The 56,786-nt window shown below is 73.0% G+C and carries 49 protein-coding genes (1 of these 49 running past the window's edge); 31 read left to right on the forward strand and 18 right to left on the reverse strand.

All coding sequences use genetic code 11. The annotated features are described in order from the left end of the window. Positions 1 to 483 precede the first annotated feature (483 nt). The 6 genes from ACWEMJ_RS05910 to ACWEMJ_RS05935 all read right to left on the reverse strand — a co-directional run bounded on the left by ACWEMJ_RS05910 (position 484) and on the right by ACWEMJ_RS05935 (position 11,024). A complete protein-coding gene (locus ACWEMJ_RS05910; RefSeq protein ID WP_452135724.1) occupies positions 484 to 1,440 on the reverse strand; it encodes an acyl-ACP desaturase in 957 nt (318 codons plus the stop codon). Between the two features lie 116 nt (positions 1,441 to 1,556). After that, positions 1,557 to 2,780 (reverse strand): TIGR02679 family protein, encoded by a 1,224-nt coding sequence (locus tag ACWEMJ_RS05915; protein ID WP_452135725.1) that lies wholly within the window; start codon positions 2,778 to 2,780, stop codon positions 1,557 to 1,559. After that, on the reverse strand, positions 2,777 to 6,850 hold the full coding sequence (locus ACWEMJ_RS05920) for a TIGR02680 family protein (RefSeq protein WP_452135726.1): 4,074 nt from the start codon (positions 6,848 to 6,850) through the stop codon (positions 2,777 to 2,779). Before ACWEMJ_RS05920 ends, ACWEMJ_RS05915 begins: the two co-directional genes overlap by 4 nt. A gap of 20 nt (positions 6,851 to 6,870) precedes the next feature. Further along, complete coding sequence (locus tag ACWEMJ_RS05925; RefSeq protein ID WP_452135727.1) at positions 6,871 to 8,079, reverse strand: TIGR02678 family protein; 1,209 nt, start codon at positions 8,077 to 8,079, stop codon at positions 6,871 to 6,873. After that, a complete protein-coding gene (locus tag ACWEMJ_RS05930) occupies positions 8,076 to 9,593 on the reverse strand; it encodes a TIGR02677 family protein (protein ID WP_452135728.1) in 1,518 nt (505 codons plus the stop codon). The genes ACWEMJ_RS05925 and ACWEMJ_RS05930 overlap by 4 nt, the downstream gene beginning before the upstream one ends. A gap of 93 nt (positions 9,594 to 9,686) precedes the next feature. Next, positions 9,687 to 11,024 (reverse strand): GH1 family beta-glucosidase, encoded by a 1,338-nt coding sequence (locus tag ACWEMJ_RS05935; RefSeq protein ID WP_452135729.1) that lies wholly within the window; start codon positions 11,022 to 11,024, stop codon positions 9,687 to 9,689. A 191-nt stretch (positions 11,025 to 11,215) separates the two neighbouring features. On the opposite strand from ACWEMJ_RS05935, the gene ACWEMJ_RS05940 reads away from it, so the two are divergent. After that, on the forward strand, positions 11,216 to 11,722 hold the full coding sequence (locus ACWEMJ_RS05940) for a hypothetical protein (protein ID WP_452135730.1): 507 nt from the start codon (positions 11,216 to 11,218) through the stop codon (positions 11,720 to 11,722). Between the two features lie 7 nt (positions 11,723 to 11,729). Here the strand turns inward: ACWEMJ_RS05940 and ACWEMJ_RS05945 are convergent, their stop codons facing one another. After that, positions 11,730 to 12,548 carry a restriction endonuclease gene (locus ACWEMJ_RS05945; RefSeq protein WP_452135731.1) on the reverse strand — a complete coding sequence of 273 codons (819 nt, stop codon included), beginning with the start codon at positions 12,546 to 12,548 and terminating at the stop codon, positions 11,730 to 11,732. 544 nt (positions 12,549 to 13,092) lie between these two features. Here ACWEMJ_RS05945 and ACWEMJ_RS05950 point away from each other — a divergent pair. After that, entirely contained in the window at positions 13,093 to 13,764 is a 672-nt protein-coding gene (locus ACWEMJ_RS05950) for a DUF4937 domain-containing protein (RefSeq protein ID WP_452135732.1), read from the forward strand. Between the two features lie 42 nt (positions 13,765 to 13,806). On the opposite strand, the gene ACWEMJ_RS05955 is transcribed toward ACWEMJ_RS05950, so the two are convergent. Then, on the reverse strand, positions 13,807 to 14,022 hold the full coding sequence (locus tag ACWEMJ_RS05955) for a hypothetical protein (RefSeq protein ID WP_452135733.1): 216 nt from the start codon (positions 14,020 to 14,022) through the stop codon (positions 13,807 to 13,809). A 985-nt stretch (positions 14,023 to 15,007) separates the two neighbouring features. On the opposite strand from ACWEMJ_RS05955, the gene ACWEMJ_RS05960 reads away from it, so the two are divergent. From ACWEMJ_RS05960 to ACWEMJ_RS05970, 3 genes are all read left to right on the forward strand, one after another. Continuing rightward, on the forward strand, positions 15,008 to 19,471 hold the full coding sequence (locus ACWEMJ_RS05960) for a tetratricopeptide repeat protein (protein ID WP_452135734.1): 4,464 nt from the start codon (positions 15,008 to 15,010) through the stop codon (positions 19,469 to 19,471). A 400-nt stretch (positions 19,472 to 19,871) separates the two neighbouring features. Continuing rightward, positions 19,872 to 20,648, forward strand: a complete 777-nt coding sequence (locus tag ACWEMJ_RS05965; RefSeq protein ID WP_452135735.1) for a MerR family transcriptional regulator — start codon at positions 19,872 to 19,874, stop codon at positions 20,646 to 20,648. A 7-nt stretch (positions 20,649 to 20,655) separates the two neighbouring features. Continuing rightward, positions 20,656 to 21,891, forward strand: a complete 1,236-nt coding sequence (locus ACWEMJ_RS05970) for a glycosyltransferase (RefSeq protein WP_452135736.1) — start codon at positions 20,656 to 20,658, stop codon at positions 21,889 to 21,891. A gap of 68 nt (positions 21,892 to 21,959) precedes the next feature. Here ACWEMJ_RS05970 and ACWEMJ_RS05975 read toward each other — a convergent pair whose 3' ends face one another. Continuing rightward, positions 21,960 to 22,322: a hypothetical protein gene (locus tag ACWEMJ_RS05975; RefSeq protein WP_452135737.1), complete on the reverse strand. Its 363-nt coding sequence runs from the start codon at positions 22,320 to 22,322 to the stop codon at positions 21,960 to 21,962. 226 nt (positions 22,323 to 22,548) lie between these two features. Here ACWEMJ_RS05975 and ACWEMJ_RS05980 point away from each other — a divergent pair, with 226 nt between their 5' ends. From ACWEMJ_RS05980 to ACWEMJ_RS06045, 14 genes are all read left to right on the forward strand, one after another. Continuing rightward, on the forward strand, positions 22,549 to 22,986 hold the full coding sequence (locus ACWEMJ_RS05980; RefSeq protein ID WP_452135738.1) for a DoxX family protein: 438 nt from the start codon (positions 22,549 to 22,551) through the stop codon (positions 22,984 to 22,986). A gap of 129 nt (positions 22,987 to 23,115) precedes the next feature. Then, positions 23,116 to 24,483, forward strand: coding sequence for a globin domain-containing protein (locus ACWEMJ_RS05985; protein WP_452135739.1), 1,368 nt, complete (start codon positions 23,116 to 23,118; stop codon positions 24,481 to 24,483). A gap of 214 nt (positions 24,484 to 24,697) precedes the next feature. Next, positions 24,698 to 25,126, forward strand: coding sequence for a hypothetical protein (locus tag ACWEMJ_RS05990; RefSeq protein WP_452135740.1), 429 nt, complete (start codon positions 24,698 to 24,700; stop codon positions 25,124 to 25,126). 437 nt (positions 25,127 to 25,563) lie between these two features. Then, the gene (gene ctaD, locus ACWEMJ_RS05995; protein ID WP_452135741.1) at positions 25,564 to 27,324 is read left to right on the forward strand and encodes an aa3-type cytochrome oxidase subunit I; all 1,761 of its coding nucleotides are present in this window, start codon (positions 25,564 to 25,566) and stop codon (positions 27,322 to 27,324) included. Positions 27,325 to 27,444: 120 nt separating this feature from the next. Beyond that, entirely contained in the window at positions 27,445 to 27,972 is a 528-nt protein-coding gene (locus ACWEMJ_RS06000) for a hypothetical protein (protein ID WP_452135742.1), read from the forward strand. Between the two features lie 80 nt (positions 27,973 to 28,052). Beyond that, a complete protein-coding gene (locus tag ACWEMJ_RS06005; protein ID WP_452135743.1) occupies positions 28,053 to 28,778 on the forward strand; it encodes a sigma 54 modulation/S30EA ribosomal C-terminal domain-containing protein in 726 nt (241 codons plus the stop codon). A 68-nt stretch (positions 28,779 to 28,846) separates the two neighbouring features. Beyond that, positions 28,847 to 29,182, forward strand: a complete 336-nt coding sequence (locus ACWEMJ_RS06010) for a hypothetical protein (protein WP_452135744.1) — start codon at positions 28,847 to 28,849, stop codon at positions 29,180 to 29,182. A 146-nt stretch (positions 29,183 to 29,328) separates the two neighbouring features. Continuing rightward, the gene (locus ACWEMJ_RS06015; protein WP_452135745.1) at positions 29,329 to 30,093 is read left to right on the forward strand and encodes a sporulation protein; all 765 of its coding nucleotides are present in this window, start codon (positions 29,329 to 29,331) and stop codon (positions 30,091 to 30,093) included. Positions 30,094 to 30,352: 259 nt separating this feature from the next. After that, complete coding sequence (locus ACWEMJ_RS06020) at positions 30,353 to 34,798, forward strand: hypothetical protein (protein ID WP_452135746.1); 4,446 nt, start codon at positions 30,353 to 30,355, stop codon at positions 34,796 to 34,798. A gap of 136 nt (positions 34,799 to 34,934) precedes the next feature. Continuing rightward, entirely contained in the window at positions 34,935 to 35,618 is a 684-nt protein-coding gene (locus tag ACWEMJ_RS06025; protein WP_452135747.1) for a Crp/Fnr family transcriptional regulator, read from the forward strand. 179 nt (positions 35,619 to 35,797) lie between these two features. Further along, positions 35,798 to 36,496, forward strand: coding sequence for a hypothetical protein (locus tag ACWEMJ_RS06030; protein WP_452135748.1), 699 nt, complete (start codon positions 35,798 to 35,800; stop codon positions 36,494 to 36,496). Between the two features lie 291 nt (positions 36,497 to 36,787). Next, complete coding sequence (locus ACWEMJ_RS06035) at positions 36,788 to 37,519, forward strand: hypothetical protein (RefSeq protein WP_452135749.1); 732 nt, start codon at positions 36,788 to 36,790, stop codon at positions 37,517 to 37,519. After that, positions 37,516 to 37,824, forward strand: a complete 309-nt coding sequence (locus ACWEMJ_RS06040; RefSeq protein ID WP_452135750.1) for a helix-turn-helix domain-containing protein — start codon at positions 37,516 to 37,518, stop codon at positions 37,822 to 37,824. The genes ACWEMJ_RS06035 and ACWEMJ_RS06040 overlap by 4 nt, the downstream gene beginning before the upstream one ends. Beyond that, positions 37,821 to 38,948: a hypothetical protein gene (locus ACWEMJ_RS06045; protein WP_452135751.1), complete on the forward strand. Its 1,128-nt coding sequence runs from the start codon at positions 37,821 to 37,823 to the stop codon at positions 38,946 to 38,948. The genes ACWEMJ_RS06040 and ACWEMJ_RS06045 overlap by 4 nt, the downstream gene beginning before the upstream one ends. Positions 38,949 to 39,009: 61 nt before the next feature. On the opposite strand, the gene ACWEMJ_RS06050 is transcribed toward ACWEMJ_RS06045, so the two are convergent. After that, positions 39,010 to 40,173, reverse strand: coding sequence for a magnesium and cobalt transport protein CorA (locus tag ACWEMJ_RS06050; RefSeq protein ID WP_452135752.1), 1,164 nt, complete (start codon positions 40,171 to 40,173; stop codon positions 39,010 to 39,012). Between the two features lie 357 nt (positions 40,174 to 40,530). Next, complete coding sequence (locus ACWEMJ_RS06055; protein WP_452135753.1) at positions 40,531 to 41,496, reverse strand: helix-turn-helix transcriptional regulator; 966 nt, start codon at positions 41,494 to 41,496, stop codon at positions 40,531 to 40,533. 65 nt (positions 41,497 to 41,561) lie between these two features. Between ACWEMJ_RS06055 and ACWEMJ_RS06060 the strand changes: the two genes are divergently transcribed. Continuing rightward, positions 41,562 to 41,942, forward strand: coding sequence for a VOC family protein (locus tag ACWEMJ_RS06060; RefSeq protein WP_452135754.1), 381 nt, complete (start codon positions 41,562 to 41,564; stop codon positions 41,940 to 41,942). A 91-nt stretch (positions 41,943 to 42,033) separates the two neighbouring features. Here ACWEMJ_RS06060 and ACWEMJ_RS06065 read toward each other — a convergent pair whose 3' ends face one another. Then, the gene (locus ACWEMJ_RS06065; RefSeq protein ID WP_452135755.1) at positions 42,034 to 42,720 is read right to left on the reverse strand and encodes an aspartate/glutamate racemase family protein; all 687 of its coding nucleotides are present in this window, start codon (positions 42,718 to 42,720) and stop codon (positions 42,034 to 42,036) included. A 181-nt stretch (positions 42,721 to 42,901) separates the two neighbouring features. Here ACWEMJ_RS06065 and ACWEMJ_RS06070 point away from each other — a divergent pair, with 181 nt between their 5' ends. Further along, complete coding sequence (locus ACWEMJ_RS06070; RefSeq protein WP_452135756.1) at positions 42,902 to 43,639, forward strand: beta-glucanase; 738 nt, start codon at positions 42,902 to 42,904, stop codon at positions 43,637 to 43,639. A gap of 476 nt (positions 43,640 to 44,115) precedes the next feature. Here ACWEMJ_RS06070 and ACWEMJ_RS06075 read toward each other — a convergent pair whose 3' ends face one another. Beyond that, positions 44,116 to 44,733 (reverse strand): HEAT repeat domain-containing protein, encoded by a 618-nt coding sequence (locus ACWEMJ_RS06075; protein WP_452135757.1) that lies wholly within the window; start codon positions 44,731 to 44,733, stop codon positions 44,116 to 44,118. Positions 44,734 to 45,014: 281 nt separating this feature from the next. Between ACWEMJ_RS06075 and ACWEMJ_RS06080 the strand changes: the two genes are divergently transcribed. Beyond that, positions 45,015 to 45,221 carry a DUF6011 domain-containing protein gene (locus tag ACWEMJ_RS06080; RefSeq protein ID WP_452135758.1) on the forward strand — a complete coding sequence of 69 codons (207 nt, stop codon included), beginning with the start codon at positions 45,015 to 45,017 and terminating at the stop codon, positions 45,219 to 45,221. Positions 45,222 to 45,237: 16 nt separating this feature from the next. Here the strand turns inward: ACWEMJ_RS06080 and ACWEMJ_RS06085 are convergent, their stop codons facing one another. Continuing rightward, on the reverse strand, positions 45,238 to 45,996 hold the full coding sequence (locus ACWEMJ_RS06085) for an adenosylcobinamide amidohydrolase (protein WP_452135759.1): 759 nt from the start codon (positions 45,994 to 45,996) through the stop codon (positions 45,238 to 45,240). A gap of 191 nt (positions 45,997 to 46,187) precedes the next feature. Here ACWEMJ_RS06085 and ACWEMJ_RS06090 point away from each other — a divergent pair, with 191 nt between their 5' ends. From ACWEMJ_RS06090 to ACWEMJ_RS06110, 5 genes are all read left to right on the forward strand, one after another. Continuing rightward, positions 46,188 to 46,859: a TetR family transcriptional regulator gene (locus ACWEMJ_RS06090; RefSeq protein WP_452135760.1), complete on the forward strand. Its 672-nt coding sequence runs from the start codon at positions 46,188 to 46,190 to the stop codon at positions 46,857 to 46,859. Positions 46,860 to 47,049: 190 nt separating this feature from the next. Beyond that, complete coding sequence (locus tag ACWEMJ_RS06095; protein ID WP_380466885.1) at positions 47,050 to 47,250, forward strand: DUF1918 domain-containing protein; 201 nt, start codon at positions 47,050 to 47,052, stop codon at positions 47,248 to 47,250. Between the two features lie 36 nt (positions 47,251 to 47,286). Beyond that, positions 47,287 to 47,985, forward strand: coding sequence for a DedA family protein (locus ACWEMJ_RS06100; RefSeq protein WP_452135761.1), 699 nt, complete (start codon positions 47,287 to 47,289; stop codon positions 47,983 to 47,985). Positions 47,986 to 48,053: 68 nt separating this feature from the next. Continuing rightward, positions 48,054 to 48,668 (forward strand): hypothetical protein, encoded by a 615-nt coding sequence (locus ACWEMJ_RS06105; RefSeq protein ID WP_452135762.1) that lies wholly within the window; start codon positions 48,054 to 48,056, stop codon positions 48,666 to 48,668. 41 nt (positions 48,669 to 48,709) lie between these two features. Then, positions 48,710 to 49,255, forward strand: coding sequence for a hypothetical protein (locus ACWEMJ_RS06110; protein WP_452135763.1), 546 nt, complete (start codon positions 48,710 to 48,712; stop codon positions 49,253 to 49,255). 116 nt (positions 49,256 to 49,371) lie between these two features. Here the strand turns inward: ACWEMJ_RS06110 and ACWEMJ_RS06115 are convergent, their stop codons facing one another. Together ACWEMJ_RS06115 and ACWEMJ_RS06120 are read right to left on the reverse strand one after the other, a co-directional pair. Then, positions 49,372 to 50,115: a PIG-L deacetylase family protein gene (locus ACWEMJ_RS06115; protein WP_452135764.1), complete on the reverse strand. Its 744-nt coding sequence runs from the start codon at positions 50,113 to 50,115 to the stop codon at positions 49,372 to 49,374. Positions 50,116 to 50,132: 17 nt separating this feature from the next. Then, a complete protein-coding gene (locus ACWEMJ_RS06120; protein WP_452135765.1) occupies positions 50,133 to 50,783 on the reverse strand; it encodes an NADPH-dependent F420 reductase in 651 nt (216 codons plus the stop codon). 371 nt (positions 50,784 to 51,154) lie between these two features. Between ACWEMJ_RS06120 and ACWEMJ_RS06125 the strand changes: the two genes are divergently transcribed. Then, positions 51,155 to 54,076: a polysaccharide lyase family 8 super-sandwich domain-containing protein gene (locus tag ACWEMJ_RS06125; RefSeq protein ID WP_452135766.1), complete on the forward strand. Its 2,922-nt coding sequence runs from the start codon at positions 51,155 to 51,157 to the stop codon at positions 54,074 to 54,076. A 104-nt stretch (positions 54,077 to 54,180) separates the two neighbouring features. After that, a complete protein-coding gene (locus ACWEMJ_RS06130) occupies positions 54,181 to 54,588 on the forward strand; it encodes a hypothetical protein (RefSeq protein ID WP_452135767.1) in 408 nt (135 codons plus the stop codon). Positions 54,589 to 54,632: 44 nt separating this feature from the next. On the opposite strand, the gene ACWEMJ_RS06135 is transcribed toward ACWEMJ_RS06130, so the two are convergent. Beyond that, complete coding sequence (locus ACWEMJ_RS06135; RefSeq protein WP_452135768.1) at positions 54,633 to 55,067, reverse strand: MarR family winged helix-turn-helix transcriptional regulator; 435 nt, start codon at positions 55,065 to 55,067, stop codon at positions 54,633 to 54,635. 68 nt (positions 55,068 to 55,135) lie between these two features. On the opposite strand from ACWEMJ_RS06135, the gene ACWEMJ_RS06140 reads away from it, so the two are divergent. Next, on the forward strand, positions 55,136 to 55,537 hold the full coding sequence (locus ACWEMJ_RS06140) for a VOC family protein (protein ID WP_452135769.1): 402 nt from the start codon (positions 55,136 to 55,138) through the stop codon (positions 55,535 to 55,537). A gap of 29 nt (positions 55,538 to 55,566) precedes the next feature. After that, positions 55,567 to 56,157, forward strand: a complete 591-nt coding sequence (locus tag ACWEMJ_RS06145) for a DUF6629 family protein (protein ID WP_452135770.1) — start codon at positions 55,567 to 55,569, stop codon at positions 56,155 to 56,157. Between the two features lie 14 nt (positions 56,158 to 56,171). Here ACWEMJ_RS06145 and ACWEMJ_RS06150 read toward each other — a convergent pair whose 3' ends face one another. Beyond that, positions 56,172 to 56,786: the 3' portion of a polysaccharide deacetylase family protein gene (locus ACWEMJ_RS06150; RefSeq protein ID WP_452135771.1), read on the reverse strand. 81 nt of this gene lie beyond the right edge of the window; the window shows 615 of its 696 coding nt (coding positions 82-696); the start codon falls outside the window, past its right edge — the gene reads right to left on this strand; it ends in the stop codon at positions 56,172 to 56,174.

Here is a 56,786-nt window from a genome sequence, read left to right on the forward strand (position 1 = left end):
ATATCTGGCGTTGACTTTTGGCACGCTGTTGAGTTCTCAAGGAACGGACACTTCCTTCGAGCGGCCTTCCGACCAGCCCTCCGGGCGCTTCGTTCTTTCGTGTTTCCAGCTTATCAGATGTTTTCCGCTCCGTTTTCCGGAGTTTCGATCCGACTTGCTGTTCGCCTTCCCGGCCTGACGGCCCGTCCGACGTTTCAAACTCTAGCCGATCCCCGCTCCGAAAAGCGAATCCGCCGCAATCTCCGAAAACGCGCACAGCAAATACGAACGGAGACGCGAAAAGGACGCGACCCGTCATGGATCAACTGAGTGGTTCTCAAGGGATTGGCCGCCCCGGGACCGTCCGCGTAGACACGTGTCCGGTGCTCCCAGCCGAGCGACTGGTGAACAGTACTCCAACTCCGCGCCCGAGACAAACCTCCAGGCAGCCCGAACCCCGCAGCCCCGCCGGCGCGTGCTGGCGGGGGCTGCGGGCCCGACCTGTCAGGCCCTGGTTGCGGCCCGCCGGGCGCGGATCGCGGCCTGCCGTTCGTCGAAGCGGGTCGCCTGGGCGGCCAGGCCGTCGAGCATCAGGCCCAGTTCCATCTGGGCCCGGAGGCCTTCGGGGCCGAGGCCGCCCATGTCCATCACCTTGAGGTTGCGCAGGACCGGCATCAGTACGTCGTCGAGGTGGACGCGCAGGTTGTAGACGCCGTCGATGGCGATCCGCGCGGCGGCGCGCTCGAAGCCGGGCATGCCGTGGCCGGGCATGCGGAAGTTCGTCACCACCTCGTTGACGGCCTGCATCGCCTGGTCGGGGGCGAGTTCGAACGAGGCCTTCAACAGGTTCCGGTAGAAGATCATGTGCAGGTTCTCGTCGTTGGCGACCTGGGCCAGCATCCGGTCGCAGACCGGGTCTCCGGAGGCGTGGCCGGTGTTGCGGTGCGAGATCCGGGTGGCCAGCTCCTGGAAGGCGACGTAGGCGACCGTGTGCAGCGGCGAGTGCCGGTTGTCGGAGACGAAGCCGTTCTGCATGTGGGTCATCCGGGCCCGCTCCAGTTCCACCGGGTCGACGGCGCGGGAGGCGAGGAGGTAGTCGCGCAGCACCATCGAGTGCCGTGCCTCTTCGCTGGTCCACTGGTGCACCCAGGTGCCCCAGGCGCCGTCCCGGCCGAACAGGGTCGCGATCTCGTGGTGGTAGCTGGGCAGGTTGTCCTCGGTCAGCAGGTTCACCACCAGCGAGACCCGGCCCACCTCGGTCAGCGGCGACTGCTCGACCGACCACGGCTCCCCGCCCAGCGGCCCGTCGAAGTCCCGGCCGCGGCTCCAGGGCACGTACTCGTGCGGCATCCACTCCTTGAACACCCGCAGGTGGCGGTTGAGCTCGCGCTCGACCACCTCCTCCAGAGCCTGCAGAAGTCGGGCATCGGTCCACCGGGCCGGGGAGAAGGTGCTGCTCACGGGTCCAACTCTCGATCGACGAACAAACCTACGGTGCCGTAGGTAACGCCACCGTAGGTTCGCCACCGCTCCCCTGTCTGGGGCCGTTCGGCCCCAATCGCGGGGCCCTCAAGCCATCAGCGCGCGTGCGCCTCCAGGTCCGCCAGCAGCACGTCGGCGACCACCTCCTCGACCACGGCAGTGCGCAGCTCGGCCATCGCGGTGGTGAGCGCCGGGGACCAGGGCGCGGGGGTGAGGCGTCCGAGTGCGGGGCCGGCGGCGATGCGGGCGGCGGCCGGGCGGTAGTCCTCGGCGGCCATCCGCCAGGGGGTGGCCCCGGTTCTGGCCAGGACGTGGGCGGCGATCCGGATGCCCTCGCCGTCGAAGTCACCGTGGTGGCGCAGGGTGGCGCCGGACGTCGCGAGGCGGCGCAGCAGGTGGATGACCGCGGTGTTGGGCCAGCCGGAGGTGCAGACGAGCGGCGGGCAGTGGCGGCCGAAGCGGCGCAGGGCGAGGGCGAGCACGCTCGGGTTCTCGGTGACGTGCACGGGGGCGGCGGGTACGGCGAGTTCGCCGGGGGTGTGGAGTTGGGCGAGGGTGAGGCTGACGGGGTGGCCGGCGTCGGCGCTGATCCGGGAGATCCGGGCGACGGGGCCGTCTCCGTGGAGGCGGAGTCCGACGGCGAGGACGGTGCTGGAGAGTTCGTCGTCGGCGGCCCCGGCGCGGTTCCAGAGCGAGCGCCGTTCCTGGGCGCCGTCCGGCATGTCGACGCCGTACAGCGTTGCCAGGGCGCGCAGCACGGTGGAGGACAGCCGGGTTCCGTCGTCGAGGGCGTGGGAGTCGCCGTCGAGGAGGCGTGCGGCGAGGACGGGCAGTGGTTCGCCGTCGAACGGGAGTGCCGCGAGGACGGTCAGTGTGGAGGTCAGCAGGCTCCGGGTGCGGTCGAGCGAGCCGTCGACCAGGCCGTTGGCGCGGAGGTGGGCGGCCCATTCGGTGAGGGCGGGTTCGGCGGTGACCACGTGGTGGTGGGCGAGCCACTCCCACAGGGCCGCGCGTCGGGTCGATTCCTGTTCGCGTTCGGCGGCCCGGTCGCGGATCGGGCCGAGGACGGCGGCGGCCACGTCCCGCACGGACTGGCCGCAGGCGTCGGCCACGGCGGCTTCGAGCCGGGCGAGCGGGACGGTCGGTGCGACGCCGGGGAGCCGGTCGAGGCCGAGGAGGTCGGCGAGGGCTTCCTGGCCGGCCTCGTCCAGCGGGCCGATCCGCACGCGGCTGACGGGCCGGCCGGTGGACAGGCGTTCGTGCACGGCCGACCACAGCGGCCCGAGTGCCGGGACGTCAAGAAGGTGCCGTGCCGTCATACTCCAGCCTCCACAACGGAGTTGTCGGTCAGCAGCTCCGCACCCGTCCAGACGAAGCGCGCGCTGGTGACGGCGTCGTCGCCGTCAGCGCCGGTGATCAGCTGGTGGACGGCGATGCCGGGGAGTTCGCGGTAGGTGCACCACTCGTGGTCGGAGGTGAGCACCAGGTCGAGGTCGAGGGCGGCGAGGAGTCCGAAGACCTGGCCGCGGTTGACGGTGTCGACGCCGACGAAGACCTCGTCGAGGAGGATCAGCCTGGGCGAGGCCGGCACCGCCTCGTAGTGGGCGGCCACGGCGGCGAAGAGCGGGAGGTGCAGGGCGATGGCCTTCTCGCCGCCGGAGAGTGCGCCGTGGAGTTTCTTGGTGAGCAGCTGCCAGCCGGTGCCGTTGGCGCGGTCCAGCTTGACGACGAACTGGTGCCAGGCGGTGTAGTCGAGGACTTCGGCGAGCTGTTCCTCCCAGGTGGCGGCGGTGTTGCGAGTCTTGGCCTCCTCGATGCGGCCGCGGAAGAAGGCGTGCAGGGCCTCGCGGTCGGCTTCGGTGATCCTGGCCGGGTCCTTGAGCAGGAGTTCGCGGGCCGTCCTGGTGCCTGCGGGCAGGTCGGGGTGGATCTGCCAGACCAGGCGGACCGCGACCTTGGAGGCGGTGCGGACCCGTTCGAGGTGGCCGTTCATCCGCTCCACGAGTTCGCCGGCCTGGCGGATCCGGGAGGCGAGGTGGCGGCGGGTGTCGCCGGTGAGGGTCTGGTCGAAGAGGTTCCGTTCGGCGGTGGTGATGTCGTTCCGGCTGCGGTCGCGCTCGGCGGTGAGGGCGGCGAGCAGGCCGGCCGCGCCGGTGCGGGCGCCGTCGATCGAGGCGACGAAGACGTGGATGTCCTCGTCGGCTTCGAGTTCGAGGTCGGCGCGGGTGCTGAGGCTCTGGCGTGCGCGGTGGACGGCTTCGGAGAGGCGGTTGAGGGCGTCGCCGAGGTTGCGGGTGCTGTGCGGCAGGTTCGGCCATCGGGCGGCGGTGTCGCGGGCGGCTTCCAGGGTGGCGCGGGCACCGTCGTCGGTGCCGAGGGCGAGGGTGGTGCCGGCGTCCTCGGGGAATCCGAGGGCGCACAGGCGGCGGAAGCGCTGGGCGGCCCGGTTGCGGGCGGCTGCGGCGGTGTCGCGGCGGGTGGCGTCCTGGGTCATGGTCGCGCCGAGCGAGCCGATCCGGCCTTCGAGGGCGATGAGTGCCTTGGTGGCGTTCTCGATCTCGTCGCGGGTGCGGCGCAGCACCTGCCGCAGGTCGCCGATCCGGGCGGCGACCTGCCGGTAGTCCTCGCCGACGGTGCTTTCGACCGCGGTGAGGGTGGCGCGCAGGCCGCGGGCGGTGGCCTCGGCCTCCTCGGCGTCGGCGACGGTCTCCTCGGCGGCGGCCTTCGATGCCTCGGCCTGTTCGCGCGCGGTGTCCCGGGCCTGTCGGACGGCCGCCCGCTCCAGGTGCGCGTCCAGCCAGACGTCGGCCTGTTCGCGCAGTGTGTCGACGGCGGCGGCGGTGTTGTCCAGGGCGGCGCGTTCGGCGGGCAGGGCGTGTTCGGCGGCGGCGACCGCGAGGGCGCGCCGGGCGGCGGCGGCCGTGTTCTCCTGCTGGGCGAGCCGTTCGACGGCTTCCCGTACGGCGTCCTGGCGGGCGCCCACCTCGGATTCCGAGCGGTCCCGGGCGTGCTTGGCCTGGAGTACTTCGCGGTGCGCGGGTCGGGAGCGGAGGTCGGCGCCGAGCCGCGAGCGGCGGTCGGCGAGGGCGCGGAGGTCGGCGTCGAGCGCGGCGACGGTCTCGGTGGCCTCCTCCAGTTGGCCGGTCAGTTCGGCGGCCCGGCGTGTCCTGGCCCGTTCCCGGGCGGCGGCGCCGATGTGGCTGGACTCCGGTTTGGCCCAGGTGCCGGTGGCCGGTGCGAGGCGCCAGCTGCCGTCGGCGGCGACGGCGGCGGGGTGTCCGGCGGGGAGGGTGCGGCCGTAGGCGATGCCGGCGAGCAGTCGCCGGACCTGTTCGGCCGGTACGGCGGCGCGGGCGTCGGGTTCGGGGCGCAGCACGTCGAGCAGGGTGGGGCCCGGTGCGGGGTCGGCGGCGGCGGGGTCGGCGAGGGTGTCGTGTCCGGGGACGGTCAGGCTGCCGTCGGGGGTCAGCCAGGCGTCCAGCAGGCCGGCTGCTTCGAGGGCGGCTTCGAGGCCGGCCTGGTCGGCGGGCGGTACGTCGGGGTGGAAGGCGAGCAGGCTCCACAGGGGTGCTCCGGGGGTGGCCGTGCGGTCGGCCGTGCGGGTGTGCGGCGGCGCGGGCGGCAGTTCGGTGGCGGTGGCGGTGCGTTCCAGTTCCTGCGCGATGCGGTCGCGCCGGGCGCGGGCGGTGTTCCGGGCGGCCCGGGTGGTGGTTTCGTCGGCGGTGATGGCGCTTTCGGCGGTGCGGGCGGCGGCGTCGACGAGGGCCAGGACCTCGGTCTCGGCGGCGGCGCGGGCGGCGAGTTCGTCGGGGTCGTCGAGGCGCAGTTCGGTGCAGGTTTCGGTGGCCCAGTGGCGGAGCCGGTCGGCGTGGGTGTCGACGGCGGTCTCGTGGTCGCGGGCGTGGCGGTCGCGTCGTTCGGTCGCGGCGGCGAGTCGTCCTCGGGTGGTGTCGAGTTGTTCCTCGGCGGTGGTGCGTGCGGCGGCGGCGCGTTCGTGCTGTTCGAGGGCGGCGCGGACGTCGGCGAGCTGGCCGTGCCGTGCGGTGATGGCGCCGCGCACCAGGCGGCGGGCGGCGCGTCCGTGGTCGGTGGCGTCGTCCGTGGGGGTGGTGTCGAGCATGGTCTGCACTTCGGTGCAGAGGGATTCCATGGCGGCGCGGCGGGCCGCGGTCCGGGCGTCCTCGGCGGCGGCGGCGGTCTGCGCGGCGCGCTGGGCGGCTCGTTGCTCGGCCTGCTCGGCCCGTTCGGTGTCCTCGGCGGCGGTGCGGAGTTTGCGGTCGGCGGCTTCGCGGGCGCGGGTGGCGGCCCGGCCGGCGCGGTCGGTGCGGCGGCGGAGTTCGTCGAGTTCCTGGCCCTGTCGATAAATCTCCGAGTCGAGCAGTCCCTCGATGGTGCCGTCGATCTCCTGTGCGGTGTGGTCGAGTTCGGTCTTCGCCTGCCCGGTCCGGTCGCGTTCGCGCAGGGCCTCGGTGTGGGCGTCCTCGCTGGCGCGGGCGTCGCGGGTGGCGTTGTCCATGTCGGTGGTGGCGGAGATGAGGGCGGCCGCGCCGGCGCGCAGGACGCGTTGGGCGTAGCCGCGCTGCTGGGTGGCGACGGCGGTGGCGGCGGCGACTTCCTCGTCGAGTGCCTTGAGGTGTTCGCGCTGCCGGTCGAGTCGTTCGAAGCCTTCGGCGAGTTCGGTGATCTCGCCCTGGCCGAGGGGCGGCAGCGCCCGGGAGAGCAGGGAGGACAGCAGCGAGGGGTCGAGGCGCTCGGAGAGTTTCGGGGTGCGGAGTTGGAGCATGGCGGTGATCAGGGCGTCGTAGCGCTGTTCGCCGAGTCCGGGGAAGAGGGTGCTGCGGACGGCGCTGCGGTAGTCGGCGGCGGCCGCGTGCAGGTCGCCGCGGCCGGTGAGGGCGTCGGCGAGCGCGGCCCGGGTGAGCGGCTGCCCGGCGTCGTTGACCAGGGCGAGGCCGCCGGGGCGGTCGATCCGGGCGGTGGTGGTGAAGAAGTCGACGTGGACGCCGGTGGTGTGCGTGCTGGCCTGGAGCCTGGCGCCGCAGGTGAACCAGGCCCGGCCGCCGTCGCCGGTGTGCCGGAACTCCAGCCAGACGTAGCCGACCCGGGTCTTGCCGGTGGTGCCCTCGCCCATCAGGTTCCAGTGCATGGTGCGCTCGGAGCCGCCGAAGGTGGAGAGCCGGTTGGGGCGCAGGCTGGCGTCGAACAGGAACGGCAGCAGGACTTCCAGCGCTTTGGACTTGCCGGTGCCGTTCTGGCCGCGCAGCAGCAGGCGGCCCTGGTGGAAGGTGAAGGTCTCGTCGTAGTAGCGCCAGACGTTGAGGATGCCGGCCCTGGACGGCTGCCAGCGCACGCCGGAGGGCGCTGCCTGCGGGGGTTCCGTCGTGGTCATCGGAGGGTGCTTCTCCCTGGTCACGGGGTGGGGCCGGGGACGGCCCGGTACCGGTGGGCGGCGGGCCGGGGGACGGTGCGGCCGCCGGCCGGGCGGGCGAGGCCGAAGTCGGTCAGGATGCGGACGGCGTCGGCGGCGAGGCGTTGCGCGCCGTCCTCGGAGTGGTAGCTCTTCGCCCATTGCGGGAAGCGGCGCAGCAGGTCGCCGGCCTCGGCGGTGAGCTGTTCCGGTGTCAGCCCGCCGGGGGCGGCTGTCAGCGGTTCCAGCAGCAGCAGTGCGGCGACCCGGGCGGAGGCGGAGTCGTCGGGGAAGCGGCTGTCGGTGGCGATCGCGTCCGGGTCGACGAGCAGCAGGCCGTCGGCGCGTTCCTCCAGGACGAAGCCGCCCTGTTCGGCGGCTCGCCGGACGACCTGGCGGCCGGTCGGCGAGGCGAGGTAGGCCAGTTCGTCGGCGGCGAGGTCGTCGTGGTGGAGCACCGGGTCGTCGAAGAGGCGGCGCAGCACCGCGTGCCGCAGCCGGAGGTTGCGCTGCGCGTCGGACGCGTCGGCGCCGCCGTACCGGTTCTCGCGCACGGTCTCGCGCAGGAGTTCCGCGAAGCGCAGCGGTGTCTCGCCGGTGGGGACGGCCAGTCGGGAGGGGCCGACGGGTGCGGCGAGCAGGCGCATCAGGACGGTGGCGTCGACCCGGTAGAGCACCTTGGCGTCGGCGGAGTCGGTGAAGCTGTCGGTGACGCCGTCCATGGTGAGGAGTGCGCCGAGGGATTCCAGCAGTTTGAGGACGTCCACGAAGGCCATGCGTTCGGGTCTGCTCGCGGTGTCGAACGGCGGCAGTGCCTCGTCGGTGGCGCAGGCCTGGACGACGCGGTCGGCGAGCAGGCCGACGGTGGTGACGGAGGCGGGCAGCAGTTCGGCGGCGGCGACGCAGAGCAGTGTGTACCGGCGGCGGTCGAACGGCGCCCGGCCGGAGCGCAGTCGGCGGGCGGGGCGGGAGGCGTCGGGGGTGGTGCGGATCTTCAGCAGCCGCACGTATCCGAGGCGGGGTTCCACCACGAGTTGCCAGCCGCAGTGGTAGTCGAACCATTTCGTCAGCGGGTCCTGGCGGCGGCGGATCAGGGCGAAGGCGGACGGGTCGCCGCGTTCGGTGATCAGTGGCCGGCCGAGGAGCAGTCGGATGCCGCGGGCGACGTCCTCCCGTTCGGCCAGCACCAGTTGGTTGGCGAGGGTGCTCATGGGTGCGCCTGCCTGTTGCCGGGGGTGCGGATCTCCACCAGGTAGTCGGGGCCTTCGAGTTGTCCGCGGGTGGTGCGCAGGACGGCGGTCGCTCCGTCGCCGGGGCGCAGGACGATTTCGACGCGGCCGTCGGAGGTGACGGTGCGGCGTGTCCCGTCGTGGTCCGGGCGGACGGCGAGCGCCCGGCCGAGCAGGTCGAGCAGCCGCTCGAAGACGGCGTCGTCCAGTCGGCCGAAGGCCGACAGCCGGACGGGGCCGTCGGTGCTCAGGACGTCCCAGGCGGCTTCGAGTTCGGCGCGTTCCTTGCGGGCGAGTTCGGCCCGGGCGGCCTTGACGGCGGCGATGTCGCGGACCCGGCCGGTGCGGGTGAACCGTTCGGTGCGTCCGCTGGTGCGCAGCAGGGTGGACACCCGGACCGGCGGGGCTTCGGCCCAGCTGTGCGCCGGGGGCACCAACTCGGGGTCGGGGTGGGCGAGATGGGCGTGGCGGGAGGGGCCGAGGCCGAACGCGGCCGACCACAGTCGGTGCAGGTCGTCCTCGGTGGGCGCGGCGGCGAACCAGCGGGCCAGTACCCGGAAGTCCTGGGCCGCGCTGGAGGATCGGCGGCGTGACTCGGTGATCCGGTCCAGTACTTGCAGGAGGGTCACGATGGCGCGCCGGGCGACGTCGTGCAGTTGCTCCACGCGGGGTCGGGAACCGTCGGCGGGCAGGAACCACGCGCGCAGGCCCTCCCAGCGTGCCCGTCGCCGTTCCAGCCAGGCCGGCCCGGGGTCGCTGTCCGGGGCGGGCGGCAACTCGGCGCCGCGCAGCGCCCGTTGGTGCAGCAGGTCAACGCCGTGCTGCTCGACGCGCCGGACGGCCGAGGCGATCGCTTGGCCGCGCTGGTCGAGGTTGCGCAGGAACTCCTGGAGGTACGCCACCGTCGCGGCCTTGACCTCCCGGAACGTCGCGAGGTCCGCGCCCTCGGCGCGCAGCAGGCGCTGCAACTCGCCGTTGAACGCCTTGGTGTTGGCCAGCAGCGCCTCCAGGTGGCCTTCGAGTGCCTGGAGCGTGGTGAAGACCCGGCGGTCCGAGGACGCGGGCTCGGCGAGCAGCAGGTACAGCTCGTCGAGCCGGTCGGCGACGGCTTCCAGGACGGCGGTCTGCAGCGCGCCGGTGGCGGCGAGCACGGACAGGGCGTGCTCCACGCCCGCGAGGGCGGCCTCGCCGCGCCGGGTCAGCGAGTACTGGAGGTTGCGGCGCTCGTACTCCTCGGCGGTGCGGTAGTTCTCCGCGTGGTTCTGCACGACGTCGAGCAACTCCCAGGCCCGCAGCCGGCGCAGGGCGTCCTGCAGCTCGTCGTCGTCGATGGCGTCGAGCCATCCCACCGCGCGCAGCCTGCCCCGGACGTCGTCCAGCCCGAGCGCCGTCTCCAGCCGCTCGTTGGCTGCGCCGAATGCCTGCAGGATCGCCCCGTACAGCTCGGCCCGGTCCCCCGTCGCGAACCGGAACATCTCCACCGGCACCCTGAGCATCGGCTCCCCTCCCTCCCACCCCCTGGCCGGGCACCACAGTACGCGGGTGGCGACCTGCCCCGCCGCCGACCGGGAAGCCCCGCTCCTTCCCGGCTACCGGGGGTGGCGGGCGCGGTGGGCGGCGATCAGGTCGCGGTACCAGGTGTAGGAGGCCTTGGGGGTGCGCTGCTGGGTTGCGAAGTCGACGTGGACCAGGCCGAAGCGTTGGCTGTAGCCCTCGGCCCATTCGAAGTTGTCGAGGAGGGACCAGGTGTAGTAGCCGCGGAGGTCGATGCCGTCGGCGGCGGCGCGGGCGAGGGCGTCGAGGTGGGTGGCGAGGTAGTCGATGCGGGGGGTGTCGTCGAGGGTGTCGTCGGTGGAGCAGCCGTTCTCGGTGACGGTGATCGGGGGGAGCGCGGCGCCGTAGCGTTCGCGGAGGGCGAGGAGCAGTTCGTGCAGGCCGGCGGGGACGACGGGCCAGCCGAAGTGGGTGTGCGGGACGCCCTCGATCGGTGCCTGGGTGAACGGGAGGCCGGGGTCGGTGGGGGCGGCGATCCGGGTCGGGTTGTAGTAGTTGACGCCGAGGCCGTCGAGGCCGGGCCCGGCGATCAGCTCCAGGTCGCCGTCGCGGACGGAGCCGTGCAGGTCCTCGCCGACCCCGTACGCGGACAGGTCCGGGTAGCGGCCGAGCAGCAGCGGGTCCATGAACAGCCGGTTGTGCAGGGCGTCGTAGGCGTCGGCGGCCGCCAGGTCCTGCGGGGCTCCGCTCGCGGCGCGGACGGGTGTCAGGTTGTTGGCGATCAGGACGTCGCGGCCGCGCGAGCGCAGTTCGGCGGCGGCCAGTCCGTGGGCGAGCAGTTGGTGGTGGGCGGCGGGCAGCGCGTCCAGCATCAGGCTGTGTCCGGGGGCGTGGATCCCCAGCGCGTAGCCGAACACCAGGTGCACGAACGGCTCGTTGAGGGTGATCCAGGCCGGCACCCGGTCCGCCAGCCGGTCGGCCACGATGGCCGCGTACTCGGCGAACCGGAAAGCGGTTTCCCGTTGCATCCAGCCGCCCTCGTCCTCCAGTGCTTGCGGCAGGTCCCAGTGGAACAGGGTCGGCAGCGGGGTGATCCCGGCGGCCAGCAGTCCGTCGGTCAGCCGCTCGTAGAAGTCCAGCCCGGCCGGGTTCGCCGGGCCGCGTCCGTCCGGCTGGATCCTCGACCACGCGATCGAGAAGCGGTACCCGTCGAGGCCCAGGGCGCGCATCAACTCCACGTCCTCGCCCCAACGGTGGTAGTGGTCGCACGCCACCCGCCCGCTGTCGCCGTTCTTCACCGCGCCGGGCCGCTCGCAGAAGACGTCCCACACCGACCGCCCCCGCCCGCCCTCGTCGACCGCTCCCTCGATCTGGTACGCGGCGGTGGACACGCCCCAGCGAAAGCCGGGCGGCAGGTCGTGACGGTCCGTCATGGGTGGTCCTTCCAGGAAGCAGCAAGGGATCAAAATGCGAGGAGTGCTCATGTTATGGAGCCGCCCGGCCCCGAAGCCAGAGCCGAACACCACCAATCCGCCGAGCCGCCGGCCTCATCGGTGGCCCCGGCGCCTCGGCAGCACTCGTCGCCGCGATACCGTTCGAACCGGAACAGCCAAAGGGGGGCGTGATGGCGGATCGGATCGGGTTCGAGTGGCAGCTCAGCGGCAGCGGCTGGGCGAGCTGCCGGATCTCGGACGGCGCCACCGAGGCGAAGTTCGCGGGCAGTTACTGCACCGACGCGCTCGCCGACCTGCTCGGCGGGCTGGCGGGCCGGTACCGTCCGGAACCGGTCGAGCGGATCTCCTTCGACCTCGAACCCGCCGAAATCCGATGGGTCCTTCGTGGCGACGGAACGGATGTCGACATCTCGATCCGCCAATTCCCCGACATCTACCGCAGCTACGACCGCCCCGACACCGACGGCGCCCTCACCTGGCACTCGGTCCAACCACGCAGCGGACTCGTGCACGCCGTGGTCGAGGCGGCCCGGGCAGTGCTGCGGGAGCACGGCGAAGCCGGCTACAAGGCCCGGTGGGCCCGGTTCGAGTTCCCGGTCGCCGCGCTCCGACGCCTTCGGCAACAGCACCTGCTGCACGACGAGTGCGACCGACCGCACGAGCCGTCCGAGCGGTAGCCCGTCCTCACGCCGGGCTGCGGTCGATCTCCAGGACGTCGTACAGGTGCTGCCCGGCTCCCCACCGGCCGAGGCGCTCGCGATCGACCAGGTGCAGGCACTGCCGATTGGCGAACTCGACGGCCGGGGCCGTGAACCCGTTGAGCGCGACGACGACCGGAACGGCCGCACCGTGCACCGGCCGGGCCGTGCCGTTGAACTGCTGCACGTGCTCCGACCTCACCGCCGTCGCGAACCGCTTGCACTGCAGCACCACCCGCCGTCGGAGGTGGTCCTCGGCGATGACGTCGGCCCCGACGTCCCCGGCTCCGCCGACCCGCTGCGCGTCGCCGAATCCGTCCCGTTCCAGCAGTTCGCGGCACATCTCCTCGAACCGGAGCGGCGAGGCCTCCTGGAACGCCTCCAAGGTGTATCCGGGCGGCCGCCGCACATAGGACGCTGCGGGCTCGACCGGTGCCGCCGGGCCCAGCGGGCGGTGGGCCCACTGTTCGATCCGGTCGGTGACGGCCGCGACGGCGGCGGTGCGGGCCAGACTGAGCCGTACGGAGACGCCCGTACGCACGAGACCCCACAGCGGCTGGACGAACCGGCGAAGCGACCGGTCGAGGCCCGTACGCCGAAGCACCTGTCGCAGGCCCGCGACGGCGACGGCGGCCCCCGTCGCCCAGGCTGCCGCGGCCAGCGGGTGTGCCCAGGCCCAGCCCGCGAGCTGGAGGGCGCCGCCGAGCACGGCCATCCCGGCGAGCACCGCGAGACAGCCCGCGTCGCCCTGCCCGGCCTCCGCCGTCGAACCACTGCCCTGCGGGTTCCCGTCACCGGGCGTCATTCCCCAACTCCCGTCCGTTGCCTGACGAGAGGTTAGGCCTTCCCCGTCCGGACGGGCCGACGGTTCGCGAAAATCCACCCGCCCCCACCGGGCCTCGGTACTCGGACGGCGACCCGACCCGAGCACGGACACCCTGAACTCGGCCATCAGATCCGCGACTTCGCGCAGGCAACGGGGTGCGGAACAGCGGCGGCAAGTGGCCCGCGGTGTCGTACGCCGCACCGAGTATCGCGCGGGCCGGCACCCACGACCGGCCGCCGCCCCGCCGCGGACCCACGCGTGTCCGACCCACGGCGCGCCGTACCTCCCGGAATTGAAGACGACTCATGGATGGGCACAACTCCCCATCCCCACCTGCCCGTTCGTCGGGACGACCGTCGTCGTCAGGTGTTCCCGTCCCGGTTGCGGCATCGTCCGGCCGTACGTCGATGGTCCCGGTCGGGCGGGTCCGTGGGCCGATTGACGTGGGCCGGGGGCGGCGGCCGATCATGTGGGGGGTGGTCGGTTCGGCGGCGATCCGGCAGGGCTGGGAGGCGGGCTGCGCGTGTGGGGCAAGTGGATCGGTTGCACGGTGCCGGTGGCCGCGCGGGAGCGGTTCTCCGCTGCGCAGGGCGCCTGGTCGGCGATCGGTGACCAGCCGGGCCTGGTCGGGCAGGTGGGTGGCTGGGATCCGGCCACCGGGCGCGCCCAGGTGCTGGGGTTGTGGGCCGACGCGGCGGCCCACCGACGCTTCGTGCGTGAGCGGCACGACGCCGTGATCGCCGGCAACCGGCAGGGCGACACCTACACGGGTATCGACGTCGCCGCCGGGGAGACCGTCCTCGAAATGCCCGGGGACGCAAGCGACTTGCCGCACGCGCTCGAACGCGCCGCCCTGCTGCGGGTCGCCGACTGCCGACTGCTGCCCGACCGCACGGAGCACTTCCTCGACGTCCAGCGCACCGTGTGGGCACCGGGCATGGCGGCGGCCGGGGGCATGCTGGCCGGGACAGTCGCCCGGCTTGAGGCGGACCGCTACCTGGTCGCGACGCTGTGGTCCGACACCGCCGCCCACCGGCGCTACGCCGCCCGGCACCTGCCGGCCCTGCTCGCCCGCGCCGCCGTCGGGAGCGACCTCCGGTCGATCACCGGCCACCTGCTACCGCTGGAGCCGGGCTGGCGCGTCCTGCCGACACCCGGACCACGGACAGGCCCCGCGCCTTCGCCGCAGGCCTGACCAGCAGTCGGCCGGACGCCGCCCGCCCTGTTCCGGCCGGTGCTACTGGTCGCTGCCGTTGCCCAGGAGGTCGATGCTCCCGAAGGCCTGACCGTGGGCCACCGTCGAGGTGGTGTTGAACTGCCACTGGGTGCGGTCGCCGTCCAGGTTCAGTTCGTCCACCGAGGAGGTGGTCCCGTAGAAGCTGTCGGCCTGCGCGGGGGTGGTGACCACGGCGAAGGCGACGGCTCCGAGAATCACAGCAGCGACGCGGCGCACGAAATCCCTCCTCTCTTGTGGGGCCCGCCGCGTCCAGTCGGATGCGACGGGCGGCTTGCACGGTTTCGCATCGAAGCAGACCGAATGGGACGCGGGGCCGTGACGCGCTGAGCACGCACAGCAAGGGCGAGGGCTATCCCTGCGAACGACTGTTCCAGGCCGCCGGTGTGGCCACCACGGCGGTGGCGCTGTGCCTGACCACTGTCACCAGCGCCGGTGCCGCCACCGGCACGCTGCGGGTCGGCTTCGATTCGTACGACAACCCCGCGGCGGGCTGCTACAACTCCGCCATCCGCCCGCTCTTCGTCGACAACCGGACCAACGCCACCCGGCACCACGGGGACCTTCGAGTTCGGCGTCAGCGTCCGCGTCCCGAGCTGGACCGCAGGCACGCACTCGAACGCCCTGGGCGTCGCCGTCCCCGGCGGCGGCGCCCGCGGGAGCCACCACGGCCGGCCACCAGGCGCGCCCCCGCGGAGCAGCGGAGCCAGGACGCGGGCACCTGGCAGCCCGTGATCGAGGGCTCCCCGATCCCAACGCCGACCTCGAACCCGGCAGCCGGGGAGAGTCAACAGGCGAGTACGGCTTCGGGACGAACCCCGACCAGGTGCTGCGGAGCAGGACGAGGGGTAGCCAGCGGCCGGTGCTCCGTCCAGGCGCCGGTCCTCGGAGAGCCGCCCGCCGCCGGTACCGGCCCGACGGCTCCGGGCCCGGGCGAAGTCCGGCTTTCGCTGCGAACGTGCTGGTGCGGGCCCTACGGTGTTGGCGTCGGCGCAGGCCGGTGGTTCGGCCTGGCGGGTGTTCCGCCGACGGGCGTGGTCGCTGCGGTGCGAGTGGCGGATCGGGTGCTGGGGGAGCGTACGTGGAGCGGGGGCGTCTTGCGGGGGTGGCGGGGCCGGGCGGGCCGGGGTCGGGGTATGCCGTCGGCGGGCGGCTGGTGCTGACGTCGGCTCATGTGACCGGCCCGGCGGGGACGAGGGTGGCGGTGTTCCACCCCGGGGGCGGCGGTTCGGCGGACGGGAGCGTGGTGTGGGCCGGCACCGCGGGCGGGCGCGACGACGCGGCGCTCGTGCTGGTCGACGACTCCCCGCACTGGCGGCCGCCGTCGGGACGGGTGCGGTGGGGGCAGTTGGCCACGGCCCGTCCGGGGGCGGTGTGCGAGACGTGGGGCGTGCCGGACGAGGCCCAGCGTCCGCAACTCGCGGTGGAGGCCGAGCAGTTGGCGGGCCGGATCAACCCGGGCACCGGGTTCGTCAACAACCAGTACGTGATGGACCTCGACCAGCACCCCCCGCACTGGCCGCAGGCGGGCACCTCGCCGTGGGGCGGGCTGTCGGGCGCGGCCGTGCACTGCGGCGGCATCCTGCTCGGCGTGGTGGCGGCCGACCGCGACGCTTCCCGGCACGGCCGGCTCAACGTCGTCCCGGGCTACGTCCTGTTCCACGATCCGGCGTTCCGCGCCGCGCTCGCCGAGCACGGCGGCGGTCTGCCGGCGGGCCTGGAGGCGGTGGAGTTCCAGCACGTGGCCGACTCGGCCGCGCGGCCGGCCCCGGCGACCCCGGCGGCGCTGCTGGAGGCCGGGCGGCAGACCGTCCCGTTCTACGGCCGCGAGGCCCTCCTCGCCGAACTGGAGGCGTGGTGCGCGCTGGACGGGTTCGGGGCGTGGCTGTTGCACGGCCCGGGCGGGCAGGGCAAGACCCGGCTGGCCCACCATCTCGGCCGCCGGCTCGCCGAGCGGGGCTGGACGGTGCTGTGGCCGCGCACCGGCGCCCGCGCGGAGCAGCTGCGGGAGCTGGGCGGTGCGGCGAAGCCCCTGCTGGTGGTCCTGGACTACGCCGAGAGCCGCTCCGAGCAGCTCACGTCCCTCGTCGAAGCGGTCGCCGACCATCCCAGGACCAGCCCGTTCAAGGTGCTGCTGCTCGCCCGTACCGCCGGAGACTGGTGGCGGCAGGCCCGGGAGGGCAGCCGCCAGGCCGAGGACCACCTCGCCACCGCCCGCACGCACCGCCTCGCCCCGCTGGAGGACGACCCCGTCCGGCGCGCCGGCCACTACCGCGCCGCCGCCCGGGCCCTCGTCGCCGTGCTTCCGCTGGTCGACGGCCTGGCCGGCCACGACTGGCCGGCGGCGGCCGAAGCCCTGCCCGAGCCGCAGGTGGGCCAGGACGCCTACGCCAACGCCCTGACGCTCCACATGACCGCCCTCGCCGACCTGCTCGACACCGCACGCAGCGACACCGGATGCAACGTCACCGCACGCAACGACACCGCACGCAACGACACCGCCCGCAGCGACACCGGAACGGGCAGGCCGGTGCCGGGTGACGCGGCGGGCGCGCACGACGTCGAGGACCGGCTGCTCGGCCACGAGGCCCGTTACTGGCGCGACACCGCCACCGCCCGGGGCCTCGCCCCGGGCGTGAGCATGGACACCTTGAGGGCCGCGATCGCCGCCGCGCACCTGGTCGGCGCCGCCGACCGTGAGCAGGCCGACCGGCTGTGGCAGCAGCTGCCCGCGCTCGCCGACCAGCCCCGCGACCGGCGCGACCGGGTCACCGCCTGGCTCGCCGCCCTCTACCCCGCGACGCCGACCGGGGCGGGCGAGGCACCGTGGGGAGCCCTCCAGCCCGACCGTCTCGCCGAACGCCACACCGGCAACACGCTCCTGGACCGGCCGGAACTCGCCGACGACCTGCTCCGCGGCACCGACGCCGCCCAGAACGGGCAGCTCCTCACCGTCTACACCCGCGCCGCCGCCCACCCCGCCCTGCGCCGGCTCGGCGGACAGCTCACCGAGCTCTGCGTCCGCCACTACCGGACGCTCACCGCGCACACCATCAGCACCGCCACCCGCACCGACCACCCGGCGCCCCTGATCGCGGCCCTCGACACCGTCATCGACCGCGCCGACGTTCCGTTCGACGACCTCAGGGCGGTCTACGCCCTGCTCCCCCGCGCCAGCCACCGCCTCGCCACGACGGCGGCTCGCCTCGCCCACGCCATCGCCGCGCGCCACCGCGCGCTCGCCGAGGCCGATCCGGACGCCCACCTGCCCAACCTGGCCCACGCCCTCAACAACCTGTCCGTCCGGCTCAGCAACGCCGGTCGGCGGGCGGAAGGCCTGGCCGCCATCCAGGAGGCCGTCGCGATCCGACGCACCCTCGCCGACGCCGACCCCGGCACCTACCTGCCGAACCTGGCCACCTCGCTCAGCAACCTCTCCGTCCGACTCAACGAAGCCGGACGTCAGGCGGAGGGCCTGGCCGCCATCCAGCAGGCGGTCGCCATCCGGCGCGCCCTCGCCGACGCCGACCCCGGCACCTATCTGCCCGACCTCGCCGCCGCGCTGAGCAACCTCTCGGCCGATCTCAGCGACGCCGGGCGGCAGGCGGAGGGCCTGGCCGCCGTCCAGGAGGCGGTCGCGATCCGGCGCGCCCTCGCCGACGCCGACCCCGGCGCGTACCTGCCCGGCCTCGCCACTTCCCTCGGCAACCTCTGCGTCCTGCTCGGCGATGCCGGGCGGCAGGCGGAGGGCCTGGCCGTCATTCAGCAGGCCGTCGCGATCCGGCGTGCCCTCGCCGAGGCCAACCCCGACACCTATCTGCCCGACCTCGCCCATGCCCTCACCAGCCTCTCCGCCCGGCTCGGCGTGGCCGGACCGTGGGCCGAGAGTCTGACCGCCGCCCAGGAGGCCGTCGACTACTACCGTGCCCTCGCCGGAACCAACCCCGACGCCCACCTGCCCGGCCTCGCCAGGGCCCTCGGCAACCTCTCCATCCGGCTCGGCGGCGCCGGCCGGTGGGAGGAGGGTCTCGCTGCTGTCCAGGAAGCCGTCGGCCACTTCCGCGCCCTCGCCAAGAGCAACCCCGAGGCCTACCTGCCCGACCTCGCCCACGGCCTCGGCAACCTCTCCGCGCGGCTCGGCGCTGCCGGGCGATGGGTCGAGAGCTCGGCCGCCGGCCGGGAGGCCGTCGCCATCGGTCGCGCCCTCGCCGAGGCCGACCCCGACGCCCACCTACCCGGCCTCGCCAGGTCCCTCTACGGCCTCTCCCTCCGGTTGACCGATGCCGGCCGGTGGGACGAGGGCCTGACCGCCGTCGAGGAGGCCGTCGACCACTACCGCACGCTCGCCGGAACCAACCCCGACACCTACCTGCCCGACCTCGCCAAGGCCCTCAACAACCTCTCGCTCCGACTTGCCGACGTCGGCCGCTGGGACGAGGGGCTCGCGGCCGCCGAGGAAGCCGTCGACCACTACCGCGCGCTCGCCGCGACCAACCCCGAGGCCCATCTGCCCGGCCTCGCCCAGGCGTTGAGCAACCTCTCCGTCCGACTCGGCGACGCCGACCGGTCGGACGAGGGCCTGGCGGCCGTCCGGGAGGCCGTCGCCCACCTCCGCGTCCTCGCCGCGACCCATCCCGACGCCCACCTGCCGGACCTCGCCATGGCGCTCAACAACCTCTCCATCCGGCTCGGCGACGCCGACCGTCCGGCCGAGGGCCTGGCCGCCGTCCAGGAAGCCGTCGGGCACTACCGCACGCTCGCCGCGACCAACCCGGCGACCCACCTGCCCGACCTCGCCATGGCGCTCCACAACCTCTCGCTCCGACTTGCCGATGTCGGGCGGTGGGACGAGGGTCTCGCGGCTGCCGAGGAGGCCGCCGGGCACTATCGCGCGCTCGCCGGAACCAACCCCGACGCCCACCTGCCCCGCCTCGCCGTGGCGCTCGACAACCTCTCCCGGAGCTTCGCGGAGTCGGGTCGGTGGGAGAACAGCCTGGTCACCGCCGAGGAGGCCGCCGGACACTACCGCACGCTGGCCGCCGCCGACCCCGGCAGCCACCTGCCCGGCCTAGCCAGGGCCCTCGGCAACCTCTCCGTCATCCTGAACCAGGCCGGCCGTCACGAGCAGAGCCTGACCGTCGGCCGGGAAGCCGTGGACCACTTCCGCACCCTCGCCGACGCCGACCCCGACACCCACCTGCCCGACCTCGCCACCGCCCTCAACAGCCTCTCCGCCGGGCTGGGGATGACCGACCGGTGGGAGGAGGGCCTGGTCGCCGCCGAGGAGGCCGCCGGACACTACCGCGCGCTCGCCCGCACCAGTCCCGACGCCTACCTGCCCGATCTCGCCATGGCCCTCAACAACCTCTCCGCCATGCTCAGGCAGGTCGGCCGGGGGGAGCAGGGCCTGGCCGTCGGCCAGGAGGCCGTGGACCACTTCCGCGCCCTCGCCGACGCCGACCCCGACGCCCACCTGTACGTCTGCGCCACGGCCCTCTTCAACCTCGCCGTGGGCCTCGGGGACGCGGATCGGCGCGCCGAGGGGCTGACCGCCCTCCGGGAGGCCGTCCGCCACTACCGCACCCTCGCCGCAGCGGACCACGCCCGCTTCGAACCCGCCCTCCAACGCGCCCTGAAGATGGCAGCCCAACTCGAACACCCCGGATAGCCCGGCGCGAGCGCCCACCGGGCCGTCGCGCTGCCGGGAGCGGAGTCCGCCGCGCTGCGCGGGCGGCTGGAGCAGGAACCGGGGGCCGACGATCCGCGCCGAGATCCTGCTCGGCCTCGGCCTGCACGAGCGCGCCCCGGAGGCCCGCGCCGTCCTGGATCGGCACCTCACGCGGCCCGACCTGCTGACGCACTTCTGCACCGCGCCCCCGGGACGCCGACCCGCTCACCGACCGGCAGCGGGCCCTCGTCCGGGCGATCACCGATCGCGCCGCGCCGCCGAGGAGCCCCACAGGGTCCTCGACCGCACCGGGCGCGGGCGCGGGCGGGTTGACCCTCTCCTGGCGTCAGGGTTCAGCATGGGGGTCGTTCGAAGGGAGAACGACGTGGCCGACCAGGGCGTGAGTTATTCGGTGGGGCAGGTGGCGGGGTTCGCGGGGGTGACGGTACGGACCCTGCACTACTACGACCGGGAGGGGCTGCTGTCGCCGAGCGAGCGGACCGCGGCCGGCTACCGGCAGTACACCGACCGGGACTTGGCTCGGCTCCAACAGATCCTGTTCTACCGGGAGTTGGGATTCCCGATCGAGGAGATCCGGAGCATCCTCGGCGACCCGGCGGCGACCGCGCTCAGCCACCTGCGCGAGCGGCACCGCCAACTCAACGAGCAGATCACCCAGTTGCAGCGGCTGGTGGAGGTCGCCGAGCAGGCCATCGAGATGGAGCGGACCGGCGTCCGGCTGTCGCCCCAGGAGCGCTTCGACATCTTCGGCGAGGTCCGCTGGGACCTGAGCTACGCCACGGACGCCCAGCTGAAGTGGGCGGACAGCGCGCGGCAGCGCGAGTCGATGGAGCGGGCGGCGCAGCACAGCAAGGAGGACTGGCGGCAGCTGATGGCCGAATCGGCGGCCTGGCGGCGGGAGTTGATCGTCGCGTTCGAGGACGGGCAGCCGGCCGACGGCGAGCGGGCGATGGATCTGGCGGAGCAGCACCGGGCGCATGTGGAGCGGTGGTTCACGCCGTGTCCGCCGGATTCGCACCGGGCGATCGGGGCGGACTACCTGACCGATCCGCGGGCGTTCGCGATGCTGGTGCCGCCGTCCGAGCAGCTGCCCGGCCTGGCCCGGTTCCTGCACACCGCGATCGAGGCCAACGCCCGTCGCACGACGGAGGGTTGAGCGGGTCATGCGCGTTCTGGTCACGGCGGCGGGGTCGCACGGCGATGTCGCGCCGTACACGGGGCTGGGCGTCCGGCTGGCGGAGGCGGGGCACGAGGTCGCGCTGGCGACGCACGAGTGCTACCGGGGGACGGTGGAGGGCTGCGGGCTGGAGTTCCGGCCGCTGCCGGGCGACCCCCGGGGCGGCGGCGACCAAGGCGGCGGGGACCAAGGCGGCGGGCAGCGCGGACTGCTGCGGCGGGCGAAGGAGTTCGTCGGGGAGCTGGGCCGGGGCATCGCGGAGGTGGCGGAGCCGGGGGCGGACGTGCTGCTGCTGTCCACCTCGACGGCGCCGCTGGGGTGGCACGTGGCGGAGGCGCTGGGGACGGCCAGTGCGGGGGTGTACCTCCAACCGGTCGAGCCCACCGGGGAGTTCGGTCCGGTGGTGGGCGGCGCGCGGTCGCTCGGCCGGTGGGGGAACCGGGCGGCGGGACGGGCCGCGCTGGGGGTGGTGGACCGGCTGCACCGGGACGCGGTGGCGGAGCTGCGCGAACGGCTCGGCCTGCCGCCGCTGACCGGTCCGCGGATGCGGCGCCGGCTCGCGGAGCGGCGGTGGCCGGTGCTGCACGGCTTCAGCCCGGCGCTGGTGCGCCGCCCGGCGGACTGGCGTCCCGGGCTGGAGGTGGTCGGCAACTGGTGGCCGGCGGCGCGGAGCGGTCTGCCGGACGAGGTCGAGGAGTTCCTCGCGGCCGGCCCGGCGCCGGTGTTCGTCGGCTTCGGCAGCATGGGCGCGGGCCAGGGCGAGCGGCTGGGCCGGCTCGCGGTTCGGGCGCTGCGCGCGGCCGGGCGGCGGGGCATCCTGCAGGCCGGCTGGGCGGGGCTGACGGCGGACGCGGAGGACGTGCTGACCGTGGGGCAGCTCGACCATGCCGCGCTGTTCCCGCGCACGGCGGCCGTGGTCCACCACGCGGGTGCGGGCACGGCGGCGGCGGCGCTGCGGGCGGGTGCGCCGTCGGTGCCCGTGCCGGTGACGGCCGACCAGCCGTTCTGGGCCCGTCGGTTGACGGCGGTCGGCGCGGCGGTCGCGCCGATCCCGCTGCGCGAGCTGACGGCCGAGCGGCTGGGCGCCGCGATCCGCCGGGCGGTGACCGACCCGTCGCTCCGTGAGCGCGCGGCGGCGGCCGCCGCGCGGTTGGCCGCGGAGGACGGCGCGGGCCGGGTGGCGGACCTGCTCACCGGACTGGCCCGCCGCACGGTCGCCTGAGCGGGCCGGGCAGCGGGCCAGGGGGTGGGGCGGGTCTCGGATCGGCGGGGGCTGGAGCGGGTCCCGGATCAGGCGTCGGAGTAGCTGAGGTCCCCGACCGACCAGGCGCTGATGTCGCCGATCGCGATGCGGTACATGCCGCCGGTGTGCGGGAGCCCGAAGTCGCCCTGGAGGATCTTCGCCCGGTGCAGGTGCAGGTGGGTGGGCCGGGCGGGCGGGCCCTCGGGGGGCGGGGCGAACAGGGCGGCGAAGGGCTTCAGGTGGTCGGAGGCCTGCAGGACGTCGGCCACGCGCTCCCACCACAGGGCCACCGGGGCCAGCCTGCCGGTGATCACGGCGCCGGGAACCACCACCGTGAGGGACATCTGGTTGCTGTGCTCGGACTCGACCATCGCGGCGATGTCGACGAGCAGCCCATCGGGGTTCGACATGCGGCCCAGCCTAGGGCCTGTCCGGGCGAGCGGATGCCTTTCCGAGCCGGGCGGGGGCCGCGCACTCAGAGGAATCTCAGAGGTGGAGGCGCTGGCCGTTCCGCTGACGGAACGTCAGACTTGTCGGCGCTTCGTCAAAACGGGGCGGGTCCGATCGCCCGCCCCGCTTCCGGTGGGCTCCCAGCTGCCGGCAGTCAGCGGTTCTGTCCCCCCACGAGGAGTTCCCATGTTCGAAGAGCTGTCCCGGCTCGCCGATCGCGCCCGTCCGACGGTGCTCGGCCTGACCCGGATCGTCGTCTCGCTGCTGTTCGCCTGCCACGGGGCGGCCACCCTGTTCGGGGTGCTGGGCGGCCCGCACGGCAAGGCCCCGCAGTTCGGGGAGTGGCCGGGCTGGTGGGCCGCGGCGATCCAACTGGTGGGCGGCGCACTGGTGTTGATCGGCGTGGCGACCCGCCCGGCGGCGCTGGTGTGCTCGGGTTCGATGGCGTACGCGTACTTCGAGGTGCACCAGGGGAACGCCCTGTGGCCGATCCAGAACGGCGGCGAGCCGGCCGCCATGTTCTGCTGGGCGTTCCTGCTGATCGCCGTCACCGGGCCGGGCGGCCTGGCCCTGGGCACCGCCTTCCGCCGCCGCGCCCAGGCCCCGGCCGCCGTCGCCGCCTGACCTTCGCGCGGCCCTCGGCCGGCCCGGAGCAGTGGAGCATCGTCCCAGGTCAAGGGCCGAACGTCCCTGCTTCGGGCGGCCGAACAGTCCATGATCAACTCCAATCCGCGGATGGTTAACCTGGCGTTCATGGAGTTCACCAGCAGCGGCCCCGCACGTCCGCGCACCGCCACCCCCACCGCCTCGTACGCCCCCAGCGCCCCCACCAACTCGTACGCCCCCGCCAACTCGTACGCCCTCACCGCCGCCGGCGGCTACGACGAGGACGCGTTCAGCCCGGAGTACGACCGCCTGCTCGCCCGCCACCACGCGATGCGGCTGCGGCGCAGCATCCTCGCACCGCCCGGGCGATCATCGGCCCCACAGGGGCCCGCGGTGGAGCTTCCGGAGCCCGGCGACCGGGAGTTGATCGTCGCCCACCTCACGCCGCTGCTGCCGTTCGACGCGCTGATCGAGGTGCTGTACGACGCGATGTTCGTCCGGCGGCCGTACCTGCGGCGGCTGTTCCCGGAGTCGATGGAGTTCCAGCGCCAGCACCTGGGACACATGTTCCAGCACCTGATCGACCACCTCGACCGTCCGGCCGAACTCGACTCCAGGCTGCGGGCGTTGGGCGCGGACCACCGCAAGCTCGGGGTGTGGCCGGCGCACTACGAGGCGTTCGAGGAGGCGCTGCTGACCGCGCTGCGGGTGCGCGGCGGGCGGGCCTGGACGGGGCGGGTCGAGGCGGCCTGGCTGCGGATGCTGCGGTTCGCGGTGGCGGCGATGGTCGCGGGCGCGGAGAGCGCGGCCACCGAGCCGCCGTTCTGGCACGGCGAGGTGGTCGGCCACGAGCGTCGGCGGCCGGACCTGGCGGTGCTGCGGGTGCGCACCGGCGAGCCGTACCCGTACCGGGCGGGGCAGTACGCGGCGCTGGAGTCGCCGCTGCTGCCGCACAGTTGGCGCGCGTACTCGGTGGCGTGCGCGCCGCGCGAGGACCGGGTGCTGGAGTTCCACGTCCGCCGGACCTCCCCGGGCGGGGTGAGCGCGGCGTTGGTGGACGGCACCGGCGTCGGCGACCAGGTCCGGGTCGGCCCGGCCCGCGGCGAGCTCTCGCTGGACGGCGCCGGGGCGGACCCGCACCGCGACCTGCTGCTGCTGGGCGGCGGGACGGGCCTGGCGCCGATGAAGGCGCTGGTGGAGGAGTTCGCGGCGGCGCACCGGGCCCGCGGGCGCCGGGTCCGGCTGGTGGTCGCGGCGCGCAACCGGGACGAGCTGTACGACTGGCCGGCGCTGGTCGAACTCGCCGCCAACCGTTCCTGGTTGGAGCTGACCCCGATGTTCGGCCCCGACCTGGAGGGCCTGGCCGCACTGCTGCGCGGCCACCAGAGCGTGCCCGGGCTGGCGCTGCTCAGCGGCCCGCCCGCGATGGTCGCGGGGGCGCGCTCGCTGCTGCTGGACGCGGGCGTGCCGGAGCACCGGATCCGCTACGACGGGGTCACCCGCGCCGGGCGCTGAGCACCGGACCGGGACGGGAGGGCGACACCGGCGCCCCCGAACCGCCCCTGCCCGGCCCGCCGTTCGGGCCCGGCGAACGGGGCCGTTCGGCCCTTCCGCCGCCGTTCGCCGCTTGGGGACAGTGACACCCAGGCCGACAGGTCGGCGTTGTCTGTGTCCGGCCCGCATCCGGCGGGCCGGTCGGTTGGGCGTGAGTGCCCGGAGAGGCCGAGCGATGGAATCCGACGAGGTCATGCTGGCTGTCCGGCTCACCACCGCCGACCGGACGCTGCTGCGGCGCCTGGCGCACGGGCACCGCGGCGACGTGTCCGAGGTGGTGGCGGACGCCCTGCTGGACGTGCTGCCGTCCGTGCTGACCGGCGGGACGCCCCAACTCGCCGACGAGCTGCGGCGGTTCGCGCCGTGCGCGGTGACGGTGTGGCTGCCGCCGGAGCTCGCCGAGCTGCTGCCGGCGCTGGTGGACCGGATGACCGAGCTGAGCGGCGTCCGCCCCGGCTCGCCCTGCGCGGCGCTGGGCGCGGCGGTGCGGCTGTGGCTGCGCCAGGACCCGGCCCGGCTGATGGCCGGCCTGCGCGTCCTGCACGGCGGCGTGGAGGCCCACGGCCACCGCCCCGTCCCGCTCGCCCAGCCCGTCGCGGCCTGACCCCCGCCGCACCGCCACCGCCACCGCACCGCCCAGCACCCCCCAGCACCGCCCCGCGCACCGCCGCGCCCACTGTCACGCGCCCATCGCCGCCCCCGTGCGATGGGCGCGTCCGTCCCTGGTGGCGAGCCCGCTCCCTGGTGGTCCGTCAGGCCCTGCCGCCCCCGGGCCGTTCGGCTCGCGGGGGCCCGCGGACCGGGGACGCCCGGCCGCCCCGGGCGGGACCATCGGCCCAAGATCCCGGACGCGTCCGCGAACGAGCATGGAACGCCGCCGCTCGGCGGGGTCGCTCCCCTCCCCGGAGCGCCTCGCGGACCGGGTGGTCCGGCACTGCGCCGCCGCCCGCTCCCGGACGTCGCCGATCTCCTGTCATGGCAGGCGACGGCCTGCCGGGCGGTGGCGCCACCAGGTTCGGCAAGGACGAAGGAGGGCGGCCGATGGCTGCCATCGAGGCGAGTCGGGGGGCGGCCGCGGCCGCGCCCCGACGCACACCGGGCAGCGCGATAGTGCGGATGCTCACCACCACCGATCACAAGACGATCGGCACGATGTATCTGGTCAGCGCATTCGCGTTCTTCCTGATCGGCGGCGTGCTGGCGTTGGTGATGCGGGCGGAGCTGGCCCGCCCGGGGACGCAGATCCTCTCCAACGAGCAGTTCAACCAGGCGTTCACCATGCACGGCTCGGTGATGCTGCTGCTGTTCGCGATGCCGCTGTTCACCGGCTTCGCGAACTGGATCATGCCGCTGCAGATCGGCGCGCCCGACGTGGCGTTCCCCCGGCTGAACATGCTGTCGTACTGGATGTTCATGTTCGGTTCGCTGATCGCGGCGGCCGGCTTCCTCACCCCGCAGGGCGCGGCCGACTTCGGCTGGTTCGCCTACGCGCCGCTGTCGGACGCCATCCACTCCCCCGGCGTCGGCGCCGACATGTGGATCATGGGTGTGGCGTTCTCCGGCTTCGGCAGCGTGCTGGGCGCGGTCAACTTCATCACCACGATCATCTGCATGCGCGCCCCCGGCATGACCATGTTCCGGATGTCGATCTTCGCCTGGAACGTGCTGCTGACCTCGCTGCTGGTCCTGATGGTCTTCCCGGTGCTGGCGGCCGCGCTGCTCGCCCTGGAGATGGACCGCAAGTTCGGCTCGCACGTCTTCGACCCGACCAACGGTGGCGCCATGCTGTGGCAGCACCTGTTCTGGTTCTTCGGCCACCCCGAGGTGTACATCCTGGCGCTGCCGTTCTTCGGCATCGTCTCGGAGATCGTCCCGGTGTTCAGCCGCAAGCCGATGTTCGGCTACTCGGGCCTGATCGCCGCCACCATCGCCATCGCCGGCCTGTCGGTCACCGTGTGGGCCCACCACATGTACGTCACCGGACAGGTACTGCTGCCGTTCTTCTCGTTCATGACCTTCCTGATCGCCGTGCCCACCGGCGTGAAGTTCTTCAACTGGGTCGGCACCATGTGGAAGGGCTCACTGTCCTTCGAGACGCCGATGCTGTGGGCGACGGGCTTCCTGGTCACCTTCCTGTTCGGCGGCCTGACCGGCGTCCTGCTGGCCGCGCCGGTGCTGGACTTCCACGTCTCCGACTCGTACTTCGTGGTGGCGCACTTCCACTACACGCTGTTCGGCACCGTGGTGTACGCGATGTTCGCCGGCTTCCACTTCTGGTGGCCCAAGTTCACCGGCAAGATGCTGGACGAGCGCCTCGGCAAGATCACCTTCTGGACGCTCACCATCGGCTTCCACACCACCTTCCTGGTCCAGCACTGGCTGGGCGCCGAGGGCATGCCCCGCCGCTACGCCGACTACCTCGCCGCGGACGGCTTCACCACCCTCAACATGATCTCCACGGTCGGCTCGTTCCTGCTCGGCCTGTCGATCCTGCCGTTCCTCTACAACGTCTGGAAGACCGCCAAGTACGCGCCGAAGGTCCAGGAGGACGACCCGTGGGGCTGGGGCCGCTCGCTGGAGTGGGCGACCTCCTGCCCGCCGCCGCGGCACAACTTCGAGAAGCTGCCGAAGGTCCGCTCGGAGTCCCCCGCGTTCGACCTGCACCACCCGGAGATCGCCGCGCTGGACTACCTGGAGAACCACGGCGTCCCGGCACCGCACCTCGACGACGTGACCCCGGCCAAGATGGACCTGCCGCCGCGCGAACGCCGCCGCCTCGCCGCGTCCTCCTCCGAGGACTGACCGGCCCGCCCCGCCGTCGGCCCAGCCGCTGACGGCACCCGAAACCGCCGTCCCCGCCCCGCCGTATCTCCCGGTCCGGGCGGGGCGGGGACGGCACCCCTCAGCTCTGGAGGACCCGCCATGGCCCACCCCGTCCTGGCCCTCGGCACCGCCGCGGTCACCGCCGCCGGCAGCGCCTGGTACCTGCCCGCGCTGCTCGACCTGCGGGCCGGCGCCGACCGCCCGCGCGCCGTCCGCCTCGCCGCCGCCGGCTGCCTGCTGTGGTGGTGCGGCCTGGCCGCCGCCGCGCTGCTGCTCACCACCCCGCTCGGCTGGCACGTCCCGCTCGGCGCGGCCCTCACCGGCGCGCTGTCCGGTGCGGCGCTGCGCGTCCTGGCCGCCGTCGAGCGGCGCGCCGACCGCCGCGAACAGGACCGCGTCTGGGGCGGCGTCGCCTACGACGTGCCCGCGGTGCGCGGCGTGCGGCCCTCCGCCGCCGCCGTCGGCTGGGTGACGGGCGGGCTCGCGGTCGCCGCCGCGACCGCTGCCGCCACCCTGCTGTCCGGCAGCCCCGGCCCGGCCGGCTCCGCCGTGGTGACCGTCGCCGGCTCCGTCGGACTGTGCCTGCTGATCCTGCTGGTCGCCCTGAACCGCACCCGCCCGCACTGACCTCCCCCGACGGTCGGCGCTCCCGGAACCGCACCCGCCCGTCCCGAACTCCCCCTGCTCCCACCGGAGGAAGCACCGCCATGGACGTCGCCGAGACGATCACCCTGCACCCGGCCGGCCTGCCGGGCGAGGCGGCCGCCCTCGCCCGCGCCCGGATCGCCGCCGTCACGCAGGACGCCTCCGCGCTGGTCGAGGCCGTCCGGATCCGGCTGTCCAGCGCGCCGGGCCGGGTGCTCGCCCAGGTCAACGCCGAGGTGGACGGACGACGGGTCCGCGTCCAGCTCGCCGCGCGCGGCATCGGCGAGGCCGCCGACCGGCTCGCCGACGGGCTGCGCCGGCGCATCCGCACCGCCTCCGCGAGCTGGCGGCCCCGGCCCTGGCCCGCCCCGGACGAGCGCGCCCTCGACCTCCCCGCGACCGGCAGCGAACGCATCGTCCGGGTCAAGTCGCCCTCGCTGGTGTGGTGTTCGCCCGACGCGGCGGTCCGCACCCTGGACGCCATGGACTACGACGTCCACCTGTTCACCGACCCCGCCACCGAGACCGACGCCGTCGTGCACCGCGTCGGCCCCACCGGCTACCGGCTGGCCCGCACGCTGCCCGCCGCGCCCCCGCAGCGGCCCGCCACCCCGCTCACCCTCAGCCCGCACCCGGCCCCGCTCCTGACCGACGCCCGGGCCGCCGCCCGCCTCACCGCCGCCGAGCTCCCGTACCTGTTCTTCACCGACCCCGTCACCCGGCGCGGCCGCCTGCTCTACCGCCGCCTCGACGGCGACCTGGCGCTGATCGCCCCGGCGGCCCGCTGAGAAACCCGGTGGGGGCGGCCCCCGTCACCCGCTACAGTCCGATCCCGCGGGCGACGACAGGGAGTTCCATGCAGCAGCGGGTGACGGTTCAGCACGTCCGGACCGGGCCGCACACGTACCGGGTGGTCCGGGCCGCCGAGGGCCCCGGCCGGATCGGCCTGTACGACCACCACCGCGTGCTCGACCTGTACGCCGACCGCGACGGCCTGACCCGGCTGACCGCCCTGTGGTCGCTCGCCGCCCGCTCCGCGCACTCCCTGGTGTACCTGCCGCTGCGCGGCACCGCCGCCCCGGCCGGCCACCCGGAGCTCTTCCGCAGCAACATCGTCCCGGTCGCCCCGCCGACCACCACCACTGGCACCGCACCACCCACCAGTGCGCCGAGATCGACTCCGACTGGCTGAAGTACCCGGTCCACCCGCGCGTCCCCCGCGGCCTGCACGTGCAGTACTGCCCGCAGTGGCGGGTCTGACGGCGCGTGCGATGGCAAAGCGCAGGCAAAGTACGATAGTTGCCGTTCGAGTCCCGATTCTGTGAGGAGTGCCCCCGGATGGTGTTCAAGCGGCTTCTCGGCGCCCTGGGCGTCGGCGGACCCAGCGTCGACACGGTGCTGTCCACCCCGGCCGTCCTGCCCGGCGGCACCCTGCACGGCCAGGTGAACCTGGTCGGCGGCGAGCGCGAGGCCCAGATCAACGGCATCACGCTCGGGCTGGTCGCCCGGGTCGAGATCGAGCACGAGGACGGCGAGAGCCACGCCGTCCGGGAGTTCGCCCGGGCGCAGGTCTGCGGCCCGCTGCGGCTGGCCGCCGGGGAGCAGCGCGCCGTCCCGTTCGCGCTGCCGGTGCCGTGGGAGACGCCGCTGACGGCGGTCGGCGGCCACCACCTGTCGGGCATGGCGCTCGGCGTCCGCACCGACGTGGACATCGCGGGGCAGCTGGACCGGGGCGACAGCGACGCGTTCGCGGTGGAGCCGCTGCCGGTGCAGCAGCGGGTGCTGGAGGCGCTGGCGGCGCTCGGCTTCCACTTCCACCGGGCCGACCTGGAGGCCGGCCGGATCCACGGCACCGGCCAGACGCTGCCGTTCTACCAGGAGATCGAGTACAAGGCGGCGCCGCAGTTCGCCCACCGCTGCAACGAAATCGAGCTGTCCTTCGTCACCTCGCCGCACCAGGTCGAGGTGGTGCTGGAGTTCGACAAGCGCGGCCTGTTCCACAGCGGCGACTCGGTGCGCACCTTCCGCCTGGACCACGCCTCCGGCCAGCACGACCTGACCGGCACGGTGGACGGCTGGATCCGCGGCGTCCTCGGCCACTGACCGCCCCGCTCCACCCAGCAGTGCGCCGAACTCCGACGCCGGCCCCTGCGGTCCACACGCCCGTCCCCCGCGGCCGCACGTCCAGTACTGCCCGGGGGCAGGTCTGACGACCTACAACTCCATTGCGCCGACAGTGCGTTGACGGACGCTTTCGGGGTGGGAAGTCGCTTGACGACCGGTGCCTCGTCAGGAGTGTGCGATAGCGTCTCGCGAAGCTGCCCGCCGATCACGGGCATGCACGGAACGAAGGGCAGTGTGGGTGGCACCTCGACCGGGCGGCGAGAGCGACAAGTTCGGCATCAGATACGAGGGCGCGTGGGCGATCAGGCACGCGCTCTACGTACTACTGGGCAAGGGAACCTCGATCACGCTGGAGCCGGGGGCGGCCTCGGGGGATGGTGTCGAGTTCGTTTACCGCCAAGAGGGCATGACCGAGGTCCACCAGGTCAAGCGACAGAATCGGAACGCAAACAGCTGGAACGTGGCCTCCCTCCAGGACAAGGAGATCTGGAGCAACCTGCGGTCCCACGTCGACAACGGTCGGGCATTTCACTTCGTCTCGACGATCCCGGCCCGGGCACTCGACGAGTTGGCCGACCGGGCCCGCCGCTCTGACGACCTCCTCTCGTTCGAGGCCGAGTGGCTGACAGACGGACTCCGAGGCCCGTTTTCCGCACTCACTTCCGCTGGCATCTACGGCTCGGCCGACGCCGCGTGGCGGATGCTGCGCGGGCTGTGGATCGAGTGTCACAACGAGCGGGTCATGGTCGACACCAACGCGGTCCTGGCCGAACAGGTCCTGGCTGGTGCCCCCGGCCGGCTCGCAGCCTCGGGACTCGGCGATCTCCTGCTGAACAACCTCGGCACAACGCTCGACGCCCAGGCCATCGCTTCACGGCTCGACCAGTACGGACTCCGGCTGGTCGGCCGGTCGGACAGTGCCGAGACAGCCGGTGCCATCGACCGCGCGACGCGTCGATGGGCAACCAGCGTCGAACGCGGCCTGCTCCGCCCTGCCATCCCTCGCGACGAAGCCGACCGACTGGTGACTCAAGTCATGGCTGGCGCTCGGCAGCTCACTCTCCTGACAGGTACGGCGGGCAGCGGTAAGAGCTCAGTCGTGCATCAGGCTTTCGAAGCGTTCACGCGGCAGGGTGTCCCGGTTCTCGCCTTCCGCCTGGACCGGTTGGAGCCCTTTGTCTCAACCGTCGAGCTGGGGAAGCAACTCGAGCTGTCGATGTCTCCGGTCGGTGCCCTCGGAACAGTGGCGGCAGGCCGGCCATGTGTGCTGATCGTGGATCAGCTCGACGCCGTCAGTCTGGCCTCGGGGCGAATTCCCCGTACCTTCGATCCGGTAGCTGATCTGGTCGGCGAGGCAACCGCTCACCCGGCCATGCACGTCGTCCTCGTGTGCAGAGAATTCGACGCCGAAGCCGACCCCCGAATCCGTCAGCTCACCGTTTCGGATCGCGCATCGCGCATCACGGTGGACGCTCTCTCCGATGACCAGCTCGGTGCCGCCCTCGCGAGCATGGGCCTGAGCGCCGCCCGGATGACGTCATCTCAACGCAGCCTGCTTCACCGGCCCCTGCACTTGGTCCTGCTCGCCCAGATCGCAAGTCGGCCTGATGCCGTACCCGCCTTCACGTCCACTCGTCATCTCTTCGACGAGTTCTGGGACACCAAGCGGAAGCTGTGCACACAGCGCCACCCGGAGGTGCGCTTCCACCAAGCGATCTCCGCCATCGTCGCGACCATGAGCAGTCAACAGCGGCTTTCCGTTCCGGACAGCGTGCTCGACACGGACGAACTCGCGGTGAGCGCAGACGTCCTGGTCTCGGAGCACATCTGTGTCCGCGACGGGCGGCAATTGGCGTTCTTCCACGAGAGCTTCTTCGACTACGCCTTCGCCCGCGACTGGCTCCGTCGCGATGAGACCCTGGTCGGCTTCCTCATCGGTGGGAGGCAGGAACTCTTCCGCCGGGGGCAAGTGCGCCAAGTCCTCGACCACCTGCGGGACCAGAACCCGGAGCGTTTCGCCGAGGAAGTCGAGGAGTTGCTCACCAGCCCCGACGTCCGCTACCACCTCAAGAACGTCGTACTCGCCGTGCTGCGCGACCTGAAGGACCCCACCGCCCGCGAGTGGGCAGCTGTGGCCAATGTGCTCGGGACCCGACCGCCCTTCCACGATCAGTTGGTGAATGCGATTCGGAGCGAGACATGGTTCCGCCGCGCGGACGACGAGGCCACCATCGATGCGTGGTTGACGAGTCCGGATGCCCGAGAACGGGACTGGGCGGTGCGCCTGATGGCTGCCGCCGCCGATGCTTGCCCGGAGCGGGTGGGTCAACTCCTCCAGCCGCACACCACGCATCCGCAATTCGATACCTGGCTGATCTGGATCATCCGATTCGCCCGGCTACCCGGCAGCCGTCTGCTCTTTGATCTCGTGCTGGACGCCGCTCGTTCGGGACGCCTCGCCGGCCACGAGCAGATCGTCTGGATGTCAGCACAGGAGCTGGCGGCCGAACAGCCCATCTGGGCCGTGCAGTTGATCGCTGCACTCGTGGTGGGCCAGCCGGACGCACTCCGACTGGACCGACAGGGAAAAGTCGGCGCACTGACTTCCCGGTCCCATGCGGCACTCCAGACCGTCGCAACCGCCGCTCTGCACGCTCCTGAGGAGTTCTGTGCTCGATTGCTGCCCGTACTCATGAACGTGATGTCTGCAACTGCGCTGCCTCAGAAGCCGGGCAGCCCCGTCTACGACCGCCACTTCTCGTTTCGCAGTCCTGGTGACCAGCCCGGCGACTTGGGTGAAGCCCTGTATCAGGGTGCAGCCACCGCCCTACGAACTGTGGCTGCTGATCAACCCACTCGAGCCCGCGAGCTCCTGTCAGGGCTCGTCGACACGCCGTTCGAGGCCGGACATTGGCTTCTTTATCAGGCACTGACGGCAGCAGGGCCCGCACTCGCCCCTTGGTCCGCCGAGATCCTCTCCGACGGACCGCTCCGCCTCTTCGTCGGCTACACGTCCGACGCTTGCTGGGGCACACGCGAACTCATCAGTGCCATCGGCGGCGCACTGCCCGACGACACGCTCACAGAGCTGGAGGCACGGATCCTTCACCTCCGGCTCCCGCCAGACGACACACTCTCACCCTGGCACGAATTCACGCTGCTGACGGCACTCCCCGAAGAACGGCTCTCCGACCGGGCGAGGCGCCGACTGGGCGAACTCCGCAGGCGCCACGGCGACCTACAGGAACCGGAAGAGCCTCAGCCGATGACCGCCGGGTTGATCGAATCACCCATCCCGCTGGAGGCGGCCAAGCGGATGAGTGACGATCAGTGGCTGACAGCCATGAAGAAGCACGGCCAGGACCGCGTCAACTGGTCCACCCACAGCGGTGGTGCTCACGAACTCGCCCACGTGCTGCAGAAAATGACAGAGGCCGACCCCCATCGGTTCTCCCGGCTCGCGCTTCGCGTCGATGCCGCCATTCATCCTGCATACGGCGCCGCGATCCTGGTCGGCCTCGGCAACGCGGAGCCGATTGAAGATCCGGCGGAGATCTTCGCGGCAGCCCGTCACTTCGCCGGACACGGAGAACCAGCACACGACCGCTGGTTGGGATGGGCTTTCCGGAAGTACCGCGTCAGTGTTCCGATCGACCTGGTGCAGGTACTCCTGAGCCTGGCCCTCCACTCCGGCAACCCCGCTCTCGACCACGGACGCGTCGAGGAAGACACTGGCCGTGACCTGCTGATGGTAGGCATCAACTCCGTTCGCGGCAGCGCTGCCGAGTGCCTGGGAGACGCACTCGTCCGCGATCCTGACAGGTCGCGTGCCGTCTTGGTCGTCCCTCACCTGAGCACGCTCGCCGCCGACCCGTCTCCGGCCGTTCGAGCATGTGTGGCTCACCTGTTGCACGTCGCCATGCATCACGATCGACCTGCGGCGGCCAAGGCGTTCGCCGTATTGATTCAGGGACCCGATCTACTTCTCGCATCCGAGCCTGTGTTCCGGCTGCTCCTTGCCGTGTACCACGGCAATCCCGCAGCAGGGCAGCCAGTGATCGAACGCATGCTGCGCTCCGCTGTCCCGGCGGTGCGCCGGGCCGGCGGACGGGCCGCCGCACTGGCGGCGATGGAGGGGGAGACAACCGACCTGCTGGCTATGATTCTTGCCGGAAACGACGGTGCTCAGTTGCAGGGCGCGGCCGACGTCTGCGCCCATCGTCTGCTCAGTACAGGGGACGCGGCGCTCACCCATCGCGCACTTGTTCAGTTCTTCCACCACCCGGAGGAAGACGTACGCCAGGCCTCCGCCGCTGTCGCCTCTGCGTTACGCGGCCAACCGCTGGGGCCGGTACGCAGGACGCTGACCGCCCTGATCGAGTCTCGCGCTTTCGAGGCAGCACTGCCCCAACTTCTGCTCACTCTTCAGGCAGCCCCTGACCAAATCGACAATCTGGTACTGATCTGCGCGCGCCGTTTCACCAAGGAATTCGGCTCGGCCGTGGCGGACCTGAGCACCCACTCGGCCGCCGACGCCCACCAGATCGGCGAGCTGCTGGTTCGCGCCCACACCCAGGCGACCTCGGCGGCGCGCCGCTCCGAGATCCTGGATCTCCTGGACCAACTGCTACTCCTTGGCGCCTACGGCGTAGCAGAGGCGATCGTCAACGCAGATCGCAACTGACATCCAGCTCCACAACGACGGGCAGCCCGGCCAAGCGCTACCACGCGCCCTGACCTACGCCCCTGACCGCCCGCGGAAACAGCTGCTGCCGATGACGGAGCCATGCTGTCCTGTGCCTATGACTCATGGCTCGCAAATGAACGGTCGTGTTCTGTTCCTCGACACCCTCACAACCCGGCCCCGAACAGCCTTGGAACGGCTCGGCACCCGCCACAACTACACCGTTGGGGAGGTTCTCATCGAAGAAGGCGACAGCTCGCGCGATTTAGTGCTATTGCACAAGGGGATGGTGAAGGTCACCGGTCGGCTCGGGCGCCGCCCGGCCTCACTCATGGACATCAAAATTGCCGGCGACGTAGTCGGCGAAATCGCCGCGATGGACCCTGGGCTGAGGTCAGCCACCGTCACGGCCTGTGGCAACGTCACCGCCACCCTGATCCCGTGGGACGAACTGCTGCCGTTTCTCCAGACCAACCCGGAAGCCGCCATGGCCCTCAACCGAGTGCTCGGCCAGCGACTGCGCTGGTCCAACCATCGACGACTCGAGTTCGGCACCTACACCGTGCCAGTCCGTCTGGCCCGCGTCCTGGTCGAGCTCGCGATCTCCTACGGAAAGCCGAGTCGAGACGCGATACGTATCGACGTGGACCTGACTCAGCCCGAGCTCGCCGCCCTTATCGGGTCCCGAACGAACACCGTGCACAAGGCACTTACCCAGCTACGACAGGCAGACCTGATCAGCACCGGCGAACGGCGGACGCACATCCGCAACCTGGCCGGACTGCGACGCGCAGCCCGCCTCAGGATGCCCGTCGACTGACGTCCGAACCACCATCCCGCATAAATACGGGATCCTTCGAGGACTCGCCTCCTTTCCTCCACAGTTGACGTGCACCGCACCCAACACCACTGGAAAGGTGGCGAGTTGTCGTGATCAAAAGTTCTCCCTTCCTGGCCCCGGACGGGACCCCGCTCCGCCGGCTGTGCTTCGCCGCGGACGTGGAGCAGTACAGCCGTCTCGACGCCCGGGCCCAGTCCGCTGTCCAGGCCGATCTCGTCCGACTGCTGGACGAGGCAGCCGCCCTCACCGGGCTCGATCGTGCGGCCTGGGACCGGCAGCCGCAGGGCGACCTAGAGTTTGCTGTCCTCCCCGAAAGCACGCCCGAGGCAACCGTGCTGGGCCCCTTCGTGCACCACCTGGCAGCATGTCTCCGTGCCCGGAACGCCCGGCCGTCGTCCGCCCGGATGCGGCTGCGAGTGGCTCTCGACAGCGGGCTCACCAACAGTGCCGCGCTCGGCCACGCTGGACACACACCAGTGGCTGTGGCGCGCTTCGTCAACGCGCCCCAGTTGAAGGCCGTGCTGAACGCGCTCGCATCGGCCGACCTCGCCGTCATCGTCTCGGACAGCCTGTATCAGGACATCGTGCGGTCGGGACGTCACAGCCTCGACCCCGGCCAGTACGTCCGTGCCAACGTTCGGGTGAAGGACTTCGGCGGCTACGGCTGGATCCACGTGCCAGGTCACGGACCTGACGACGTACGACCGGCAGTCGACGGAACCGGGCAGCCACCGAGTGCGCCCCAAGCCCCCTCCCCGGACTTCGGCGCGCTCTCCCAGTACGTCTGCCACGGTGCCGCCGTCGGGCGGGACGTGACCGGCGGTCTGACCGTCGGATCGCTTCGGCACCTCCGGTGAAGGCCCCGAGTGAACCTGATCCCCTCGGCGAGCGGGACGAATACCAGTGGGTCGACTACGGAGTGAACGTCGGACGCAACGTGATCGGCGACATCCACATCCACCCGATCCTCCCGGTCCCCGGTCTGCCATTGTTCCGGCCCGGCCCGACTCCTCCCCTGCGCCAGACCGCCTTCCGGTCAGCGCTCATTGCCCTCGGCAACGCCTGTGAACACGCTGCCGCAGCGCTGTCGTCAACCGGCCCGTTGAGGCCGGAAAGGAGAAGTGATGAGTCCGAGTGATCCTCGCAATATGTTCGCCACCCTTGGACGTGCCTTGGTCGGCCCTGGCGCTCCGCGGCACCACCTGACAGTGGATCTCGGCCACGGAACCGTGCAGCTCTCCCCGCAGGCGTGTCGAACGGGCCTCTATGGCCCCTATCGGAACGCAACACATTGGACCGCAATCTGGCGGGAGGCCACGTCGAGGGCCCAGCGCGATCCCCGAAGCGACGCCGGCATCGGGCGACTGCTCGTGGTCTGGCTGGCCGTACCTGGCATGAACCGCAGTCTTTATCGCCTCATCAATCAGTTCCGAGTCGATCGAGCAGACCTCGAGGCGGAAGCCGCCCTTGGGGTGCTCGCAGCCCTCGACTCGACAGATGCGGACGCCCCGAGCACCGGCGGCCACCTGATCGGGGCTGGTGTGCGGCAGATGTGGTCGTACGCCGTCCGTGCCTGCAAGGAAGTGCCCGTCCTCGACCTCGCCCGCTTCGCCCGAGACCGGAACGCAGTTTCGCTCCTGTCGACGGAGGAGCGGTCGCCGATCAACGGGTGGGACCTGGAGATCACACCGCCGGCCCAGCCCACTGGCCTGTCCGCGACACTGCGCTTCACCCAGTCGCGACAGCGACTCGAGGGAGAGCGGCTCGGAGCGCTCGCCCACGACTCGGGCCTGTCCCAGTTGGTCTTTCGAGCGCGCCGTCATGAGGAGGAGGACCTCATCGGCACCCTGGCACTGCGTCCTGCTGGAGGTACTCGATGACTGCTCGGTCCGGAGCACCCATGGGCTTCGCGGAGGCCTTCGATCTGCCGCTGACCATTGATCTGCGTACGGCCGCCCGTGCGGTCGGCGTCTGCCCGAACACGGCCTACAAACTGATCCGTCTCGGTACCTTCCCTTGTCCTGTGCTCCGCGTCGGCAGGAAGTACCGCATTGCCACCGCAGAGCTCATGCGCTCGCTCGGAATCGACGAGCGCCCCATCTACGCCTCCGATCTGGAAGCCGGCGCCACGTACGCCGCACAGTTCGACAACAGCTGCATCACTGAAACGGAGGATCCCGAATGACTGCGCAGCAACCGCTTCAGGAGGAGCCCGCCCGGCCCCGACTGTGCTTCGTCATCGGCCCCATCGGCAACTCGTACGCTGCCAACGGCAGCCCCGAACGCGATGCGTACGAGCACCATCTCGAGATCTTCGAGCGAGTGATCGCACCCGCGTGTGAGAAGTTCGGCATCAACGCAGTCCGAGCGGACGGCATCGATCACGCCGGTGACATCAACGAGCAGATCTGCCGGTATGTCATCGAATCCGACCTGGTCGTCGCGGATGTAAGCGGTGGCAATCCGAACGTGATGTACGAACTCGGGCTGCGTCACCTCATCGGGAAGCCCACCATTCATATCGGTGAAGTCGGGCAGTTGCCGTTCGACATCGCGTCGATCCGGACCATCCTGTACCGGCGCACACGCAGTGAGATGGCCAGTGCTCGACGAAAGATCGAGAGCACTCTCGAGGTCGGGTTTCGCGACGGGTTCGAACTCCTCACCCCGGCGCGAATGGTGCGGGCCACTCAACCTGCGGACGAATCAACGCCCTCCCCGCCGGACGAGGACGCCGAGGAAGACAACGCCCCCGGCCTCCTCGACGATTTCGCTGCGGTGGAGGATGGGTTGGCCAACATGACGGCACGGCTGACCGAGATCACCGAGGCGATCAACACAGTTGGTGCACTCACCGATCAGAGCAATGCCGAGATCCTTGATTTGAACCAGGCGAACGCACCAGTTGGCGCCAGACTCGCAGCGGTCGCCCGATTCGCCGAAGCGCTCAGCACTCCGGCCGGGGAGATGAATACGTCTGCCAAGACTTTCCAGGAGCAGATGTCATCCCTGGACCATGGAGTTCGGGCCGCACTGACTCTGATTGAGGCGACGAATCCGGAGGAACGCGACTCGGACACCACCGGGTTCCTGCTGCAACTCGTCAGCATGGACGAATCGTGCCGGACCAGCATGTCCCAGCTCGTATCGTTCGGGGCTGCCGCAGAGAACATGGCTCGACTGAGCCGGTATCTACGCAAGCCGGTGAAGGACATCTCCTCTGCAGTGAAATGTCTGGAGACAGGCGTCACATGCATCGGCGAGTGGGGCGACAGGTCCCGTGTACTCCTTCAAGGGAGCACCCTGTAGATCGGCTCCAGCCAGCAGCCCGGACCTCCTGGGGCCCGGGCTCTTTCTGGCCAAGTTCGGGCTACAGCCAGTCGCGCTTCTTGAAGATGAGGTAGAGGCTGCCGCAGACCAGGCCCATCAGGCCGATGGCGAAGGGGTAGCCGAACGCCCAGTGCAGTTCCGGCATTTCGTCGAAGTTCATGCCGTAGACGGTGCCGATCAGGGTGGGTGCGAAGAGGATGGCCGCCCAGGAGGAGATCTTCTTGATCTCGTCGTTCTGGGCGTGGCCGGCCTCGGCGAGCTGCTTCATCTCCTCGTTCTGGCGCTGGGAGACCAGGGTGGCGTTGACGGTGAGGATGTTCTGCAGCATCTGCCGGAAGCCGTCGACGCGTTCGGCGGCGTAGGTGGCGTGGTCGGCGACGTCGCGCAGGTAGCGCTGGAGTTCCTCGTCGGTGCCGTACTTCTGGAAGCCGGCTTCCAGGGCGCGCATGATCTCCAGCAGCGGGCCGGTGGCGCGCTGGAGTTCGATGACCTCGCGGGAGAGTTCGTAGATGCGGCGGGAGACCCGGGGGTCGCCGCCGAACACCTCGGTCTCGATCTCGTCGATGTCGTGCTGGAGGCCCGCGATGACGGGGGCGTAGCCGTCGACGACGGCGTCCAGGACGGCGTAGAGGACGGCTTCGGGGCCGAGCGCGAGCAGGTCGGGGTCGGCTTCGAGGCGGCCGCGGATCATCGACAGGTCGGGCGACTGGGAGTGCCGGACGGTCAGCACGAAGTCGGGGCCGACGAAGAGGTGGATCTCGCCGAAGTCGACCTCTTCGACGTCGTCGAGGTAGCGGGCGGCGCGCAGCACCACGAACAGGGTGTCGCCGTAGCGTTCCAGCTTGGGGCGCTGGTGGGCGACGATGGCGTCTTCGAGGGCGAGTTCGTGCAGGTCGAACTTCTCGGCGGCTTCGACGAGTTGGGCCTCGGCGGGCCGGTAGAGGCCGATCCAGGCCATGGTGCCGGGCTTGCCGGGGAGTTCGCGGTAGATCTCGGCGAGGCTGGCGGGGGTCTCTATCCGCCGGCCGTCGCGGTACACGGCGGCGTCGACGACGGAGCGTTCCAGGGCGACGGGCCCGGTGTCCTGGTCGGAGCGCGGGTCCATGGAGTGTTCGGGGGCCACGGAGTGGTCGGCGACGAGCCGAGGGCTGCGGCTGAACGGTCGCTTGCTCGCGCGCACGGCGCGCACACGCCAGTCGGACATGGCGGGTACCTCCACGGGTCTGGGTCCGTCACGCCCGCACGGCGGCGGGGCGGGGACGTCCGGCCCCGGACGGCCGGTCCGCGCGGCGGCACGGGCCCGCGGTCAGCGGGCGGTGCGCGGGCGGGGGTTCCGGGAGCCGGGAGTGGGTGAGAACTTCCCGGGGCGGGGCCGACTTCGGCCCGGACTACTGCACTCCACTGCTCTCACCTCCCACCTTCCGGACGCACCCGGGCGTCACGACCGTCGCCCAGTGTAGCCCCGCAGGTCGACGCTCCTGCCGGGGGGCGGCCCGGGCGGGCGGCGGCCGGGGAGCGCGAGCGCGGGCGCACCGGAGCGCGTCAGCCTTCCGCGTCGGCGTCAACTCCCCTGCCCTTCGGCCGAGTTGTCCGCCAGTAGCTCCCGGGTGCGGCGCACCAGCGCCTGCCGCACCTCGTCCGGCGCGAGCACCCGCAGGGGCGTCGCCAGGCCCAGCAGGTACCTGGCGAGGCCGTCCGCGTCCGGGCCGCCGATCTCCGCGACGGTGGCGTCGGGCCCGTCGGGCCGGTGGGTGCCGACGCTCGGCGGGATCAGCCGCAGGGCCCGGTCGAGCGGCAGCGGGAGGCGGACGGTCACGTACACCGGGTACGCGGCGCGGGCCAGCGAGCGGGAGACCAGCAGGGCGGGGTCGGGCGGGTCGGCGAGTTCGACCGGGCGCCCGGTGGCGCGGATCCGCCCGACCCGGTCCGCCCGGAAGGTACGCCACTCGCCGCGCGCGACGTCCCGGGCGACGAAGTACCAGCGCCGCCCGGTGGAGACCAGCCGGTACGGGTCGACCTCCCGGACGGTGGCCTTCCCGTCCCGGTCGCGGTACGACAGCCGGCTGCGCTCGCCGCGCCGGCAGGCCGCGGCCAGCTCCAGCAGCAGGCCGGGCGCGAGCGGCTCGCCGGACCTCGGGGTGTGCACCAGGGCGGCGTCCAGCTCGCCCAGCCGGTCCGCGGCCCCCGGCGGCAGCACCTGCCGGAGCTTCAGCAGTGCGGACAGCGCCGCCTGGTCGCCGCCGAGGACGCCGCTCAGCGCGGCCTCGCGCAGCCCGACGGCCACCGCGAGCGCCTCCTCCTCGTCCAGGATCAGCGGCGGGACGCGCGCGCCGGGGCGCAGCCGGTAGCCGCCCCACGGGCCGGGGTCGGACTCGACGCCGTAGCCGAGATCGCGCAGCCGGGCGACGTCCCGGCGCACCGTGCGGTCGGTGACGGCCAGCCGCTCGGCCAGTTCGCCGCAGGTCCACGACGGCCGGGTGGACAGCAGGGAGACCAGGCGCAGCAGGCGGGCGGAGGTGGTGATCACGTCCGGAAAGTGTGCCGCACGACCAGGACCGATCCTGTCCTGGTCGGGTCGTAGCGTCTGTCGGCATGAGCACTGAGAACACTCCGGTGATGCGCTACGCGGCCGTCACCTTCGACTGCCCCGACCCCGCCGAGCTGGCCCGTTTCTACGGCGCGGCGACCGGCCTGCCCGTGCTGTACGCCACCGACGGCTTCGTGCTGCTCGGCCAGGAGGGTGCGGCCGGGCTGGGCTTCAACCGGGTCGCCGACCACCGGCCGCCGAGCTGGCCGGACGAGTCCGGGGCGAAGCAGGCCCACCTGGAGCTGGGCGTCGACGATCTGGACGCCGCGCAGGCCCGGCTGCTCGACCTGGGCGCGCGCCGGCCCGACTTCCAGCCCGACCCGGACCGCTGGCGGGTCCTGCTGGACCCGGCCGGGCACCCGTTCTGCATCTCCGCCCTGGTCTGACCGTTTCGGCCGGGCGGGCGGCGGCGGGGCGGCCGAGCGGCCCTGGGCGGCCCTCGCCGGCGGCCCTCACCGGCGGCCCGCGCGGCCGGCGTCAGAGTGCCGCTTCGACCGCCGCCTCGGCGTGGATCCGGGTGGTGGGGAACACCGGCACCGGGCTGTCCTGTTCGCCGATCAGCAGCTCGATCTCGGTGCAGCCGAGGATCACCCCCTGCGCGCCCGCCGCCACCAGTTCCGCGATCACCTCGCGGTACGCCTCGCGGGACTCCTCCCGCACCACCCCAAGGCACAGCTCCTGGTAGATCACCCGGTGCACCGTCTCCCGCCCGGCCGCGTCCGGCACGATCACCTCCAGGCCGTGGGCGGCGAGCCGGTCGCGGTAGAAGTCCTGTTCCATGGTGAACGCCGTGCCGAGCAGCCCGACCCGCTCGACTCCCGCCGCCAGCACGGCCGTTGCCGTCGCGTCGCCCAGGTGCAGCAGCGGGGTGCCGACCGCGGCGGCGACCTGGTCGGCCACCTTGTGCATAGTGTTGGTGCAGATCAGCAGCAGCTCCGCGCCGGCCGCCTCGACGGACCGGGCGGCCTGCGCGAGCAGGTCGCCGGCCGCCTGCCACTGGCCGGCGGCCTGGAGCCGCTCGACCTCCGCGAAGTCCACCGAGTACAGCACGCACGTGGCGGAGTGCAGTCCGCCGAGCCGTTCCCTGGTGAGCTCGTTCAGCAGCCGGTAGTACTGCGCCGTGGATTCCCAACTCATGCCGCCGAGCAGCCCGATCGTCTTCATCGCGCCAGCGTGTCACACCCGCCGTTCCCGTCCCGGCCGTCCCGTCCGTCCCCGCCGCGCACCCGCGCGCGCCCCCACGCCGGCGCTCGCACCCCAACGCGCCGGTTGATCGGAGGTCGGCAACCGGTTTTGCCGGGAATGCCCACGGATGAACCAATCGCACGACCCGGGAGAGTGTCCGGTGACCGAAGTGATCCCCCCGAACGGCGTCCCCGCCGCCGATCCCGCCGTCGTCTTCGACGCACCGTTCTCGGACACCTCCCAGTGGGCCGCCGGCGCCTCCTCCGCGTACCCGCCCGACGGCCGCAACAGCGGCGACAACAAACTCGACCACCTGGTACGGGGGTTCGGCCCGGCGGGCGACGAGTTCGCGGCCGTCCGGGAGAACCCGTTCAGCTGGCGCACCCCCCTGGTGACCACCGAGAACACGGCAGGCGGCTTCGAACTCCGGCCGGAGGACGTGCTGGAGGCCCAGTGCCTGCTGTCCGCCACCCAGGGCGCCTGGCCCGCCATCTGGACGTGGGGCCGCGACCTGCCCTCCGGCCGCTCCCAGCCCGGCCACGGAGAGGTGGACGTCCTCGAGTACCACCCCGACCACCCGCGCATGCTCGAACTCAGCAACCACGTCAACCCCGGCAACCCCGCCTACGTCGACAACCTGGTCACCCCTGGCACCTGGTTCACCATCGCCTGCCGCTTCGGCACCGACTCCGTCACCTGGTCCGTCGACGGCCGCCAGGCCCACACGGACGGCCTGGGCGTCGGCCCCGACTGGCGCGCCTGGATCATCGTCAACCTGTCCGTAGCCGCCGGCCAATGGGGCCACCTCCGCCCCCGCCCCGACGTCCGCCGCATCTCCTGGCACTGCCGAAGCCTCCGCGTCCTGCGCCCGACACCGCCGCCGCCAGCAGCAAGCTGAACGGGCAACTGCCGCCCTGAGCAACGGAGTTGGCCCGCCGCAGCAACGTACTGGAAGCCGGTCGGCCTCGCGGGCGATGCGGACGGCACCGGGCGACAGGGGCGGGCGGGCGGGCGGCGGTATCGCACGGCTCGCCACCGTCCGCCGCCGAACGCGAGGGCCTTCACCTCGCCTGCGGCGAGCGGGCCCGCGAAGGCGGTCAGGACTCGGGCGGTGAGGGCCGGGTCGACCGCGGCGCCACCGGCCGCGCCCCGTCCGGGTCGCCTCGGCGAGCCGCTCCGGCGGGACGTCCTCCGACATGACCCTCGTCACCCCGGCAGCCGGCACGGCCTGCAGCACCGCCGGCCCCGGCGCGCCGTCAGGCTCAACACCACGCAGCCGGGCAGCCGTTCGCGCAGCGCACCCGCCTTCGTCCGGCCGGCCGACTGCCCTCCGGCAGGGGGCTGACCGCTGGGCCTTCTCCCGGATGGGCCCCTCTACAGGGGCGAGTACACCTGGTACTTGCCCTGCAGGGACGAGGTGGCTGCGTCGGCCACGTCGGCTCGGGGCCCGGCTGCACATCCCTGGAGGAACGCGGTGACCCGGGTGCCCGTCCATCCTGCCGCGGCGGCTGCGGCCCAGAACCGGCGGCCGTCGTAAGGCTCCAGGGGATCGAGGTAGTCGAGGATGCAGTCGATCGTGGCCGTATCCAGGAGGAGTCGCTGCATGGCGACGGCGCGCAGCGCACCGTCGGCGAGCATCGGGGTGCCGGCTTCCAGGCACCAGCGCAGGGAGTCGGCCGTTTCGTCCGGCGTGCTCAGCCGGATGATGGCGTCGCCGAGCGCCGTGTACACCATGGTCGCCTCGAAGGATCGCTGGGCGAGTTCCCGGATCAGGTCGCGGGCGGGTCGGTGGCCGCATGCCCCGAGAGCCATGACCAGCTGGTACTGGGTCTCCCACGTGCGGGTGTCGCGGACCTCCCGTTGCAGGGCCTCGGTCAGCGACGGGCCGGCGGCGGGATCCGCAAGCCGCCGCAGGCGCGCCGCAGCGGAACGCCGCTTGGGGGAAAGCCGGTGACCGAGCTGCGCCACTGCTTCGTCCAAGGTCAGTGCCATCTCGAATCCCGTCCGCTCGGTTCCATGCCGGTGAAGGGTAGGTCTTCGCGCTGACACCGCACTTCGCGGCTCACGGCGCTGGACTGTCCTGCCGCCGGTCGAGACGGCTCGGCGGGGGCCCACTGCCCGTCAGGATCGCCTGAAGGTCCCGGCGTCGGGGCTGTGGGGCGTCCCGGACATCTCGGCCGGATCCCTGGCGATACGGGCGAAAAGCGGAGGTCAGGCGGGTCTTCGCGGCCCCCGGTCGCGCGGGTGCCGAGGCGGAATGGTGAACTGGAGGGATGAGCACCGACCTGAAAGTCACCGAACCACCGCTGCCGGGGACGGCCGTCGAGCGCCGCCCCGCCCCGGTCGTCCGGTGCCGTCGGTGCCACCGGCCGCTGCGCGCGCCCGAGTCGAGGTGGGAGAAGCTCGGCAAGCACTGCGCCGACGCCCCCGAGCGCACCCGGGTCTACGTCATCGACCAGGACCAGCTGCCCGGGACCTGAGCCGCCGGAGCGACCGTCAGTGGGTCAGCACGTCGGCCAGCTCGCAGCCCCGCACCGTCGCCGGATGCGTCGGCGGCCCGTCGTACTCGGCGCGGCGCCCCCGGTCCAGCACCGCCCCCTCGAACACCGCCGCCCGCACCGCCCGCGCCAGCCGGGAGCCCCAGTGCGAGCGCGGGCCGCCGAACGGCTCGGCCGGCTCACCCGCCACCGGCGTCCGGACCGCTATGCACACCGCGTCCGACGGGGTGCCCGAGCAGTCGTGACCGGCCTCCAGCAGGGCCTGCACCTTCGCCTCGGTGGCCGTCGCCAGCAGGTTCACCAGCCCCGCGTCCGCCACCGCCGCCGGGACCACCGCCAGCACGTTGATCGTCCCGGGCGCATAGGCAGCATCCGCGCCGGGTACGGCAATTGACGATCCGTCAGGCTCGGCCGCCGCCCAAGTGGGCACCCCGATACCGGTGGTGACCACCGCCGTCACCCCGCCGTCCGCCGCCCAGGTGCAGGCGTCCACCTCGGCTGCCGTCATCAGACCCACGCCGGGCCCCACCAGGCCCTGCGCGGCGGCGAGTTCGGCCAGGTGCGCGTCCGGGTCCAGCCGCCCGTAGCCGGCCCGGACCTGCGCGTTGAGCACCCAGTGGCGTTCGCCGAGGCCGCCGCCGAGCACCCCGGAGCTGACCATCCGCCAGCCCGGCCCGGCCCGCCACACCAGCAGGTGCCGGCACGCGCCGTCCTCCAGCCGCCCGGCCCGCTGCACCGCCACCGGCCGCCCGTCCACGCCCGTCACCTCCGGCCCCGCCCTCTCGTCCCATGCGCGTCCCGTCCGCGTCGCGTCCGCGTCGCGTCCGCCGTCGCGATCGCGTCCCGTGCGCGTCCCGTCCGCGCTCGAACGGCCACCCAATCACACCGCCTCGCCGACCTGGCACGGGGATTGGCCGCGACGCGACCGGATGCGGCAGAGTGTCCGCCATGACCGCGCAGCCCTCCGCCACCGCCTCCGCCCTTCGCGCCCCGGCGGCCGGTGCTCGCCGCCGCCCGGTGCAGCAGCGCAGCCAGGAACGGTACGAGCGGCTGCTGGACGCCTGCGCGAGCCTGCTCGACGAGGCCGGCCCGGCCGGGCTGACCACCAAGGAGGTCGCGCAGCGCGCCGAGGTGCCGATCGGCACCCTGTACCAGTTCTTCTCCGGCAAGGAGGGCCTGCTGGCCGCCCTCGCCGAACGCAACCTCGCCGTGTTCCTCGACGGCCTGGCCCGCCGCGTTGGCGCCGCCGGCCGGCCCGGCATCGCCGAGTTCACCGACCTCGCGGTCGAGGAGTTCGTCGCCATGAAGCGCACCCTGCCCGGCTTCGGCCACCTGGACTTCGGCCTGGTCGACGCCGTCCCCTCCTCGGTCGACGACCTGCACCTGCTGGACGCCGAGCTCGACAACAACGCGGCCGTCGCCCTGCGCCTGCGCACCATCGGCGGCGAGCTGTTCGCCGCCCCCGGCTACGCGCTCGCGCTGCGGGTCGCCATGGAGTGCGCGGACGCCGTGCTCAAGCTCGCCTTCCGGGCCGCCCCCGACGGCGACCCGCAGCTGATCGCCGAGTGCAAGCGCCTGGTCCGCAGCTACCTGGCCACACCGCCCGCGACCGCCGACTGACCCGCCCCGCGCCGACCGGACCGACACCCGCCCACGCGCCCCGGAGCCGCGGGCCGACCCGCCTCCCCGCACGGCCGGCCGACCGATTCCGCCATTGCACCGCCCGGAGCGTCGCCGCACAGTGGAGACAGGGGTCCGTCCCCGTCCCGCCGGTCCCGCCCACCGGTCCCGCCGAACCGCAGGAGCAGCGATGCAAGCCACAGTGGGAGACCACGTCCACATGTACAGCAGGTCGGTCGGCATGACCGACCGCAAGGGCGAGATCGTCGAGGTGCGCGGCACCGACGGCGAGCCGCCCTACCTGGTCCGCTTCGAGGACGGTCACGCCGGCCTCGTCTACCCCGGCCCCGACTGCGTCGTCGAGCACCGCCTCGCCGAAGAGCAGCGCTGATCCCGGGCCGCGGCCCGGTGGGAGGAGCGGTCCGTCTTGCCCCCACCCCTGCCGGGCCCGCTGGCCCAACTCGCGCCACTGTTGGACGACTACGGCTACCTGGCGGTCGGCGTCCTGGTGTTCCTCGACAACTGCGTGATCCCGGTGCCGGGCCAGACCATCCTGGTGCTGGCCGCCGTCTACGCGGGCGCCGGGCAGCTGTCGCTGCCGGTGGTGCTGACCGTCGCGGCGCTGGCCGCGTTCGCCGGCAACGGCCTCGCCTACCTGATCGGACGCACCGGCGGCCTGGCGTTCGTCCACCGCTGGGGGCGGTACGTCCGGCTCACTCCCGACCGCCTGGCCCGCGCCGAGGACTTCTTCCGCCGCCGGGGCACCCTGGTCGTCACCGGCGCCCGCTTCGTCGACGGCCTCCGCCAGACCAACGGCCTGGTCGCGGGCACCACCGCGATGCCCTGGCAGCGCTTCCTGCCCGCCAACGCGGCGGGCGCGGCCCTGTGGGCGGGCGTCTGGACGGCCGTCGGCTACTTCGCGGGCAGCAACATCACCGCCCTGTACCGCCAGGCCGTCCGCTACCAGGTACTGCTGCTGGCCGCCGTCCTCGCCACCGTCGCCCTGCTCGCCGCCCGCGCCTGGCTGCGCCACCGCAACCGCCCGGCCCGCGACGCCGCCGCCGGCCGGATCCCGCACCAGGACGAGGGCGAGGACGTGCCCGCCGACGGCAGCGAGCACCGCTGAGCTCCCGTCGGAAAGTGGGACGGCGCGCGCCCTGTCACGGCCCGGGGACTTCCGCGATCATGGAACGCATGGCCGACGAGTTCGACGGTCCGTACGTGATCCGGCACGCCCGGACGGGGCGCGCCGTGGCCGGCGTCGCCCTGCTCACCCTGCTCGCCGCAAGCACCTTCACCCCGTTCGGTGCGGGCGTGGGCCGCCTCCCGCTCCTGATCGCCCCGGTCCCGCTGTGGATCGCGGCGGCCTGCGCCGGCCGGCGCACGATCGCCGAGCTGGACCGGCACGGCATCACCGTGCACCGAGTACCGCCGCTCCGCGACCGGCCCGAGTTCGCGCCCTGGTCCGAGGTGCTGTCCGTGGACTGGCGGACCTACCGCCACAACGACGTCCTGACCGTGACCCGGCGCGCCCCCGCAGCCGTCGCCCCCGCGCTCGATCCCGGGCGCTCGGAGATCGACGACTACCTCGTCAACACCGTCGGCCTCGACACCGTCAGCGCCTACTGGGGCGCCGCCTGGATGCGACGCGCCACCACCCTCAGCGACCTCGACCCCGTCCTGCTGGTCTCCGCGCTGACCCGGCTCGCACCCCAGGTGCGGATCTTCGGCCCGCTCGGCGAGCTCGCACTCGACCTGTTCCCTGACAACCCGGCCGCCACTGACGCGCCGCCGGAGGGCGGTCCCTGATCCCCCTGTTCCGCCCCCGGGCCATCCGCCATCATGGGCGCATGCCCGACGGATTCGACGGTTCCTATGTGGTCCGGTTCGCGTGGACACGGCGCGCCGCGGCCCTGTTCGTCGTCACCACCCTGATGGTCGCGAGCGGCTTCGTGCCGGGCATCGCGGGCCCGGACCACCTCCAGTTCGCGTTGGTCCCGATCCCGCTGCTGCTCGCACGGATCTGCTCCGGCCGCCACAAGCTCGTCGAGCTGGATCGGCGGGGCATCACCGTGCACAGGCCGCCACTGATCCGCCGCACATCCGAGTTCATCCCCTGGTCCGACGTCCTGAGCCTGGAATGGGGGCGGAGGCTCGGCGTCGAGCTGCTGACCGTGAAACGCCGCCGCGACCCGGCCCCCGTCCGTTCCGACCTCGTCGGCGAGCTCCTGCGCGCCGTCCGGATCGAGCGCGACACCGGCCTCAGCGACCTCGATCCCGTCCTGCTGGCCTCCGCGCTGACCCGGCTCGCGCCCGAGGTGCGGATCGTCCGGATCGGCGACCTCCCGCCGCAACCGGTCCACACCGGAGCGGAGCGGACCGGCCCGCCCCGATAGGCACCGACGCCGCACAGCCGGGCCGGGCCCCGGGAACCCGGGCGGGACGGACCCGGCCCGCGCGAGCCCGGGCCACGAGAACCCGGCCCGCGAGGATCCGGCCCCCGGCTCCGGCCTCAGCGGAAGCTGATCACCTCGAAGGACGCGGCGAACGCCGTGCCGAGGCGGCTCCCGGCGGCGCGGCCCATCGACTCCAGGAACTCGGCGGCGTTGGCCATCTCGCCGCCCAGGCCGTCCAGGTAGGCGCGGTGGGCCTCCAGCGAGGCGACGCCGGCGGCGAACGTCCCGGTGGTGTCGACGGCGTGCAGCCCGTCCGGCGAACCGGCCGCCCAGAGCTGGCGGACGCCGTTCCACGGCTGGTGGCCCTCCGCCGTGAGCTCGGGGAACACCCAGCGGTTCCCGGCGTCGCGCACCGCGTCCAGCGCGGCCCGGCCGGTCGCGATGTGGTCCGCCTGGTTGGGGAACACCCCGCCGTAGGTGTCGCGGAAGTTGGTGGTGATCACGATGTCCGGGCGGTGCCGGCGGATCGCCCGGGCCAGGTCGCGGCGCAGCGGCAGCCCGTACTCGACGATGCCGTCCGGGTAGCCGAGGAACTCGACGGTGTCGACGCCGACCAGGGCCGCGGACTCGACCTGTTCGCGTTCGCGGATCGGCCGGCACTGGGCGGGCTCCAGGCCGTCGATGCCCGCCTCGCCGCTGGTGACCATCAGGTAGCCGACGCGCTTGCCCTGGCCGGTCCAGCGGGCGACGGCGGCGGCCGCGCCGTACTCCATGTCGTCGGGGTGGGCGACGATCGCCAGGGCGCTGTTCCAGTCCTCGTCCAGCGGGAGGTACGGGGGCTGTTCGACGGGGGTGCTCATGACGGTGCCTCCCGGGCTCAGTTCGCGGTGCGGATCGAGTAGTTGAAGTCGGCGTGGCCGTAGTGGCGCATCAGCCGCATCCAGAACGGCATCAGCATCTCCGTCCCGCGGGCCGCGTCGATCCCGCCGAGGTCCAGCACCCGCTCCGCGGGCCACCCGAACTCGCCCAGCACCGCGACCACCTGCGCCTTGGCGTCGGCGTTCTCCCCCGCGACGAACAGCTGGTGCTCGCCGGGGATCCTGTCCGGGTCGACCATCACCGTGACGGTGACGGTGTTCAGCGCCTTCACCACCCGGCTGTCCGGGAGGGCGCGCTGCAGCTGCTCGCCGACGCTGTCGGTGTTGACCGGGTCGAGCGTCATCTCGCCGGTCGGCGAGAACACCAGCGGGTTGGAGACGTCCAGCACCGTCTTCCCCGCCAGGTGGTCCTTCCCGGCGAGCTCGACCGCCGCGACCGCGACGGTCCCGCCGGTGGCGACGATCACCAGCTCCCCGAACTCCGCCGCCTCCGCGAACGTCCCCGCCCGCCCGCCGGTGCGCTCCGCCCAGTCGGCGGCGGCGGCATTGCCCTTGCTGCGCGAGCCGAGAACGACGTCGTGCCCGAGGGCGACCAGCTTGCCGCCCAACGTCTGCCCGACCGTCCCGGTCCCGAGAATTCCGATCCGCATGACTGCTCCGTCCCCGTCCGACCCGAAAATCCGAACGCACCCTACCCGACGCCCTCCTGACGCCCACTCACCCCCGCCCGCCCCTCCCGGCGCCGCCCTCCCCGCCCCGCTCACCACCATGCGACCGACACCGCCCCTGCGCCACCCACGACGCCCTCGGGTGCGGAAAGCGCTTACCAGCGGCATCCGGAAAGCGTTTTCCCGTTGTTGTGCGGGGGCATCGCGCCCCGCCGACCGCGCCGACGCGAACCCGCACGCCGCGCGCGTGGAAAGCGCTTACCGAGCGCCGTCCCGACCCGTTGACGCCCCTGCGGGAAAGCGCTTACCGTCGGCACCCGGAAAGCGCTTTCCCACCCCCTCACGGAGGCGTCGTGCCCCTGCCCGCCCTGTCCCGTCGCACCCTGCTCCAGGCCGGCACCGCCGGCGCGCTCACCCTCGCGGCCACTGGCGCCGGCACCGCCGCCGGTCCCGCCGCCGCCGCGAGCACCGATCCGTACGAGACGCTCCGCCTGCGCTGGGTCGCGCTGCTGACCGGCACCGGGTTCGACCCGGCCGCGGACCCCTTCGCCGCCGCCCTGCGCGCGCTCGGCGACCGCGCCCGCGCCCAGCAGCAGGCGATGGCCCCGACGGCCGGCTCGCTCTGGCCGGACCTCCCGCTCGGCTCCGTCTCCGCGAACATCACCGGCAGCTTCGTCCGCCTGCGCACCATGGCCCTCGCCTGGGCGCAGCCGGGCACCGGCCTGACCGGCGACGCCGCCCTGGCGGCGGCCGTCACCTCGGGCCTCGACCGGCTCTGCGCCACCGCCTACACCGCCACCGCGACGGCGTACGACAACTGGTGGGACTGGCAGATCGGTTCGCCGCAGGCCCTGCTCGACACCTGCGCCCTGCTGGCGCCCCTGCTGACGCCCGCCCAGCTGTCCGCGTACTGCGCGGCCGTCGACCACGCGGTGCCGGACTCCAGGGTCGCGTCCTACTCGGGCACCAGCACCGGCGCGAACCGGGTGGACCTCTGCCGGGTCCTGGCCCTGCGCGGCGTCGTCGGCAAGTCCTCCGCGAAGCTCGCCACCGCGTCCGCCGCCCTGTCCCCCGTGTTCCCGTACGTGCTGACCGGCGACGGCCTCTACCCGGACGGTTCGTTCGTGCAGCACACCTGGGTGCCGTACACCGGCTCCTACGGCGAGGTGCTCCTCGGCGGGCTGAGCCGGCTGTTCGCGCTGCTCGCGGGCTCGTCCTGGGAGGTCGCCGACCCGCAGCGGCAGAACGTGTTCGACGCCGTCGATTCGGCGTACGCCCCGTTCCTGTTCAACGGCCTGGTGATGGACTCCGTGGTCGGCCGGGCCAGCAGCCGCGGCCTCCAGTCCTCCGATCTGCTGCACCTCCAGCAGGACGACCACGGCCGCGGCCACACCATCATCGGCCACATCCTGCGGCTGGCGGATTCGGGTGCCGCCCCGGCCGCGCAGTCCGCACTGTGGCGGGCGGCGGTGAAGGGCTGGATCGGCCGCGACCACTACCGCCCCTACCTCGCGAACGCGGCCGTGGACGTCCCCGAACTCGCGCGCGCCCAGGCCCTGTTGGCGGACGGAGCGGTCTCGGCGGCGGCGGAGCCGGTGGGCGCGCGGGTGTTCGCGATGGACCGCGCGGTGGTGCGGCGGCCGGGCTGGGCGGTGTCGCTGTCGATGTGTTCGGCGCGCACCACGTTCTACGAGACCGGCAACGGCGAGAACGTCCGCGGCTGGCACACCAACAACGGCCTGCTCGCGTGGTGGAACGCCACCACCGGCAACGGCCAGTACACGGACGCCTTCTGGCCGACCGTGGACCCGTACCGCCTCCCCGGCACGACCGTCTCGACGAAGAAGCTCGCGGACACGGCGGGCGGCGCCTGGGGCGCGGCCCGCCCGGACAGCACCTGGGCGGGCGGCGCCACCGACGGCACGTACGCGGCGGTCAGCCAGGCGGTGCGCGGCCTGTCCTCGACGCTCAGCGGCTGGAAGTCCTGGTTCCTGCTGGACGATTCGGTCCTCTGCCTGGGCGCGGGCATCAGCTGCGCCGACGGCGTCCCGGTCGAGACGGTGGTCGAGAACCGCAACCTCGGCGCGTCCGGCACCCACGCGCTCACGGTGGACGGGGTGGCGCAGCCGGTGACCACGGGCTGGTCGCAGCGGTTCACCGGCGCGAAGTCGATGGCGATCGCCGGCTTCGGCGGCTACGTCTTCCCGGGCGGCGCGACGGTGCAGGCCAAGCGCGAGGCGCGGACGGGCAGTTGGCACGACATCAACTCCGGCGGGACGACCGAGGCGCTGACCCGCCGCTACCTGACGCTCTGGTTCGACCACGGCACCGACCCGTCGGACGCGGGCTACGCGTATCTGCTGCTGCCGGGCGCGGACGCGGCGGCCGCAGCGGCCCGGGCGGCCTCCCCGACCGTCACGGTCCTCGCCAACTCCTCGTCCGTGCAGGCGATTTCGGACTCGGCGTCCGGTGTGACGGCGGCGAACTTCTTCGCCCCGGGCAGCGCCGGTCCGATCACCGTCTCGACGCCGTGCTCGGTGCTGGTCCGGGAGTCGGGCGGCACGCTGAGCGTCTCGGTGGCCGACCCGTCCCGCACGGTCGCCGCAGTGCGGGTGACGGTGGCGCGGCCGGGCTACCTCTCGGCGGACCCGGCCACCGGCGTCACGGTGCTGTCGGCGGGCCCGTCCGTGCAGCTGCTGGCGGAGCTCGGCGGCACCCAGGGCGCGAGCCGCACGGTGGCGCTGCGCGCCTCGGGAGCGGCGGCGTCCGCGACCGCCGTGCTGCTCGCGCCGACCCAGGACACCTACGTCCGGGACGGCTCGTACGCCGACACCAACTACGGCACGGCGAACACCCTGACGGTGAAGAACACCGGGACCACGGGCTCCGGCTTCTCCCGGCGGGCCCTGCTCGCCTTCGACACCTCGCAGTTGACGGGGACGGTGCGGCGCGCGGTGCTCTGGGTGCGCGGCGCGGTCGCGGATTCGGGCGGCACCGAGACCGACCTCCAGGCCTTCGCCACCGCGCCCGGCTCCTGGCAGGAGACCGCCGCCACCTGGAACCGCTGCCCGGCCCCGGCTTCCGCGCTCGGCACCGGCCGCATCTCCACCGCCCCGGACTGGGTGGCCCTGGACGTCACCGCCGCCGTCACCGCCGACCCGTTGCTCACCCTGACGGTCGGCCAGCCGGCGGGCCGGGTCGGCCTGGCGGTGAACCTGAACAGTCGCGAGAACGCCGCCCACCCGCCCGTCCTGCAGGTCATCACCGCCGACTGACTCGGCGTCACCACCGCAACTCCGGTCCGAACAACCGGAGTTGCGGCACCCCGCGAACCGCCGCCCGCCGCCCGCCCCGCGAACTCGCCGAGCTCACCGCCGACTTGCCCGCCGTCACGGTCACCTCCCACGGCATGGTGGCGGATGCCAAGGAAGTCCTCCGGATCGACCAGAAGTGGAGCTCGGTCAAGCGCGGGGGCCACTGGGTGGTCCCGCACCGCCTCGAACTCTCCGTCGAATGGTGCGACGTGACGCTCGACTTCACCCAGGCGGTGATCACCCACGACACCCTGCACCTCGACGTCGACATGATCGGCAAGACCCTGACCCTGATCGTCGGCCCGGGCACCGTGGTCGACACCGACGCCCTGACCCTGGAGTTCAGCCGCGTCAAGAACCGCACCCCCGCCCCCGGCGCGCCGCCCACCCTGCACATCGAGGTCACCGGCGAGAAGCGCTTCGGCCGCATCACCGTCCGCCCCCCACGCCGCTCCCTCCGCCGCTCCCCCTGAGCCCGCCCCCGCCGACTGCTCCACGGCCCGGAACGGTACCGGCGTCACCCGTGCAGGCGCAGCAACAGACCGTGCAGGGCGGCGCGTTCGGCTGCGCCGAGGGGGGCGAGGACGGTGTCCTGGACGTCGCGGGCGAGGGTGTCGAGTTCGGCGAGGCGGGCGGCGCCGGCGGGGGTGAGGGTGAGGGTGAGGCGGCGGCGGTCGGCGGGGTCGCGGGTGCGGTCGAGCCAGCCGGCGGCGGCGAGTTGGTCGGCGGCCTTGGCGAGGTCGCTGGGGTCGAGGCGCAGGCGGGTGGCGAGGTCGCGCTGGGTGTGCGGGCCGAAGTCGGAGAGGGCGGCGAGGGCGGCGTGGTGGTAGAGGCGCAGCCCGTCGGCGGCGAGGAGTTCGGCGAGCCGGTTGCGGGCGTCCTTGCCGACCTTGGAGAGCAGGTAGGTGGTCAAGTCGAGGAGCGCGGGCGGGGTTTGGGTGGGGTCGGTCATGTCGCCCATGGTAGGTGCGGCCCTATAGTGGGTCCACACCCACGATTCCGCCGTTCCCGGAGGACCGAATGGACGCGCTCCACCCCCGCCTGCTGGTCGCCGACTTCGCCGCCTGCTTCGCCTTCTACGACGCCGTCCTGCCCCCACTGCTCGGCGCCCACCTGGTCAAGGGAACTGCCGAAGGCCCGTACGCCCACTGGGACTTGGGCGATCAGGCCGTGCTGTCCCTGTTCGACCGGTCCGCGATGGCGGCCGCCCTCGGCACCGACACGCTCCAGGGCCCGACCCCGGCCGACACCGGCATGTTCGTCTGCCGGGTGACGGACGTGGACGCGGCCTACGCGCACGGCCTGGCCCACGGCGCGACGCCCGTCGCGCCGCCCACCGACCGCCCGGAGTGGGGGCCGACGCTGCGCAGCGCCCATCTGCGCGACCCGCAGGGCACGCTGATCGAGTTCCAGTCGTACTGATCGCGGGGGCCGGTCGATACGCTGACGGGATGTGCTGGAGCGCCGGGGCGGATCTGCTGGTCGGCAGCGCCGTCTCGGCGGTCGGCGTCGCCACCCTGCTGCGCGCGGATCGTCCACACCAACTCCCGCTGGCCGCACTGCCGTTGCTGCTGGGCGTGCACCAGCTGGTGGAGGCGGGCGTCTGGTCCGGCTGGGCGTGGGCGCGCACGGTGTGGGCGGTGATCGCGCTGCCGCTGCTGCCCGTGTACGTCCCGGCGGCGGTGTGGTGCGCGACCGGACGCCGCTCGGCGGCCTGGTTCACCGCGCTGGGCGCGGCCGTCGCCGTCCCGCTGGCGGTCGCCCTCGCCCGGCACCCGGTGGCGGCGCACCCGCACGGCCACACCCTCCACTACGCGATCGGCGTCCCGGCCGCCGGCCTGCTGCTGGCGGGCTACCTGGCCGCCACCCTGGGCCCGCTGCTCTGCTCCGGCGACCGCCGGCTGCGCCGTCTCGGCACGGTGCTCGGCGCGGGCGCGCTCGTCTGCGCCCTGCTGTGGCGCCTGGCGTTCGTCTCCACCTGGTGCGCGCTGGCCGCCGTCGCCTCCGTCCTGCTCCACGACTGGGCCCGAAGCCGCCGGTGAGGCGCGGCGCCCGGTCAGTCCGACAGTCGGACGAACCGCCGCCCCGCGTCCAGCAGTCGGGGCAGCGCCTGCGCGTAGCCGGGGCCGGTGCCCGCGTCGGGGTGGTTGAAGTGGCTGATCACCACCGAGCCGGGCGGGGCGGCGGCCACCGTCCGGGCCACCTGCCCGGCGTCGAAGGTCGCCCCGCCGTCGCCGTTCACCGCGAACCCGGCCACCCGCTCGCCGAGTTCGCCGACGATCCGCAGCGCGATCTCGTCGTAGTGCGCCGTCCCGGAGCGGAACCAGCGCGGCGGACGGCCGAGCAGCCCGGCCAGTTTCGCGGCGTTGTCCGCCACCTCCTGGTAGGCGGCTGCGGCGTCGGCGGTCCCGGTGATGCCGTACGCGGAGCGGCCGGTGACGGACAGCGGACGGTGGGCGGTGCCGTGGTTGCCGAGTTCGAACAGCGGGTCGGCGGCGAGTTCGCCGAACGGCCCGGGGTTGGCGTCGATCCAGCGGGCGTTCAGGAACAGCGTGGCGGGCACCCGGTGCCGGCGCAGCGTGTCGATCAGCGCCGCGTCGTACCCGTCCCCGCCGGGCCCGCCGCACGCGTCGAAGGTCAGCGCCAGCGCCCCGTCCGGCGCCTCGGCCAC

The organism is Kitasatospora sp. NPDC004531, assembly GCF_053602195.1.

Bases quoted from the DNA above. Each gene is read 5' to 3' on its own strand.
- ACWEMJ_RS05915 (WP_452135725.1), bottom strand. From the start codon at position 2,780: ATGACGGCACGGCACCTTCTTGACGTCCCGGCACTCGGGCCGCTGTGG.
- ACWEMJ_RS05920 (WP_452135726.1), bottom strand. From the start codon at position 6,850: ATGACCACGACGGAACCCCCGCAGGCAGCGCCCTCCGGCGTGCGCTGG.
- ACWEMJ_RS05925 (WP_452135727.1), bottom strand. From the start codon at position 8,079: ATGAGCACCCTCGCCAACCAACTGGTGCTGGCCGAACGGGAGGACGTC.
- ACWEMJ_RS05930 (WP_452135728.1), bottom strand. From the start codon at position 9,593: ATGCTCAGGGTGCCGGTGGAGATGTTCCGGTTCGCGACGGGGGACCGG.
- ACWEMJ_RS05935 (WP_452135729.1), bottom strand. From the start codon at position 11,024: ATGACGGACCGTCACGACCTGCCGCCCGGCTTTCGCTGGGGCGTGTCC.
- ACWEMJ_RS05940 (WP_452135730.1), top strand. From the start codon at position 11,216: ATGGCGGATCGGATCGGGTTCGAGTGGCAGCTCAGCGGCAGCGGCTGG.
- ACWEMJ_RS05945 (WP_452135731.1), bottom strand. From the start codon at position 12,548: ATGACGCCCGGTGACGGGAACCCGCAGGGCAGTGGTTCGACGGCGGAG.
- ACWEMJ_RS05970 (WP_452135736.1), top strand. From the start codon at position 20,656: ATGCGCGTTCTGGTCACGGCGGCGGGGTCGCACGGCGATGTCGCGCCG.
- ACWEMJ_RS05975 (WP_452135737.1), bottom strand. From the start codon at position 22,322: ATGTCGAACCCCGATGGGCTGCTCGTCGACATCGCCGCGATGGTCGAG.
- ACWEMJ_RS05980 (WP_452135738.1), top strand. From the start codon at position 22,549: ATGTTCGAAGAGCTGTCCCGGCTCGCCGATCGCGCCCGTCCGACGGTG.
- ACWEMJ_RS05985 (WP_452135739.1), top strand. From the start codon at position 23,116: ATGGAGTTCACCAGCAGCGGCCCCGCACGTCCGCGCACCGCCACCCCC.
- ACWEMJ_RS05990 (WP_452135740.1), top strand. From the start codon at position 24,698: ATGGAATCCGACGAGGTCATGCTGGCTGTCCGGCTCACCACCGCCGAC.
- ctaD (WP_452135741.1), top strand. From the start codon at position 25,564: ATGGCTGCCATCGAGGCGAGTCGGGGGGCGGCCGCGGCCGCGCCCCGA.
- ACWEMJ_RS06000 (WP_452135742.1), top strand. From the start codon at position 27,445: ATGGCCCACCCCGTCCTGGCCCTCGGCACCGCCGCGGTCACCGCCGCC.
- ACWEMJ_RS06005 (WP_452135743.1), top strand. From the start codon at position 28,053: ATGGACGTCGCCGAGACGATCACCCTGCACCCGGCCGGCCTGCCGGGC.
- ACWEMJ_RS06010 (WP_452135744.1), top strand. From the start codon at position 28,847: ATGCAGCAGCGGGTGACGGTTCAGCACGTCCGGACCGGGCCGCACACG.
- ACWEMJ_RS06015 (WP_452135745.1), top strand. From the start codon at position 29,329: ATGGTGTTCAAGCGGCTTCTCGGCGCCCTGGGCGTCGGCGGACCCAGC.
- ACWEMJ_RS06025 (WP_452135747.1), top strand. From the start codon at position 34,935: ATGAACGGTCGTGTTCTGTTCCTCGACACCCTCACAACCCGGCCCCGA.
- ACWEMJ_RS06035 (WP_452135749.1), top strand. From the start codon at position 36,788: ATGTTCGCCACCCTTGGACGTGCCTTGGTCGGCCCTGGCGCTCCGCGG.
- ACWEMJ_RS06040 (WP_452135750.1), top strand. From the start codon at position 37,516: ATGACTGCTCGGTCCGGAGCACCCATGGGCTTCGCGGAGGCCTTCGAT.
- ACWEMJ_RS06045 (WP_452135751.1), top strand. From the start codon at position 37,821: ATGACTGCGCAGCAACCGCTTCAGGAGGAGCCCGCCCGGCCCCGACTG.
- ACWEMJ_RS06050 (WP_452135752.1), bottom strand. From the start codon at position 40,173: ATGTCCGACTGGCGTGTGCGCGCCGTGCGCGCGAGCAAGCGACCGTTC.
- ACWEMJ_RS06060 (WP_452135754.1), top strand. From the start codon at position 41,562: ATGAGCACTGAGAACACTCCGGTGATGCGCTACGCGGCCGTCACCTTC.
- ACWEMJ_RS06065 (WP_452135755.1), bottom strand. From the start codon at position 42,720: ATGAAGACGATCGGGCTGCTCGGCGGCATGAGTTGGGAATCCACGGCG.
- ACWEMJ_RS06075 (WP_452135757.1), bottom strand. From the start codon at position 44,733: ATGGCACTGACCTTGGACGAAGCAGTGGCGCAGCTCGGTCACCGGCTT.
- ACWEMJ_RS06080 (WP_452135758.1), top strand. From the start codon at position 45,015: ATGAGCACCGACCTGAAAGTCACCGAACCACCGCTGCCGGGGACGGCC.
- ACWEMJ_RS06090 (WP_452135760.1), top strand. From the start codon at position 46,188: ATGACCGCGCAGCCCTCCGCCACCGCCTCCGCCCTTCGCGCCCCGGCG.
- ACWEMJ_RS06095 (WP_380466885.1), top strand. From the start codon at position 47,050: ATGCAAGCCACAGTGGGAGACCACGTCCACATGTACAGCAGGTCGGTC.
- ACWEMJ_RS06105 (WP_452135762.1), top strand. From the start codon at position 48,054: ATGGCCGACGAGTTCGACGGTCCGTACGTGATCCGGCACGCCCGGACG.
- ACWEMJ_RS06110 (WP_452135763.1), top strand. From the start codon at position 48,710: ATGCCCGACGGATTCGACGGTTCCTATGTGGTCCGGTTCGCGTGGACA.
- ACWEMJ_RS06115 (WP_452135764.1), bottom strand. From the start codon at position 50,115: ATGAGCACCCCCGTCGAACAGCCCCCGTACCTCCCGCTGGACGAGGAC.
- ACWEMJ_RS06120 (WP_452135765.1), bottom strand. From the start codon at position 50,783: ATGCGGATCGGAATTCTCGGGACCGGGACGGTCGGGCAGACGTTGGGC.
- ACWEMJ_RS06135 (WP_452135768.1), bottom strand. From the start codon at position 55,067: ATGACCGACCCCACCCAAACCCCGCCCGCGCTCCTCGACTTGACCACC.
- ACWEMJ_RS06140 (WP_452135769.1), top strand. From the start codon at position 55,136: ATGGACGCGCTCCACCCCCGCCTGCTGGTCGCCGACTTCGCCGCCTGC.
- ACWEMJ_RS06145 (WP_452135770.1), top strand. From the start codon at position 55,567: ATGTGCTGGAGCGCCGGGGCGGATCTGCTGGTCGGCAGCGCCGTCTCG.